Here is a 57,671-nt window from a genome sequence, read left to right on the forward strand (position 1 = left end):
CGCCAGTAAAACCGAGTTTCTGGGCGTTTTCAATAGCTTGTGGCAACTGTTTATAGCGGTACAACAGCAGATTGCGAGCTACTTCCGCGCCTTTGGTAGCCATATAAAAAGGCAGGCAATAAGCCTCAGTATCCCAATAGGTACTACCACCGTACTTTTCCCCCGTAAAACCCTTAGGTCCTATGTTCAAATGAGCATACTTCCCCTGATACGTTTGGTTGAGCTGAAAGATATTAAACCGGATACCTTGTTGCGCTTTCTCATCACCTTCAATCACAATATCCGATATCTCCCATATCGCCGCCCAATCTTCTTTCTGCATCTCCAATAACCCCTCAAATGTTAATGCCTGTGCGTCTCGCACCTTTGACAAAGTTTTAGACTTTGTCAAAGGTGTATAGCCACCATATTTTTCAATACGAAAGGTTTGGTTTTGCTTAACAGTTACTTCATACTGCAACCCTATATAGTTCTCCTTTCTATTTTCTTTTCCACTGATATTCAGTTCTTTTCCTTCTATAAAAAGATGATTTTCCATAAAGGTTTGCACTTTAAAGGCTGTCTTTTTAGTTTCAGCAAGTATAGTAGCGCAGTTGTTTTCCGAAGAAATTTCCAAAGTATTCCAAAAATGCTCGTCCCAGTTAGCATCATTATTCTTAATACCACTGTCTAAGTAGCTTTCTATTTCTATGGAAGTATCAGCATTAAGAGGACTAATCTCATAACGTAAAGCCCCTACTTTATCATAACGCAACGAGAGCAAACGCACCACTTTTACAGCAATTTCCACACCGTTACGAAGCGTAGCCGTAAACCTTCGCTCGTACCAACCCTCTTTCATATTCAGTTGTCGGCAGAAGTTTTTTACCTCCAAACAAGTGTTTAAGTCTAATAGTTCCCCGTCTATTTTGATGTGCAGTCCTATCCAGCTGGGCGCATTGAGCACTTTGGCAAAGTACTCAGGGTAGCCGTTTTTCCACCAGCCCACTCGGGTTTTATCGGGGTAATACACCCCACCGATGTAGCTCCCTTGAAGTGTATCGCCCGTATAGTCCTCTTCAAAGTTAGCGCGCATTCCCATAGCCCCATTTCCGAGGCTGAAAATACTTTCGTGTTTGGTAACCTCAGCTTTATTAAAGCCCTCTACGATGATGTTCCACGTGTTCATAGCTATTAGTCTTCACAAGTTTAAAGTGCAAAGGTAGAAGATAATTAGCAAACGAGCAAATTTGTAAAATTAGCTCATAAATACCCTACCCAATAATGATTACCATTACACTTTTCCATCATACCTTCACTTTTTCCGTCTCTACATTCCCTTTTTCCTTCATATTTTCCCCTATTACCTATTCCCTAAGAGCCTACACTTCTCCATTTGCTCATTTCCAAATTTGCTAATTCTCTAATTTCTCTTCCTCCTTTTCCGTCACCATATTTCCCTTTTTCCGTCCACACACTCCCCCTCTCCTTGGGAGAAGTCTCCGAATAGGAGAGTATGTGAACGGGGTGAGGATTCTCTTTCTTTCGCCTCGAAACCCTCTTTTTACCATTTTTAGCCTTGTTGTATTATATTATTAATCAATTATTTATACACCCTTTCTATACCAATCGTCCAAGATTCGTATAAGCTTCCTATAAGCTCTCTATAAGCTAACCCCACCCTCCTCACAGCCTTTTTTCACCAAAAACCCTCCCTCCTCTCTTCCGAACTTCTTCGATATCTTCCGAACCCCTCAACCCTTCCCCATTTACTAATTTTCCTGCTTGTCGTGCTACGACCTCGCACCTTTGGCAAAGTTAATTATCAGTATTTCTGGCATTATTTGGTATTATTGGCATTTCTGGCATTATTGGCATTATTTGGCATTATCAGTATTATTTCTTACCTTTGCCCCTACATTTTCTAATTTGTTAATCTGCTAATTTTCTAATTGAATTTATGAGAGTAGTTATCACCGGAATGGGTATTTATTCCTGTATAGGCACTTCACTCAGCGAGGTGCGCGATTCGTTATACCAAGGAAAATCGGGTATTGTTTTCTTGCCCGAACGCAAAGAATACGGCTATCGGTCAGCGCTGACGGGATTTGTAGAAAACCCCGACCTAAAAGGACTCTTAGGTCGTCGCGAGCGTATTTCTATGGGGCAAGAAAGCGAGTTCGCCTATATGGCAACCCTCGAAGCGCTTAAAAATGCGGGTATTGATAGCGATTTCTTACAACAAAACGAAGTGGGAATCCTCTACGGCAACGACAGTGTAGCCGAGTCGGTAATTCTTACAAACGATAAGATAAGAGAGAAGAAAGATACTACCCTCGTAGGCTCTGGGGCGGTGTTCCGTACGATGAACTCTACCGTAACGATGAACCTCTCAACTCTCTTCCAATTGCGAGGGGTAAATATGAGTATCAGTGCCGCTTGTGCCAGTGGGTCGCATTCGGTAGGCTTAGGCTACTTGTTTATCCAAAGTGGTATGCAAGACTGCGTAATATGTGGCGGAGCTCAGGAAATCAACAAGTATAGTATGGGCAGTTTCGATGGTCTTGGGGTCTTTTCAATGCGCGAGGGCGAACCCACTTTGGCATCTCGTCCCTTCGATGCCAGTAGAGACGGCTTAGTACCTAGTGGAGGGGCAGCTACTTTGGTGTTGGAGAGTTACGAGTCGGCGATGAGGCGTGGGGCAACCCCAATTGCTGAGGTGGTAGGCTACGGCTTTTCGTCTAATGGCGGACATATCTCTACACCCAATGTAGAAGGTCCTGCCCGTGCGATGGCGCGCGCCTTGCAGAATGCAGGAATACAAGCCAGTGAAATCGACTATATCAATGCGCACGCGACTTCTACTCCCATAGGCGATGCCAACGAAGCAAAGGCTATTTATGAGATTTTTGGCAGTAATATTCCTGTGAGTTCCACCAAATCAATGACCGGACACGAGTGCTGGATGGCAGGAGCTAGCGAAGTGATATACTCAGTGCTGATGATGCAAAACAGTTTTATAGCTCCTAATATCAATTTTGAAACCCCCGATGAAGCTTCTGCCAAGCTAAATATTATTCCCGAAACTGTAGAACGCCCTATTAAAGCCTTTTTGAGCAACTCTTTTGGCTTCGGAGGTACTAACTCAGCGTTGGTAGTAAAAGCGTTTATTTCTTAAACTCTAAACGTCCTCCTGCAATAATTTCTTCATAAGTAATATATCCTCTATTCAGCGGTTTGTCGTTGAGTAGTGTTTTTGCTTTACTGTCTTTTCTTTTTTCAATCGTAAAAGTCTTGCCGTTTTCTAAATGCAACGTAGCTTTATCGAATAGCGGTTCACTTAGATAATACCTGCTGTTGGCAGGGTTAAGAGGATACAAACCTAAGGCGGAAAGCACATACCAACTGCTCATCTGTCCGCAGTCCTCATTACCACAATGTCCGTCGGGGGTGTTTTTGTATTGAGTGTTCAATATTTCGGTAACGCGTTGAGATACTTTTTCGGGGTGGTTCGTGAAATGATAGAGGTAAGCCACGTGATGACTCGGTTCATTACCGTGCACATATTGACCTATCATACCAGTACTGAAAATAGGCAGTTTCTCATCGGGGGTAACTGCCAAAGTGAACATCGAGTCGAGTTTTTGTTCAAAAGCCTTAATGCCTCCCATTGCATCACGCAATCCTTCGATATTTTGTGGCACAAACCAACGATAATGCCAAGCGTTGCTTTCGCAGAAGTATTTACTATAATCTTTTGGGTTAAAAGGTTTGATAAATTGCCCTTTGCTATCCTTAGGGCGGAAGAAAGTAGTTTTTTCGTCGAAGAGATTGCGCCAGTTTTCAGCGCGTTTGGCAAAGTAAACCTCATCTTCTTTTTTATTCAAAGCTTTGGCAAATTGCGCAATACACCAATCGTCGTAAGCGTACTCTAAGGTTTTGGACACCGACCAGTTTTCATCGGATTTATCCAAATCGTAGGGCACATAACCGTATTGCTTATATAAGTCGATTTCGCGTTCGTTTACCATTGCACTTTGCTTGCAAGCCTCGTAAGCCAAAGGAATATCCATTGGGATTTTCTTAAAATACGCATCTACGATAATAGGCACAGCGTGATAACCAATCATCATATTGGTTTCACCTCCTTGGATACTCCACACCGGTAGCGCACCATTTTCGCGGTAGTGTGCCAAAAAACTACTGATAAAATCGGCGGAGGCTTCGCGGTGTAACAAGGTATAAAGCGGATGAGCCGCACGGAAAGTATCCCAAAGAGAAAAAGTATCATAACGCTTTTCGGGGGCATCGACATCGCTGAAAAGATTAGGTGCCAACATCGATTGGTAGAGCATTGTATAGAAAATCGTTTTTTGCTCCTCAGTCCCCCCTTCTACCGTAATCTTCTGCAACTGCTTCTCCCATAGATTGCGAGCTGTCTCGCGATAGTCGTCGAAAGCAAAGTGAGGCGCCTCAACTTCCATATTTTTATAAGCGCCTGCAATGCTGTGCATAGAGAGAGCTGTTTTCACTACAATGGCTTCATTATCGGCGGTAGCATAGCGGAGTACAATTTTAGAACGGTTGCTCTTGCCGTTTTCTTTTTCTTCGGTAAATTCCTTATCAGCAAAGGGTTTGGAGAGTTTGATGACGAAATAGACCTTTTGGTTACGTGCCCAACCGGTAGAAAAGCGATAGCCTTCCAAAGTTGTATTATCCACCACTTTTAGATAGGTTTCGGTAGGTTTATCCCAGTTGATACTATAACCTAAATCTACTGTAATTTTAGACTGTTCGTCTTTAGGAAAAGTATAGCGTTGCACGCCTACACGAGGAGTGGCGGTAAGTTCGGCTTTGATACCATAACTCAGCAAATCGACACTGTAATAGCCAGCCGTAGCGGTTTCGCTCTTATGAGAGAAATAAGAGAAAGGCAAACGGTTGTTTGCCTCTATGCGGTCGTTAAACCTGCTATTGGTAGGCATTATGAGCACATCGTAGAGGTCGCCCGCACCCGTGCCTGAGAGGTGGGTGTGTGAAAAGCCGGTAATGATGCTATCGGGGTAGAAGTAGCCCGAAATTCTGTCCCAGCCAGGGATACCTATATCGGGGCTTAGTTGCACCATTCCGAAGGGAGTCATCGCTCCTGGGTAGGTGTTCCCCGTACCATCAGTACCGATAAACGGATTTACGTATTTGGTGAGTTGCTTTTTAGGCAACTCTTTTTGTTCTGATACGTTGTGGCAAGCCGTGAGGGCAAATGCTAAAAGGTAAAAGTATAGTTTCATATGGATTGAGTTATGAGTTGCAAAGATAGGGAATAATTGGGAAATGAGAGAATGAGGTGCGAACTTGAATTAGAGGAATGAGGCTGTGCCTCAGAAATTAAACAAATATTAAACAAAATCAAGGCTACGCCTTGTAAAATGGGGTGCGAGTTACGAGCTTGCACCAGAGAAGGTTAACTTTGGCAAAGGTGCGAGCCACACAGGCAATTTGAAACTTTAGTAAAGTTTATAACATTACTCATTTGCTAATCTTTAAATTTGCTAATTAGCTAATTTTTTTCCGCATTTCGTTGAGCTTCATCAGTGCCTCTACGGGGGTAAGGGTGTTGATGTCGAGACTGAGTAAATCTTCTTTTAGGGCTTCTAAGAGTGGGTCGTTCATATCAAAGAAGCTCAATTGCATTTCTTTTTGGGCGTTTTTAACCACTTCGGCAGTGGGGACTACATTATGACTCTCTTCGAGCTTTTTAAGCATTTTATTCGCCTTCTGAATCACATATTGGGGCATTCCCGCCATCTTCGCAACGTGTATCCCAAAACTGTGCGCTGAACCACCCTCGGTGAGTTTGCGCAAGAAAAGCACGCTGTCTTTGGTTTCTTTTACCGATACATTGTAATTCTTGATGCGCTCGAATTGCTCACTCATCTCGTTGAGTTCGTGATAGTGGGTAGCAAAAAGGGTTTTGGCTTTGCTAGGGTGCTCGTGCAAATATTCGGCGATTGCCCACGCTATGGAAATACCGTCGTAAGTGCTAGTACCACGCCCGATTTCGTCCAAGAGCACCAAACTTCTATCGGAGATGTTGTTCAAAATGAGGGCTGCCTCATTCATCTCGACCATAAAAGTAGATTCGCCCATAGAAATGTTATCGCTTGCCCCTACGCGGGTGAATATCTTATCGACTATACCTAATTGAGCGCTAGTAGCAGGCACAAAACTGCCTATCTGTGCCAAGAGGACTATCAGGGCAGTTTGTCGCAAGATAGCCGATTTACCCGACATATTAGGTCCGGTAATCATTATGATTTGCTGGCGTTCACGGTCTAAATACACATCGTTGGCAATGTAGGGCGTACCAACGGGTAGTTGCTTTTCAATCACAGGGTGGCGACCATCCTTAATCTCAATGGCATACCCCTCGTTCATCTCGGGGCGGTGATAGTTGTTTTCCATTGCCAAAGTAGCAAAACCACAGAGGCAATCCAGCTGACCGATAAGCGTGGCATTTGTTTGTACCTGACCGATATACTCACTGATAAAAGCAATCAGTTCGGCGTATAGCGATTGCTCTAACTGAGCGATTTTTTCTTCAGCACCTAATATTTTGGCTTCGTATTCTTTGAGTTCCCCAGTGATATAACGCTCGGCATTCACAAGGGTTTGCTTGCGTATCCAATCAGGCGGGACTTTATCTTTATGAGTGTTGCGCACTTCGATATAGTAGCCAAACACGTTGTTGTTATCTATTTTCAGAAAAGGAATACCTGTGCGTTGGCTCTCGCGCAAGAGCAAATCGTCTAAATAACTTTTACCCGAATGCGAGAGACCGCGTAGTTCGTCCAATTCTGCCGAAAAACCTTTGGCGATAGCATTGCCTTTGGCTATGTTCACTGGGGCATCTTCACTAAGTGTTTCGGCGATGCGCGCGCTGAGCTGTTCGCAACTGTGGAGCTTATCGCCCAAAAGGGTAAGCGATTCATTGGCAGAAGCCAAACACAACTGTTTTATCAGGGGGATATGTTCCAAAGAAGCGCGCAATTGCACTACTTCCCGCGGATTGATTTTCAGGGTAGCGACTTTAGAAATCAGTCGTTCGATGTCGCCCATACGGCTGAGGGCTGCTTTCACTTGTTCTAATACATCGATGTGCTTCAAAAAGTAATCGACCACCTCGTGACGCTGACGGATTTTGTCTAACTTCTTCAGCGGTAACGCCAACCAACGTTTGAGGGTACGGCTACCCATAGGCGACAGCGTTTTATCAATCACATCGAGCAAACTCACCGAGGGGGTGGTATTGCCCGCATAAAGTTCTAAATTGCGAATGGTAAACTTGTCGAGCCATACATAAGCCTCTTCGGCTATGCGCTGAATGGCAGTAATGTGTTGGAGTTGGTGGTGTTGGGTTTCGGATAAGTAATAGAGAATAGCCCCTGCGGTAAGAATCGCTTCGGTGAGTTCGTCTACGCCAAAGCCTTTGAGAGAGTTGGTTTGGAAGTGTTTGGTAAGTACCTGCTGGGCGTAATCGTCTTTAAATACCCAATCTTCCAAGTAGAAACAGTGGAAGTCGTCGCCAAAATGCTCGGCGAATTCCTTTTTTTGGTGTTTAGCAACGAGCAGTTCGCTAGGGCGGAAGTTCTGTAAGAGCTTATCGATATAGGTTTTATCGCCTTGTGCTACCAAGAACTCACCCGTAGAAACATCGAGAAAAGCTGCACCGCAGCCTTGTTTGCCCAACCATACTGAGGCTAAGAAGTTATTGCTCTTGCTTTGCAATATATCGTCGTTGAGGGCAACTCCTGGGGTAACGAGTTCAGTAACACCTCGCTTTACAATACCTTTCACAAGTTTAGGGTCTTCCAGCTGGTCACATATTGCCACGCGGTAGCCCGCTTTTACGAGCTTAGGAAGATAGGTATTGATAGAATGGTAAGGAAAACCCGCTAATTCACTGCGCTCGGTGCCGTTGTTGCGGTTGGTGAGCACAATGTCGAGGGTATGAGCGGCTTTTACGGCATCTTCACCGAAGGTTTCGTAGAAATCGCCTACCCTAAACAGCAGTAAAGCATCAGGATATTTGCTTTTTATCTGATTGTACTGCTTCATTAGTGGGGTTTCTTTTGCCATATATTTTAGTGAAAAGTGAAAAGTATTTATTATTTCTTATTTTTATAAAAAAGCTCTGAATGACTACCTATTCTATCTAACATAATTGTTTTTTCAGTATCATCTTGTTCCCAAATAAGTAGTAAGTCAGGTTCTATATGACATTCCATACAACCTTTATAATTTCCTGTTAAAAGATGAGGTTTTTTATCCATTGGGATACCTTCAGAACCTTTTTCTATCAAAATATTAATTATTTCTATAATTTTTGATAGCTTAATAGGTTGGTTTTTATATTTTTTTAGTTCCTTTTTAAAGGTCGTAGCATAGATAATACGATACAAATCTTTATTTTCTTTTGTGTCATTCATCTTCTTCAGATAAGATATCGTTAATCAATTCTTGAGCATTTGTATAACCTTTTACGAGTCCCTTTTTATATTTAACGAGTTCTGTTCTTCCTTCCTCAATAGCTTTTATAGTTTCTTTATTAGGAATATATTCCTCTACAGGTTCCGCTACTATAGTAGGTTCTACTATCACATTATATTTCTTGAAAAGAGATTCAAACATAGGCACGTCTCCCTCAGGGATACTCACATTGTAATTGACCATTTTATTGTAATTTACAGTTCTCATATTCTATTTTTTTTGCAAAGATAATAATAATTTGCTAATCTGCTAATTTTACATTTGTCTATTCTAAATCGGCAGTGGAGTTATACTTTTGGATAAGAGTGATAAAAATCGTTTTTTGATAGGTCAGACTTGTTGAACAAATCGGATAGGTTAGAGAGAGCGGAAGAAAACGGAAAAGTTCGGAAGAGGGGAGCGAGGATTTTTGATGAAAAAAGGGTGTAAGGAGGGTGGGGTTAGGATATAGAAAGGATATAGGAATGATGAACGAATGATGGACGATTGGTATAGAAAGGGTATATAAAAAGTTGATTCATAATATAATACAACAATGCTAAAAATGCCAAAAATAAGGTTTCGAGGCGAAAGAAAAGGAATCCTCACCCCGTTCACATACTCTCCTATTCGGAGACTTCTCTCAAGGAGAGGGGGGAGTGGCGACGTAAAGGAGAAGGGATAATTAGAGAATTAGGAAATTTGGAAATGAGCAAATGGGGAAGTGTAGGCTCTTAGGGAATAGGGAATAGGCGGAAATATGAAGGAAAAGGGGAAGAAATGACGAGGGTCGAGGGACGAATCACGAAGGTAATGGGAGGTCGTAACACGAGATACAGTATAACTTTGCCAAAGGTGCGAGCCACATAGGCAATTTAAAACTTTGGTAAAATATTGAGACAAGAAAAGGCAAAACGTATTTAACGCTACAATATTAAAAATGCCAATAATACTCAATCAATGACAAAATGCGAATGACGGGCTTTGAGTGAAGATAGAACGAAGGGAAAATTTGCTGTATGAGAGAAGCTTAAAGAAATTTTAGGAGAGAAAATAGGAAAGACTGCCCCACTAAAAGTGGGAGCAGTCTTTCTTCTAACTTAGGGAAATTTGATTATTAATCTACGTTGATATCGGTATTTACATTTTTACTACCTACGAGGGCATAATACAAGAGGAATAGCAATGCTAATACGATTACCCAGTAACTTTGGATATAACCAAAAGCATCGGCAGCCCAACCTTGGATAGCTGGCAAAATACCACCCCCGCATACCATCGCCATAAAGATACCTGAGGCAGCGGCTGTATATTTACCCAAACCTTCGGTAGCGAGGTTAAAAATACCTCCCCACATTACTGAGGTACACAAGCCACAAAGAATGAGGAACATTATGCTTATTGGCACTTCGGCTAACCCAAAAGATATATCAGATTTGAACACAGGCATATTTACCATTTGTGTTTCGGGTATTAATATAGCTAAGATAACAAAAAGAATTCCTAAGGAAGACACAAAAGTAAGCATTCCTTTGCTTGAAAACTTTGCTCCTAATGAACCTCCGGTAAGACGACCGATGAACATCAAGAACCAATAGGTACCTACTACTGAACCTGCAATAGTAGTATCTATTGCTAAGCCGTTCATTTCTGGACTACTGGTCATAAAAAGATTTGCGATGTTGGGAATTCCTACTTCAATCCCTACGTAAAGGAAGATAGCTATGGCTCCTAATATAAAGTGACGGAAAGATAGCGGACTGTGTTTATCGGTTACATCTTTTTGTTTTATCGCTGCGTGAGGTTCGGGTATTTGCATTAGGGCAAGTACAATAAATGCCAAAGCGAATATACCCATTGCTAAGAAGAGGGCAGGATTGGCATCGGCAATAGAGGTACCGGCGCTGATAGTACCGATGAGGTACCCTACTAATACGGGCACGATAGTTGCCCCGATAGAGTTGATAGCACCTCCGAATTGCAAGAGTTGGTTACCGCGTTTGCCACCACCACCGAGGGTGTTGAGCATTGGGTTTACTACCACGTTCAGCATACACATAGAGAAGCCTGAGATAAATGCCCCAGTGAGGTATACTCCAAAGCTACCCATATTACCTGAAAGGAAAGTAATACAAACGCCAACGAAGCCTACGGCAATAGCTGTTAAAGCAGTTTTCTTATAACCGATGCGTTGTAGCATTAGCCCTGCGGGAATCCCCATAAAGGCATAAGCGATAAAGTTGGCTAAGTTCCCCAATTGTGATTCGAGGTTGCTTGCCATAAATTGGTTTTTTACAATTACCCCGAAAGGGTTTTGTAAACCCGTTACGAATGATATCATAAAGAATAAGGCGAACATCATCGCAATGGGTAATGCGTAACTTTTGTTTTGTTGATTTTGGTGTTCCATTATTTTTAGTTATTTATTATTTTAGAAAATAGGGAATAGGAGATAGAAATTAGTTGTTAGAAATTACTTATTTCTCCTATTAACTACTGTATTTAGTAAATAGTGGGGCAAAAGTAAATAAAGAAAATATAAAAAACAATAAAAGCGAAAACTTTTTTAAGGTTTATTTATGAAATATTTTAGATGTTAAGTGTTAGATGTTAGAAATCAGGAAGGTAGTTTAGGTAAAAGGTGTAAGCCACACGGGCAGTGCGGCTCGCACAGGCAGTCGTAGCACGATAAGCTGGGAATAAATTAGCAGATTAGCAATTTTGGAAATTAGTAAATGGGGTGAAGGTGATAATTGTTATTTGACTGGTCGCACAGGGTAGACGGGGTCAGATGTTTCTGACACCTAACCCCTGATGCCTAAAACCTATTTTTCATTCCAATAGTAGCTATCGGGGTAGATACGTTGACCAAAGATAGCGGTACCAACGCGCACGATAGTGGCTCCTTCTTCAATAGCGGTTTCGAGGTCGCCACTCATTCCCATTGAGAGCTCTCGGGGGTCTACATTAGGGAGATTGAGGGCAATAATCTCTTGTTGGAGATGTTTAAGGAGTTTAAAGCAGGCGCGCACCTTTTCGGTTTCGGCACTAAACAGACCGATAGTCATCAGTCCTTTGATATGTAGGGTAGGCATTGTAGCCACTTGCTTTACAAGATTGAGCACCTCAGAGGGGTCGGCACCAAACTTGCTTTCTTCGTTAGAGGTATTTACCTGAATAAAGATGTCGAGTTCCTTACCTTCACTCTCCAAACGGTTGTGGAGTTTTTGGGCTAAATCGAGGCGGTCTACCGATTCTACACAACTCACCTCGTAACGCAAAATATCTTTTATCTTATTCGTTTGTAAATGACCTATAAAATGATTGGTATGTGGGGTATCTTTCAGCGCTTCATACTTCTCTTTGAGCTCTTGCACTTTGTTTTCGGCGATGAGCGTATATCCTGCATTAAGTGCTATTTTGATGCGCTCAGGGGTTACCGTTTTAGTAGCCAAAAGCAATTTTACTTCCTCTGGCTTGCGACCTACCCGCTCACAAGCATTGGCAATACGTTGTTGTATTAAGGCGATGTTTTGTAAAATGTTTTCCATTTTTAATTATCAGTTATTAATTGACTATACCGGTTCATTCTCCACTTCTTCCTTTGGTAATTTACCTTCTACTTTCTTGCGCAAAAGGCGACGTTTAACGATGTCGTTTAGGTCTTTACCTTTTACCGAGTAAGTGTTAAATAACAGCATAGGAGCAATCACTCCAAAGGCTAAACACATTGTGATGAAACCAGTTTGCAAACCGAGTTTAAAGGTTTTGAAAAGCAAATCTAACGTTTCATCTTGGGGCGTTTGTACGGTTACTATCTTGATGATGTTCATCATAAACTCATAGCCGAATTTACCAGGAATCATATTGATAACGGCTGGAATGGTAAACACGATAGGAGGCGTATGCACGCGGTGAGCAAAGTATACAGCCAAGAGTCCCACAGCACAAGCGCCTAAGAAGGAGGTAATCACGATTTGTTCGGGCATCACAGTACCTAAAAGCATAAACTTAATACCCCAACCCACTCCGCCAAGTAAGCCTGTAATCCACAAAGCACGACGAGGTGTATTGAACAATAAAGCAAAGCCGATAGAAATCCACATCGACCAAAAGATGCGTTCTGCTAATCCTAAAAAAACATCAAAGAAGTTCATAACCAAAAAGAAGTAAAGCTAAATAAAAACCTAATGAAATCATAAACACCAAGATAGCCGAATGGGTGAGCTTAGCTACCCCTGCCACAATACAACCTGAAAGCATATCAATAAATCCATTGATAAGAGGCACCCCAGGCACCAACCACAGCACACAAGCGGCTAAGGCATTGTGATAGTCCTGCACGCCAAGTAAGCGGAAGATACTCATCACAGCTACTGATACGAAAGCTGCCCAGCCCCAACAAATATACACGTTAAACTTGCGCAACTGCAAAATACGTCTGCCTGCTAAACCTAAGAAAGTAGCAAGAAATGACATACTAAACTCAGCATAGCTCGCATCTTTACCGCCAAAAACGTAGGCAAGAGAACCTCCAGCAACGGCTACAAAGAACCACATTACATACATATTGTAATGCGGGCGTGCCTTGATAGTAGCAACTTGTTCTTCAATTTCCTCAATGGGGAGTTTCTTTTCAATTGCCTCCCACGATAGGATACTGATATCGGAAATGGCACTGAAGTTTACTCCGTGATGCGGGATAGAGCGTACGATAGTTTCTTTTTCGCCTGTAGTTTTATCCTGCACGGTAAGTACGATAGCAGCGTGTGAATAGAAGTTTTCGCAATAGTAGTTGAGGGCATTAGAGATGCGTTCTACATTGCGTTCTACTCTTCGGGTATTGGCACCGCTGGAAATCAGCAGTTCGTTGATATCGGCAAAGAGTTTTGCCGCTCGTTCAATGGGCTTCATTTATTAGGGGTTAGTTGTTAGTTTCCTTTTACTAAAGAAAACTCAGCTTGGTATTCCTTGCCGTTTTCTTCAATGAGTACATAACCTTTTGGGAGGTTGTTCATTAAATAGTTATAGTCATTATCTGATAAGCGAGAAGAGGTTACGGCACTTTTATAGGTAATCATATTTTCTATTTTCAGATTAGGAAACACAATAGCCTTTAATTTAGCATTACCTATAGCTTCATTGAAAGTGATATACACTTGCTTAGGAAAGAACCCAGCACTCTTATCTACGATTTCAGCTTTAGTAACTTTTAGGTGTGAAGGAGCAACTGGGGTTGTAGCGCCTTCAATAGTAATCATTTTATCAGCTACTGCTGATTCTCCTACGAAATTAGTAACTGTCCATTTGTATTTACCAGATTCAAAGTCTTTTGGGATTTTAAAGGGCGCATAAAAGGAAAGAATTCCTTTTTCAGGGAATCGTAGAGCTTCAATATATTTGAAACTACCATCTTCTTTTATTAATTTGAGTTTAGGAAGAGGTGTATGTTTATCTTGGTATCGAATACCCACACATTCTGCATACACAGTAAATTCTTCTCCTTTTTTGAGAGAGTAATTATCTAATTCTAGTTTAGTTGGAATATCGGCTATTTGAACATAAATCCTAAAAGGATATACATACTCTTTCCCTTGATATTTTATAACAAATTGAAAATCAGAACCACTCTCCAAAGGTGTTGTTGGTTTTTTAGGAGTTTCAAATCTAATCGTATTATAGTAAGTATCTATTTTTTTTACTATAAGAGAATAATCTTGACCATTCTTGCGCAAATAAAAACTATAGTTTGCTTTATCGTTCGGATTAATATAAACAGCTGCTGTAAACTCTTCATTTGGAAGTAATACCCTTTGACGAGGTTTCCCTGATTCAGGTAAAACTATTTTAAAAGAAGGTGTTCCTTGATTTAAAGGAAAAGAAACATATCCTTCGTTTTCCTTTTTGCCATCACTAACTTTTATTGTAATAGAATAGTCTCCATTTATGTATGTATTAGGCAAAACAACATCAATTTGTTTTTTATTATAATCTATGTTTCTAATTTTAGTTTCTACTCCTAATTCGTTATTAGTACCAATATAGGCTTTTATATTTTTATGTCTCCACTTCAGTTTGCCAACCTCTATAGAAACAATATCACCTCCTTTTAGGTATTTTGTATTTTCTGTAAGAAGTTTAACAGTTGTCCAAAAAGGCTTAGAATCTTCTACAATCACATAAAATATTTTTTCTGTTTTGTCTTCGGCTGTTATAGTATAGCGAACTCCTTGAGAGTAATCTAAAGTAGCTCCTGATTTAGGTTCTATCGTAGCTCTTTCTGAAATGGTAATGCTTGAAGTTAGCGCTTTTATATTAGTACCTTCAGGGACTTCTAATTTTATATAAGTTTCTCCTTTGTCAAGTACAGTCACATCTTCAGGATAATCAATATTGGTAAAGGTAATAGCTAATATTTCGGCTTTTGAGCTTTTTGTACCATTGTCATTACCGTTATTGTCATCATCTTTGCCATTGTTATCATCATCTTTGCCATTGTTATCATCGTCTTTGCCGTCGTTATCGTCATCTTTTCCATCGTCTTTTTCCTTCTTGGTTACCATCACCTTATACGTTTTGGTACTTTTGTTTTCGGCAGTTACGGTGTAACTTACTTCTTTAGAAAAGTCTTGAGCTATCCCTGTGTTAGGGCTTATAGTCGCGCCTTTTGAAATGCTAATAGTAGGCGTGAGGGTAGTTAGCGAGGTATCGGCAGGTAACTGTGCGCTGATAGTCGTCCCACTGATAGTGGCACTATAAGGGGTATCGTTGAGCGTAAAGACAAACGAAAGTATGTTTTTTTCAGCGCTCAAATGGAGTGTTTCGTCTTTATCGTCCTTACAACCCAAAATCAGTAGCAAGCAAACTAAAGTTGTATATAATTTCTTCATCGTAGGTAATATTACGAGTGTTTGTTAGAAAGTGCAAAAGTACAAAAATAATGAAGAATGACAAAAAGGCGAGGATTTAATAATTTACTATCACATTTAAGCGCTTGCCTAATATTGTTTTTAGTTGGTTATATCCTATAACCTCTTCCATAATGCTTTTGCGTTCTTCATCTGTTATTTCAGAGCGAACTTTCTCTGCTAAATTGTTGATGAGGTGCATTATTAATAGCAAACGAATATTTAGAATGATATCCGAGATAATTCTATTGAGGTCTCTGTCTTTCTCCTTTGCCACAATATCTCGTTTCAACCAATTGTCCAACTTTCTAAACTCGTCTTCCATTTCCAAATCGGATACCTTAGCACTGAGTTCCACAGGAAGTTCGTTTGCGAGCCTACTCACATCATAGGAAGTATCTTCTTGGAACATTGTCATTAGTTGGTCATATATCTGCTTGAAATCGGGGTTAGCGAATTCTATTTCGTCTTCTTGAAGTTCAAGGAATACTTTTTCGTAAACTTTGAGGGTTTGCTGTATTTGTTTTTCTTTGAGGTCGCCGTTTTCTTCTTCTACCAGAATAGTATCGGTGAAAACACAGTCTTCATTTCCTTTAGAAAGAAGAATCTTTATTAAATCGTGTTCTAACACCTCCAAACGGTTTACCGTGCGTTTTTGAGCCTCTTCTGGCGTTTGCACTACTTGCATAGTAGATTGCTTGCGCTCTACTTTTTGTCCTTCATAAAAGTCTTTTTTGAGAATTTGCGCCAAAGTAGAAAAGAGCACCTGTTCCGAGATGTCCATAATGGTAGCGCACTCGCGCACATAAACTTCCCGCTTGATAAGGTCGGGGATTTTAGAGATACTCTCTACCATATCGCGTATAGTTTCGGCTTTTTTGATAGGGTCGTTCTGCGCCTCTTGCATTAGGAGGGAGGCTTTGAAGCGAATGAAATCGGTGGCGTTGTTTTCGAGGTATAGCACGAGGTCTTCGTAGGCGGTTTTGCGGGCAAAGCTATCGGGGTCGTCTCCCTCGGGGAAGGTACAGACCTTTACATTCATACCCTGTTCCAAGATGAGGTCGACCCCACGAATGGAAGCGCGTAAGCCAGCGGCATCGCCATCGTACAGCACTGTGATGTTGGGAGTGAGACGATGAATAAGACGGATTTGGTCTTGCGTAAGGGCTGTCCCACTGGAGGCTACCACATTTTCGATACCCTTTTGGTGCATCTGTATCACATCGGTATAGCCTTCAACCAGATAGCAGTTATCAGCTTTGGCAATGGCTTGTTTGGCGAAGAAGATGCCATAGAGCACTTTGCTCTTGTGGTAAATCTCACTTTCGGGAGAGTTGAGGTATTTGGCTTGTTTCTTGTCGTTAGTGAGGATACGCCCTCCGAAGCCCAATACGCGTCCGCTCATAGAGTGAATGGGAAACATTACACGCCCTTTGAAGCGGTCGAACTTACGGTCGCCATTGATGATGGTGAGCCCCGTTTTTTCTAAGAATTCTAACTGATAGCCTTTGGCAAGGGCGGTATCAGTGAAGGCAGTCCACTCGTCGGGGGAGAAGCCTAAGCGGAATTTTTGGATTGTTTCCTCGGTAAAACCGCGCTCTTTGAAATAGGTCATTCCGATAGCCTTACCGGCTTCGGTATTGAAGAGGGTATCTTGAAAATATTGTTGGGCGTATTCTGATACAATATAGAGACTCTCGCGCTCATCGGCTTGTGCTTTTTCTTCGGAAGACTGCTGGGTTTCTTCAATGTCGATATGGTATTTTTTAGCCAAATAGCGAATAGCTTCGGGGTAGGTGAAGTGCTCGTGCTCCATCAGGAAAGCAATAGCATTACCGCCTTTGCCACTACTGAAGTCTTTCCATATTTGCTTTACGGGCGAAACCATAAAGCTGGGTGTCCGCTCGTTGGAGAACGGACTCAGTCCTTTGTAATTAGACCCTGCACGTTTCAGTTGGACGAAGTCGCCGATAACTTCCTCCACCCGCATTTGGTCGTATACTTTATCTATGGTATTTTTTGAAATCACTGTTTTTTAGGTAAGAGATAAGAATTATAGTAATATCTAAAAGGCAAAGTTACACAATTATTTTGGATTGTACAAAAACAAATAACCGACTGCTTTATTTACAAGAGTCGGTTATTTACATTTAATTTTTTAATTACAAAGAAATAAAAAAAACCTTTCTTTTAGTCTGCTAAAATCACTACTTTGTTTTGGTTGCACTCCAAGGTACCTCCTGTAATAGTGAAATGTTGCAGTTCTTTTTTGCCCTCAAAGAGCTTTACCTCGCCTGCCGTAAGCAATGAGATAATAGGGGCGTGGTGATTTAATATTACAAATGGTCCTTTAGCCCCAGGCACCTTCACCGAGGTTACTTCACCTTTAAACAAAAGGGCTTCAGGAGTAAAGATTTCTACTAACATAAGTGCGAGCCATACGGGCTTTTTTGTTGTTATTTAACATTAGCTAATTTTCTTATTAACTAGCTTGTGCTTCGGCAAGCATTTTTTCACCTGCTTCGATTACTTCTTCGATGGTGCCTTTAAGGTTGAAGGCAGCTTCTGGAAGGTGGTCGAGTTCGCCGTCGAGAATCATATTAAAGCCTTTAATAGTGTCTTTGATATCTACATAAGCTCCTGGTAAGCCTGTAAACTGCTCGGCTACGTGGAAAGGCTGTGATAAGAAACGCTGTACGCGACGTGCACGAGCAACGGCTACTTTATCGTCTTCTGAAAGCTCTTCCATACCGAGGATAGCGATAATGTCTTGCAATTGTTTGTAACGTTGTAAGAGCTCTTTTACGCGTTGTGCACATTCGTAGTGCTCTTTACCCAAAATTTCGGGGGTAAGGATACGCGAAGTAGAGTCGAGAGGGTCTACCGCAGGGTAGATACCGAGCTCGGCAATTTTACGCGATAATACGGTGGTCGCATCGAGGTGGGCAAAGGTAGTTGCCGGAGCGGGGTCAGTAAGGTCGTCGGCAGGTACATATACCGCTTGTACTGAGGTGATGGAACCGTGTTTGGTAGAGGTGATGCGCTCTTGCATCGCACCCATTTCGGTAGCCAACGTAGGTTGGTAACCCACCGCTGATGGCATACGTCCTAAAAGAGCGGATACCTCAGAACCTGCTTGGGTGAAACGGAAGATATTATCGACGAAGAAAAGCACGTCTTTACCGTGACCTTCGCCTGCACCATCGCGGAAGTACTCGGCAATGGTAAGTCCTGAGAGGGCTACACGCGCACGTGCTCCAGGAGGTTCGTTCATTTGCCCAAATACGAAGGTAGCTTTTGATTCTTTAAGAGCATTTTTGTCTACTTTACTCAAATCCCAACCGCCTTTTTCCATTGATTCCATAAAGCCTTCGCCATATTTGATAATGCCCGATTCGAGCATCTCGCGTAGCAGGTCGTTTCCTTCACGGGTGCGTTCGCCTACACCGGCGAATACTGATAGACCGCCGTGCCCTTTGGCGATGTTATTAATCAATTCTTGAATGAGCACTGTTTTACCTACACCCGCACCGCCAAAGAGACCGATTTTACCTCCTTTGGCATAAGGTTCGATAAGGTCGATTACTTTGATACCGGTGAAGAGTACTTCGGTAGTGGTGGAGAGTTCTTCGAACTTGGGAGCTTCGCGGTGGATAGGCAAGCCGTTGTCGCCGTCTTTGGGCAGGTTGCCGAGTCCGTCTACCCCATCACCAATTACGTTGAAGAGGCGACCGTAGATGTCGTGCCCTATGGGCATTTTGATAGGACTGCCTGTGGCAATCACTTCGGTGTCGCGGCTAAGTCCTTCGGTGGAGTCCATAGAGATGGCGCGCACTACGTCTTCGCCTATATGCGATTGTACTTCTAATATGAGTTTGGTACCGTCGGGTCTTGTGATTTCTAAGGAATCATAAATGCGTGGGAGTTCATTATCGGAGGCGAACTCTACATCGACTACCGGTCCAATTACTTGTGCTACTTTTCCTTTTTGTAACATTCTTTTTTATTTTTAGTTGTTTAGACCATAGGCGTTAAGCCATAGGTTGTAGGTGTTATGGTTTTAGAAGCTGAGGTCTGAAAACTGAGACCTATGGGCAGAAACCTAAATATTGTGCAAATGTAGGGACTTTTTTAAAAAGGGACAAATCTTTGTAATTCTTTTTTAGAAAAATATTTTATTGTAGGTTTTTATAATATTGATTATCAACAGATATAGGGTTTGGATTTTCTTTTTCTTATTGAATTTCAGAACTTGTTTTAGCAAAGGAAGGTGAAAATATTGTATATTTGCCACGTTATTCTTTTATAGATACTCAACTTTTATTATAATACCAATCAAGGGTTGAATTTACTAATTGATTATAAACCTCACTCCTTACACATACCCAGCTATCGCTGGCTACCTCCAAAAGGGGAGTTGGTGACGGTTATCATACACGAAAATATATAAAAAATGAAAAATATTTTTAATAATCTTTTGTTTAAGGTGGTTTGTGGTATCCTGTTTGGGATAGCGTTGGGCTATTATGCACCTGAATGGTTGTACCGCATTCTTATTACTTTTCAGGTGTTGTTTAGCAACTTTTTAAAGTTTGCAATACCGCTGATTTTGATGGGGCTCATTATGCCTTCGATTAGTGATTTGGGTAAAAATGCAGGTAAGTTACTGCTTATTACCATAGGAATTGCGTATGCTTTTACGCTTTTCTCGGGTTTTTCTACTTACTTGGTGGGCGAATCTCTTTTTCCTTCGCTATTGCAGGGTGAACAATTGGGTGCCATTGTAGATAAAGGAAAGAGTTTGCCTCCTTATTTTACCATTGAGATGCCTCCTTTGGCTGATGTGATGAGTGCTTTGTTGTTTTCTTTTATCATCGGGATTGGGTTGTCGTTTAGAGAAGAATCGAAACTTACAGAGGTGATTAAAGAGTTTGGCGATATTGTGAAATGGCTTATCGTTAGGGCTATTATACCGATATTGCCTATTTATATTATGTGTATTTTTGCTGAAATTACCTTTAACGGACAGGTAATGGCAATAATGAAGGTGTTCTTCAAACTGATTTTGGTTCTTTTTGTGATGCACATTGCTTTGCTCATTATCCAATACCTGATTGCGGGAAGTATTGCAGGTAAGAATCCATTTAAGGCACTGGCTACGATGCTACCGGCTTATGCGACGGCTTTGGGAACACAATCGTCGGCTGCTACCATTCCTGTAACGTTGAGGCAGGCACTGAAATTAGGCATTTCGCAACGGATAGCGGGATTTGTGATTCCGCTTTGTGCTACGATTCACCTTTCGGGCAGTACGATGAAGATTACGGCTTGTGCGCTTGCCCTGATGATGCTTCAAGGAATGCCTTATGACTTTTCGCTGTTTGCTGGTTTTATAATGATGCTGGGGGTGGTGATGATTGCTGCTCCTGGGGTACCGGGAGGGGCTATTATGGCTGCTTTGGGGGTGCTGAACAGTATTCTTGGTTTTAATGAAGCGCAACAGGGATTGATGATTGCACTTTATATAGCGATGGATAGCTTTGGTACGGCTTGTAATGTAACGGGTGACGGTGCAGTTGCTCTGATAGTTGATAAATGCGGGAAGAATGAAAAAATTAGCAAATGAGAAAATGAGAGAATTAGAAAATTAGCAAATTAGAGAATTAGGAAATTAACAGATTGGTAGATGGAGACGAAAAGAAACGAAAAGGTTCAGAACACTTGGAAGGGTACAGGAAAGGTGGTCTTAGCTTATAGAAAGCTTATAGGAAGCTTATACGAATCTTGGAAGATGGGTATAGAAAAGGTATATAAATATTTAAATATCAGTTTTTTACGGGAACTAAAACAATAGTTAAAACGAAAGCAAATGACAAACTTACACAAATTTTTTGTTAAAAACGCGTTTTTGTGGCTCTTGGTACTAATGGTGCTTATGGGCTACCTTATTCCTTATCGAGAAAGCTATAACGCTTACTTTAATTTAGGAACCTTTATCGATTGGGGGATTGTGATTATCTTCCTGCTCTACGGACTCAAACTGAACTTGCGAGAAGTGCTGAACGACGTTAAGAACTGGAAGCTACACTTGCTGGTACAAATAGCTACCTTTGTGCTGTTTCCGCTCTTGGTAATGCCTTTTTACAAGATAGCAGAGGGCACAGAATTCTACGTGTTGTGGCTTTCGATATACTTTTTGGCTTGCTTGCCGTCTACCGTATCGTCATCGGTAGTGATGGTGTCTATCGCAAAAGGGAACGTGCCCTCAGCGATTTTTAACGCTTCTATCTCGGGGCTCATAGGTATTTTTGCTACCCCTATGCTAATGCACCCTTTTATGGAAAACAATAGTGGAGGGGCAGTAGACCAAGTAGCAATTATACAGCAATTATTATTAAAAGTGCTGTTGCCGATAGTATTAGGGCTCTTGCTTAATCCGCTGTGCAAGAAGTTTATAGAGCGTTATGGCAAACTGATAGGCAAGTTTGATAGGCTTATTATCCTGCTGATTGTGTACGAGAGCTTTTCGACCGCTTTTGTAAACCGTATATTTGGCAGTGTCCCACCGATTACTTTTGCGATTATCGCGGTAGCAGTGGTGGGTATGTTTTTCATTGTATACTATCTCTTGCAATGGGCATCGCACCGTTTGCATTTTAACCGCGAAGATACGATTACTACTACTTTTTGTGGCTCGAAGAAATCGTTAGTACACGGGAGTTTATTTATGATGGTATTGGGTATTCCCGACGATAACAAAGTGATGTTCCTCTTGCCGATAATGCTTTATCACAGCTTTCAGCTGTTTTATGTGAGCTGGCTGGCGAATAGGATAGGTAATAGATAATTAAGGTAAAGCCAGCGAGGGCTCACAATTGGGTATGTGAGTAAAAGGAAACACGTTGCAAACTATAACGGCTAATAACTAAAATTATGACCATTAAAAACTGGGCGGATACCGATAAACCGCGTGAGAAGATGATTGCCCAAGGTAAAACAGCCCTTAGTAATGCCGAGCTTTTGGCGATACTATTAGGCTCGGGGTCGGCGGATGAGAGTGCTGTGGAGCTGAGTAGGCGCATTTTGGCTTCGGTGAATAATAGCTTGACGACTTTGGGCAAACAGAGTTTGCAACAACTACAAGCCTTCAAAGGTATTGGGCAGGCAAAAGCGATTACCATTCTCGCCGCTACCGAAATGGGCAGGCGACGCGCTTCCGAAACCCCCGAACCACAGCCTAAAATAGAGGTAGCTCATAACGTTTTTGCCCTAATGCAACCTCTCATAGGCGAGTTGCCCCACGAAGAATTTTGGGTACTCTACCTCAATAGCACCAATCGTGTGATACACAAAGCACGACTTTTTTCAGGAGGGATTACCCATACTACCGTAGATGTGCGACTGCTCTTCAAAACAGCGTTGGAGCAAGGTGCTATTGCGTTGATATTAGTACACAACCACCCTTCGGGTAGCACCACTCCCAGCAAGGAAGATATCGAACTCACCCAGAGAGTAAAAACAGCAGGTGATATGTTAGACATCAAACTCTTAGACCACGTAATCGTTACTGAGAAAGAGTATTTGAGTCTTTTGGACGAAAGGCTTTTCTAATGGTGAATGATAAATTTGCTGATTTGGTAATTATGTAGTATTTTTGTCGCCATAAGAGTTAAACACTTCAATATAATGGAAAATATAGCTTCTCAAATAATTAATTGGATAAAGACCTACGCCGAGAACGCTCGTGTAAAAGGGTTAGTGATAGGCGTATCGGGCGGGGTAGACTCGGCAGTCGTCTCTACCCTTTGTGCGCGTACAGGCTTACCTACTCTCTGCCTCGAAATGCCTATTCACCAAGCTGAAAGCCACGTGAGTCGCGCCCAAGAGCATATAGAGTTTCTCAAAGCACATTATCCTAATGTGAACAATCTGAAGGTAGACCTCACTCCTGTATTCAACCAATTTGTGACAGAAATACCCCCTACCGATAAATCTACTTACGAAATGGCACTTGCTAACACTCGTGCACGTCTGCGAATGACGACCCTTTACTATTTTGCAGGACTCGAAGGCTATATAGTAGTAGGCACGGGCAATAAGATTGAAGATTTTGGAGTAGGGTTCTTTACCAAATATGGCGATGGTGGGGTAGACATCAGCCCCATAGCCGACCTGATGAAGAGTGAAGTGTACAAACTTGGTGAGTATCTGCATATCCCAAAAAGCATTCTCAAAGCAAAACCTTCCGACGGGCTTTTTGGCGACGACCGTAGCGATGAAGACCAACTGAAAGCTACTTACGATGAGCTTGAATGGGCAATGCTACAAACCGAGCAAGGCAAAAAAGCTGAGGAATTTAGTGGTAGAGAGCGTGAAGTATTCGAGATATACACCCGCCTCAACCGTGCTAACCAACACAAAATGCAACCCATACCGTATTGTAAAATTAGCAAATGAGAAAATTAGCAAATTGATAGATTATATGCCTATGCGGCTCGCACCAAATTAACAAAATGAATATACTTATCCTTGGCTCTGGCGGTCGTGAACACGCTTTTGCCGTAAAACTACACCAAAGTCCGCTATGCGACACCTTGTATATCGCCCCTGGTAATGGGGGTACCCATACCGTAGCTACCAATGTAGCTATCAGCCCTACCGACTTCCCAGCGCTGAAAGCCTTTGTACTCGAAAAACAGATTGCAATGGTAGTGGTAGGTCCCGAAGACCCCTTAGTGCAAGGAGTGTACGATTTCTTTACTGCTGACCCTGCCCTTGCCCACGTGCAAGTGATAGGTCCCTCACAGCAAGGCGCTACTCTTGAAGGTAGTAAGGAGTTCGCCAAAGAGTTTATGGTACGTCACCACATTCCCACAGCTAAATATGCGAGCTTTACCAAGGATACAGTGGAAGAAGGTTGTGCTTTCCTCAGCACGATGAAAGCCCCTTATGTACTCAAAGCCGATGGTTTGGCTGCTGGTAAAGGAGTTGTTATCTTAGATAACTTAACAGAAGCCCAAGCCGAATTGCGCCGTATGCTCATCAACGAGAAATTTGGGAAAGCAAGTACTAAGGTGGTGATTGAAGAATTCCTAAAAGGCATTGAGCTCAGCTGTTTTGTCCTCACCGATGGAGTAGACTATAAGATATTGCCTACCGCCAAAGACTATAAGCGCATAGGTGAAGGTGATACAGGGCTCAACACTGGCGGTATGGGGGCTGTTTCGCCCGTGCCTTTCGCCGATGTAGCCTTTATGCACAAGATTGAAGAGCGCATCGTAAAACCTACTATTGCAGGATTGCACAAGGAAGGTATCGTATATAAAGGTTTTGTGTTTATCGGACTCATAAAAGTAGACGGCGAGCCTTACGTAATAGAATACAATGTGCGTATGGGAGACCCCGAAACCGAAGCTGTTCTCCCCCGTATAGAAAGCGACCTTATTCCGCTTTTCCAATCTCTTTACAACGGTACTTTGGCTTCACAAGAGCTGAAAGTAACCCCACAGAGTGCTACTACGGTGGTAATGGTATCGGGTGGATATCCTGAGGATTACGAGAAAGGAAAAGAGATTACAGGCACTGAAAAAGCTGTTGGTAGCACTGTATACCACGCAGGCACTGCTTTGAAGGACGGCAAACTCCTCACCGCTGGCGGTCGTGTACTCGCCATTACTTCGCTTGGTGATGATTTTAAAGAAGCCTTACAACGCTCTTACGATAATATCAGTAAGATACAGTTTGAAGGCGCTTACTGGCGAAAAGACATTGGGAAAGACCTTTAAATGAGCTAAGTATTAAGAAAAAATAGGGAAGAGTTGTGTTCTGCAACTCTTCCCTATTTTTTATTTCCTAAGTCGTTTAGCGAAACGCGCTATGTTCATCTCTTTAGGAATCTCTTTCTCTTCGTACACCGCTTCATAAAGTGTCTTAGCACAGAAGGGTGCATTGAGCACTCCCCTTGTCCCTAAACCGTTCAGTACCCAAAGATGAGGATACAACGGGTGGCTTCCTATTAAAGGTCTCCTATCAGCTACCGTGGGACGTAAAGCCGCTTGGTGTGAGATAATTTCAAAAGAACAACGCACCATCTTGCACAGTTTCTCTAATAGTTCTGTGCGAGCCCCCTCTGTAATAGTATCTGTAAGGTCTTCGGGGTCATAAGTTGCTCCCATAATATAAGTATCTCCTCCTAACGGAATGATACTACCATCACTTTTTAGGATAGTGTGCAACTGTAAATCGGGAGCGTAAAAGGTAAGGGTCTCACCTTTACAAGGACGCATTGGCAAAGAACTGAAATAAGGATTTTTACTAATGCCACAGCCCTCACAAAACACTATATTGCGGGCTTCCACTCCCCGATATACTACGTGTGTATCGCAAATCTCAAGTGCTTCATAATCGAAAGTCTTAGCGTGATAAACCCCTTCTTCCTGCCAACGTTTAAGGCATTCCGATAAGTACTTCTTCACTTCCACTCTCCCCGTACGCATTACTTCTCCAAAAAGAAAAGGAGCTGGTACTGCGGGATTGGTTTCGGGCACTAATGCAGTGCTGAGGTAACCCGAAAGCAAAGGCTGGTCAGCAGCAGTGAACCAGTTGTTTTGTTCTTCTACTGAAGCAAACTTTCGGAGCACAGGCATTGATATATGAAAAGAAACACCCGTTTTAGCCTCTATTTCCGTATAAAACGGCTCAATCATACTCATTACCTCTTCGGCTCGCCATATGGGAGTAAATCGCTTTAAAACTACCGGATTATACACTCCTCCCGCAATCAAACTAGCTACTTGCGAGCGGTCGGCTATCAAACAAAAGCTCTTGCCGTGTTTTTCCAAAAAGTTAGCAAAAGTAACACCTGCTAAGCCTCCGCCTATAATAATAAAATCGTACATACCGATGCGCCTTTACTGTATTTGCGAAACTGCCGCAATCCCTTCTTTAGCCGAAAGCAAACTCACCACGCTGCCTATACTCAAAACATCAGCGGTAGCAATCGTAAAGGTAAGTGTGTGATTTTCGGTGTCTTTTTCTACTTTTGTTATGCTCATTGACTTGCGTCGGAAGATAGCCGAGCAGATTTCTATGGTTTCAGCCATATTTAGTTCTTCCTCCTCATAAGTAACCTGAAAAACTCCTACAAAATTTCTCTTAATAAGCTGTGATTCCACTCTTTTGAGGAATATCATAATGATAAGCATAAAAGCGATAGCCACCACAGCGATATTGTAAAAACCCCAGCCAATACCCAAGCCTACGCAACCCGTAGCCCAGATACCCGCTGCGGTAGTCATTCCGGCAATACTTTCTCCGCGTTCTTTAATAATGCTACCAGCCCCCAAAAAGCCTATCCCGCTAATCACCTGCGCACCCAAACGCCCTAAATCGCTTTTGAAAAGAGCCACCAGTTCAGGAAAATGTGCGTTAAAGTCAATAAGACTAACGCGTAATTGGTCTTGAATCATCGAAACTACCGCAGAGCCAAAGCACACGAGTATATACGTGCGAAAACCAGCGGGCTTGTGCTTGCGTTCTCGTTCAAAGCCTACCAATCCGCCAAAGACTATTGCTAAAAGCAAGCGGAAGCACACCACCCCAAGGGAGAGTTCTCCTACGAAGTGTGTATTAGAAAAATCGTTTAAAAGCTCGTTCATAATCTAATCATATAATGAGCGGTAAAGGGACTATCTGAGTTTCCTCAGTCAGTCCCTTCCCTTTCTTAATCCAAAAATTGTTATTAACTTTTTTATCATCTACCCTTCACCTTCCCGTCACCACATTCCCCTTTTAAAAGGTTGCCCGCGATAGCCAAGTAAGTGAATAGGGAGATGTTATCCCCTAGTGTCTATGCGTCATAACACTTTGCCAAAGTTTTGCCTGTGTGGCTCGCAGTACCTTTCCGTCACTACATTCCCCCTCTCCTTGGGAGAAGTCTCCGAATAGGAGAGTATGTGAACGGGGTGAGGATTCCTCTTTCTTTCGCCTCGAAACCCCGTTTTTAACATTTTTACCCTTGTCGTATCACAGTATGAATCAACTACTTATATACCCTTTCTATACCAATCGTCCAAGATTCGTATAAGCTTCCTATAAGCTCTCTATAAGCTAACCCCACCCATCTTACAGCTTATCTTTTACCTTTCACCTAATTTCTCCCTTCCGAATCTCTCCGATATCTTTCTATCTCCTTAACTCTTCCCAATAAAGCCTTCTATCTCGTCTTACTTCCTCCGTCCGACAAGTCCGAATCGTCCGAGAACTCCATTACTGCCTGTCGTGCTACGACCTCGCACAGCCCGTCGTGCTACGACCTACCTCGCACTTTCTGTTCCCATTGCCAAGCCGAGCGCATCGCATCGTCCAAAGAGCTTTGGGCTTTCCAACCGAGTACGTTGTTAGCCTTATCAGTGTTAGCATAAGCAGCGGTGATATCACCAGCACGTCTACCTACAATTTGGTAGTTCAATTTCTTGCCCGATACCCGTTCAAAGCTTTGGATTACTTCCAAAACAGTACTACCTTTACCTGTTCCTATATTGAAGACTTCATAGTTTTCAGTATTCTTGCTTTCTAATAGGCGTTGGAGGGCAATCACGTGAGCTTTCGCCAAATCCACTACGTGAATATAGTCGCGAATGCAAGTGCCATCGGGGGTAGGGTAGTCGCCACCTAAAACCGAAAGTTTCTCGCGTAAACCTATTGCCGTTTGGGTGATATAAGGCACTAAGTTCTGAGGTACGCCTAAGGGCAGTTCGCCTATTTCAGCCGAAGGGTGTGCCCCAATAGGATTAAAGTAGCGCAAGGCAATCGCATTGAGCGAAGGAGTAACCTTGCAAGTATCGCCGATAATCTCCTCACTGATTTGTTTCGTATTACCATAAGGAGATTCGGCTTTTTTCACAGGAGCATTCTCAGTGATAGGCAACTCATCTGCCTGACCGTACACGGTGCAAGACGAACTGAAAATGAAGTGTGCTTTGGGCAACTTGCTCAGTTCTTGCAAGAGGTATACAAGGCTGGTAAGGTTATTTTCGTAATACAAAAGCGGTTTCTCCACGCTCTCACCTACTGCTTTAGAGGCAGCAAAGTGAATCACCCCTTGCACATCGCGATGACGCTTGAAGAAATCTTGTACATCAGCTTTATCACGCAGGTCGAATTTCTCGAATACGGGCATTTTACCTGTAATTTTAGCAATGTGGTCTTTTACATTTTCTTGCGCATTGGAAAGGTTATCAATGATAACCACATCAAAGCCTGCGTTTTGTAATTCTACAACGGTATGAGAGCCAATAAAGCCCAACCCGCCAGTTACTACTATTTTTTTCATTCTTTATACTAATTGTATTTGGTTGTTTTATTTTATCGCCACAAAGGTACAAAAAAAGAAATGATTAGCAATAAAGTAGCTTACTTTTTGTGTTATTTCTTGCCTATTTTCATTACTTTTTCTTCAAAAGTTTCTCTCGGTACGATAGCTTTGTTGCGCACACGGGTGCGATAGTTGTAAATCGTATTGGTGGAATAGTGTAAGAAAGTGGCTATTTTAGAACTATCGGTGATGCCTAAGCGGATAAGGGCAAAGATGCGCAACTCGGGGCTCATTTCGTGAGGTTTGGGGGCAAAACGCTCGTCTTCGGCTAATAGGGCGTTGAACTCGGTGATAAAGTGGGGAAATAGATGTAAGAAAATATCGTCGAACAGCTTGTAGAACTCTTTCAGCTCTTGCTCTATCATCTCGGTAGAGCGGAGTACTTTGTTGAGTTCGTCCCAATTGCGGTCTTTTGCCTTTTTGACGAGCATTTTTTGGTATTTCTCTAATTTGCTGATGTACACCGAACACAAGTTGAAAAACTCGCCTATATAGGCTTCTTTTACTTCGTTGCTTTCGTTGAGTTGGGTTACTACCTCGCGCAAATGTTCGTTGAGTTGTTCTAAATCTTGGTTTTTGTGGTAGAGTTCCTTGCGTATTTTGGCGATGCGCTTCATTTGGCGGGTAACCAATACTACGGCAATGATGAGGAAAATGGCAAACAAGCCTACTAATAGCAAGGCGTTGCGCAGTTTGGTATTCTGACTGTGAATGCGTTCCTGATAGGCTTTTTCGATAATGGGGAAAATCTTCATCACCTCATCGGAACGCAGTTGAGCATTGCAAAAAGTAGCGTCTTCCATCGCCGATTTGATGCAAGTATAAGCGTTTTCAATTTCACCTAATTGGAAGAGTGCTGAGGCAAGTTCGAGCATCGAGGCGTTTTCTTTAATAGCATCTTTGATGTCGCAACTCGCCGAAATAGCAAAGTATTCTATTTGTTTAGGGACATTCTTTTTCTTTTTGTAAAGCGTGCCGAGCACATAACCTAATACGGCTTTTTCGTGTTCATCGGTGTGCATTAGGGCAAAGCGGTCGAGGAGGAGTTTTTCGGCTTCGTCATACCTGCCGGCATCGGTGAGCACACCAGCATAGAGAAGGATATAGTGAGTGGAATTCTTATCGACTAAATTGAGGAGGAGGTCGCGGTAAGCATTGCTTTTAGCGATATAGGTTTTGGCATCGGGGTTGTTGAAAGCGTAGTTGTTGTAGAGGTTGAGGTAGCAGTTGTAGTATTGAATGAGCTGAGGTTTTTGCAGTTGTTCTTTATCAATAGCCCTGAGCAGGTCGGCAGCATCTAAGTAGTTGCCCGAAATGATGTACAGAGAGGCGAGGGAAAGGCGGGAATCGTTTTGGAGGTCAGGTTTTTGGAGTTTTTCAGCGATGCGGATATTCTCTTTCACGTAGTACACCGCCGAGTCGGAGATATAAGTTTTAAACTCGTCGAAGAGGCGTTGATTGATAACATAACGTTGTTCAGTAGAAGCGTTAGGCACTCGTAGTAAATTAATAGCTTCTTTTATTTTGCGTTCTTTTTGCTGGGTGTAGTTATCTTTCTGTTTGATAAGTGCAGTGAGGTCGTGAATGAGCGTTTGATTTTGCGCCATTTGAGCCAAAGCGCAGAAGGGGAGTAGTAGGAGGGTTATGATAAGGCTTTTGTACTTCATTTTCAAACATTAATTTTCAGAGGCAAAAGTAAGAAAAATTTGTCAATTAACAAACAAAAAGCTGCTAAGCACGTCGCTTAGCAGCTTTTTTTCACTATTATATTACTGTAATTGCTATCGTTTTTTTAATCCTTTGGCTTGTGCCTTATCGGTGAGGGGGTACAAACTAATGGCATAACCCCCGCCTGCTACTGAGTGCAGGGTGAGTTTGCTCTTGTTGGTTACCAATATTTTCTGAATGGTATAGGCTTGCGGATTGGTTTTGTAGTTGGCATCTTTGGCATCGGCGTAGATAGTAGCTACATAAGTAGTTTTGGGCTCTAAGAAACTGAAATGAATCTTGGAGGTAAAATCCTTACCGGCTGTATTGCCTACAAACCAATTGCGAGTGCCTTTGGCTTTGCGCGCCACAGTGATATAAGCCCCTGGTTCGGCTTCTAAATAGTGGCTTTCGCTCCAATCGAGGGCAACCTCTTTGATAAACTGAAAAGCATCGGGAAAACGGCGGTAGTTCTCAGGAAGGTCGGATGCCATTTGCAGCGGACTGCTCATCGTTACATACAATGCCAATTGGTTTGCCAAAGTGGCATTGCAGTGTGAATGGTTGTTGGGGTTGTTCTTGCTGATGTCCATTTCAAACACCCCAGGGGTATAGTCCATTGGTCCGCCAATGAGTCGGGTGAAGGGCAACACACACACGTGATTGGGCTTGCTGCCACCAAAGGCTTGGTATTCACCTCCGCGTGCCGACTCGTTGCCTATAAGGTTAGGATAGGTGCGACACAAACCCGTAGGGCGCACTGCCTCGTGAGCATTCAGCATAATGTGGTAGTCGGCGGCTTTTTTAATAGCATAAAGGTAGTGATTGTTCACCCACTGACTGTAATGGTTTTCGCCTCGCGGAATGATATTGCCCACATAACCACTTTTTACGGCGGGGTATTCGTATTGGTTCATCAGCTGATAGGCTTTGTCCATAAAACGCTCATAGTTGCGGATAGATGAGGAGGTTTCGTGGTGCATAATCATCTTAATTCCTTTGCTTTTGGCGTATTGGTGAATACCTTCGATATCAAAATCGGGGTAAGGTGTTTGGAAGTCGAATACCAAATCTTTGGAATGTCCAAACCAATCTTCCCACCCTATGTTCCAACCTTCTACGAGTACGCCATCAAAACCATTTTCGGCAGCAAAGTCGATGTATTTCTTCACATTTTCGGTAGTAGCCCCGTGCTTGCCGTGGGGTTTGAGAGTGGTGTAATCGGTTTTACCTATATGCACACTGGGTACATCGTAAGTATACGACCATTCTTTCATACCGGTAATCATTTCCCACCATAGCCCTACATACTTCATCGGGTGAATCCACGAAGTGTCAGCCAAAGTACAAGGTTCGTTGAGGTTGAGGGTAATATCCGAAGCCAAAATATCGCGGGCATCGTTGCTAACAATTACCGTGCGCCAAGGCGTTTGGGCAGGGGTTTGCATATAACCTTTGGCACCGTTAGCATCGGGGGTAATCCACGATTGGAACACGAAGGTCTTATCGTTGAGGTTGAGGTGCATCGCCCCGTAGTTCACCAAAGCAGCCTCGTGCAGGTTGATATACAAACCATCGTCAGTTTTGAGCATCAAAGCAGTTTGTACACCTGTATCCGAAAAGCTTGTTTGTGCTAAATTCGCCTGACGCCCTTTTTGGTTGATAGTGCGTATTTCGGAGAGGCGTGAGTGCTGATAGTCGTACTCTTGGGTGTCGTAATCGCCGGGTATCCACCACGCTTGGTGATCACCCGTCATTGCAAACTCGGTGCGTTCTTCTTTAATTACAAAATAAGGCATTTGCTTTTGTTCGGGGAACTCATAGCGGAAGCCCAAGCCGTCGTCAAACAGTCTAAAACGCAGGTTCATTTCTCGGTGGGTGTCCTTCTGTTTGAGGCTCACCAATAGCTCGTTGTAGTGGTTGCGAATGTTTTGGCTTTCGCCCCATACGGGTTGCCAAGTTTCATCAACGGTTGTATTTTGGGTATTCACCACTTCAAAGTTATGGTAGAGAGAGGTGTTTGCTCCCTCTTTTTTGGTGATTTCAGCGCCAAATTTTACTTCGTTGGAGCTAAATAATTCAATGCCTAATCTACTCGGTTTCACCACTTCTTTTCCCTTGTAAAAAAGCGAATAGACAGGAGTACCTTCCGCGCTGAGCGAAAAAGAGAGTTTCAGCGCTTTGTTAGGCGAAAATAACTCCTGCGCTACAGCAGTAGCACAGGAGAGGATAGTTATTGTTATGAAAGTAAGAAATCTCATTGATTTGTCAATTTGTGGATTGTCCCCTTATTCACTTACTCACAATTGTGGTGTACATATTCAGTTATGAGCCTTCACTGGCTTCCCCGAAAGGGAACAATTCTTAAAAGTGAAGGGAAATAATCTCTGAAAATAAAGATTAAAATTTAGTATAAAAATTATATTTATAGAAATAAAACAGTATCTTTGTCTCGAATTTAAAATCTATTCCTTATGAAAAATACTATTTTTTACACACTTATTACCTTGTTGTTTTTGCTTTCTTGTAAAAAAGAAAAACCTGAATTTGAAATTCAAAAGAGCTATCACACTTTTGTGATTGATGGACATTTAGAGGAATGTACTCTTCAAATGGGTGCAGGCAACTTTAAAACAGAATGTTATAGTGTTACTGAATCTAACAAAACTTTTAGGGTTGCTAAAGAATATTTAAAATTCGACACTTATGAAACGGGTTATCGCTATACTGTAAAAGTACTTCGCGAACAAAAAATTCTTAATCGAGAATCCTATCAAGATGAGATATATCTACCTCAATACACTGTTTTAGAGGTTTTAAAGAAAGAAAAACTATAACGATAATTAGCAAATTTATTAATTAGCAGATTAGCAAATGAGAAAATTTACTAATCTGCTAATTTTTTTATTAATACTCTATCACCACCATATCCCAATAGCTGAGGGAGGGGAGGGTGAAGGTGATTTGGTTGTTGTTATAGGTAAATTCTACGGCACGAGGAGCACCGCCAAAGAGGTCGGGGCTGGCGAACCACACTTTTTTAGGTTGTGCAGTTACAGCAACGGTAGTTTTAAGGTCGGTTACTGTGGTAGGTTTCTTTTGAGTACCGTTGGTATCACGCCAGTCCATAGAGGTTACTCCGTTGAAATTGATAAGATGCACTATATCCTTGCCGTTCACGGTTTTGGTGAGAGCCGCCACTTTATCCTTCGCAGCAGGCCAAGCCGCTATGGTTGCATTTTCGGCAGTTACCTGCGCTGAGGTATAACTACCGCCGTCGCGCAAGAGGTTTTGGTAAGCCACCAAGAAATCGTAGTAGGTGATGAGCGCTTTTTTGAGGTCGGCTTTCATTTGAAGGTTTTTGTTAGGGAAATACTCATTGGCGAGGTAGTGTTCGCCTATCTCTAAATGAGCCCCTCCAAAAGCAAAAATCACGGCATTGGCGAGCAATACGCCAGGTTCGTTTACAAAACCAGCATTCTTAGATTTTTCATAATCCATATAGGCAGCCAACACGGTTTTGAGTTGGTTGTTGCTACGATTGTAGTTGTCGAGGATAATTTTTGCCAATTGGTCGTAGGTTTTTTCGTCCCATACTTCGGTATAGAGAAAATCCACTTTATTGGTACCTGCAATTTCGGTTTGACCGTATTGTCCTACTGCGTTCATCACAAGGCGTTTATCAGGGTGTGTGATTTTCATCGCATTGATAAATGAAGCGTACTGAGGCAAGAGGTCTACGCTATTGCCATTGTAATCGTATACCGTGCCACGCCCTCCGAGTTGGTCGATATGATAGCCATCGAAACCAAAAACGGCATAAACATCGCTGTTGCGCCCTGCTAAGTAGTTTTGCCAGTGCGCATTGCCAGGGTTGGTGAGATAGATACTACTGCGGGCAAAGTCGCCTAACAGGTGTGCATCTTTCTCTTTGTGCTGGTTGTCTTTGTAGAGAAACCACTCTTTGGCAACACCATCGGCTTCCGCATTTTTGAGTGCTCCAAAAGCTAAATTGTAGAACATCGCTTTCATACCCTTGCTATGAACAGCGCTGATATAGCCACGTACAGTAGAAAGAAAAGTGGGGCGTTTGAAGAGGTCAGGCCACTCATTAGCAGGGTTTTGAGGGGTACCGGCCAATGGTTTGTGATGGTCGTACATCCAGTCGTAGAACTGAATGCCATTGATATGGCACCGGTTCATAAAGTCGATATTCTTCTCGATAGGCTCATTTTTGCCGTAAGAGGACAAGAAGCCGTAGCGAGGGAATTTTGTCCAATCGGAAGATACATCCACAGCGATACTACCGTAAGTATTTTGTTTACCGCCAGCTTCTTGGTAGATTTCCACCAAATAACCTCGATAGTCATCGGCAGGGGTTACCCATTGCCAAGAGGCGCTGGTAAGAGATTCTTCTTTAATGATTTCGCCTAAGTGAGAGTAGCGCACTTTGTAGGAACCAGAGGGCATACTCGCCAAGGAGAAGCGCACCGTGCTACCAGGGGTGTAGACCGCCTTATCGGTGCTGATATCTATTTTCAAATAAGTTTCGCCATAGGTAATAGGGTTGTTGCTCGGCGTATCGTTCTTCTCGCAAGAGAAGAGGCTGAGCGTAGTGGCGAAGAATAGAGTATATAAAACTTTCATTTTAATTGATTTTTATCCTCTCCCCCTCCGTTCTCCTCCTCCCTTTCGGGGAGGGGGAGGGAATCCGCAAAAGGGATTAAATTCTACTCCCGTTTATCACTTATTCGGCAATTGCTGACAATCTTCCAAAAGGGAGGGAATCCGCAAAGGGAGGGAAGAGGGTTGTTTAACACGTATAAAAGATTACTGTTTTTTAATAATCACCTTTTGGGTAAGTTGGTTCAGGGTGATTTTGTAGGTGCCTGCCTCGCTGATTTTCCACTTGTTATCGGGGTTAGAGCCGTGGGCGCTGAAAATCATAGGTTCTTCAACACCGGCGGGTGCTTTATCAGCTTTAGTAGCTAAGAACCAGTCGCCACCCCAATCGCTTTTCTTGTCGCAAGAGAATTTGAGTTCGCCCGCTTTCAAGTCGCCTTCCCACGTAAAGACATTAGGATTGCTACTATCGACAGTCATAGCAATAGGATTGTTGATATCCCAACCTGCATCGGTGGCACTACCAATCATATACATTCCTGCATAAGGAGTGAAAGGCACAATGTCAATCTTCATCGTACGAGTGTTGAGGGTAATCTTGTAAGTGCCTGCCGAAATTTTCCATTTGTTATCGGGGTCGCCTGCCCATTTCTTCACAGGGAGGTCGCTACCTTCAGCCGTATTATTTTCTTTCGGACGGAAAAATACTGCTAACCAATCGCCTTCTTTAGTACCTATTTTGAACTCACCTCCATTGCCTAAATCGGCATTGTAGTGGAAAACAAAGGGGTCGGTAGGGTCTACGGTCATTTTCTTGAAGCTCCAACCAGTAGGTTCACCTACGAACCACAACTCGGTATATTCAGGCGCTTCGCCTTTAGTGATGCTTATGGTGAGATTGATGAGGTTCACTTTTACAGTATAGACACCACTTTCAGCAATTGTAAATTTCTCATCACTATTGTCAGCATCGGTTTTGCGGAAGTGCAACTCATTGTTGTTACTGCCTTTGCCATACGATGGTATAAACTGACCTTTGGTAGTGATGAACTTGAGTTCGCCAGCAGCCAATCGTCCTGACCACGCAAAGGCTTTAGGAGTGCCCTCAACAGGTTTCATCTCTTCGGCTTGATCGGCACTCCAACCGTGAGGGGCGGCGCTACCAATGATATACAATGTATTGCTGATAGGGGTATGCGTTTTGAAAACGATAGTCTTCACGTTGGTGTGTTGTTTCATTCCCTCGCCAGAGGCTACTTGAGCAATGATACGTACTTCCATAGTAACTTCGGTGTCTACTGCAACCTTGAAAGTGTTGAGCAAGAGGTTGTTAAGTTCTTCGTTTTTATACACTCTCTCATAGGCTTCACGACCTACATTCTCGCTGATACCTCCCGCAAAGTTGTTGCCTTGCACATCCATTTGGAAAGTATAGGTGATAGCGGCATTGGTGCCGCGATTGGAAGCCGCCGTCCAAGTGAACTTGATCGCTTCTTGTTCGGGGTTTGCAGCGTCTAAGGCGACATTTTCTTTAGGAGCTTTCAATTCAAAGGGTTTGCCCTCTTTGAAGAGCTCCATATAGTCCTCTTTTTTACAGCCCGTAAGGAGCAGTAAGAGGAAGGCGATGTATAAATGGTATGGTTTCATATTAGTTTGTTCCTCACCCCCTCCGTTCTCCCCCTCGCCGAAGGCGAGGGGGAGGGAAGCTGCAAAAGCGACAAGGGTGAATATTAGTTAAGAGTTAAGAGTTAAAAGTTAAGAGTTGTCGTCATTCGTCATTCGTCACTCGTCATTATTATCACCAACCAGGGTTTTGGGTAAGGTTAGGGTTGGCATCAATGTCTTTTTGAGGGACAGGCAAGAGTAGGTGTTTCTCGCGGGCATTGGTTTTGCCTATAGAGTGCAAGAAATTGAGTGCATACTGACCGTTGTCCCAGCGAATCATATCAAACCAACGATGTCCTTCAAAAGCGAGTTCGATACGGCGTTCGTGGCGTATTTTCTCACGCATTTGCGCTTGGGTGAGGTTCTCTATATCAGCGCGATGGGTAAGTCCCGCACGGGTGCGCACTTTGTACAAAGGCACTTCAGCTTCCGTAGTGCGACCCAACTCGTTAAGGGCTTCAGCTTTCATTAGGAGTACATCGGCAAAGCGGAGTGCTACAAAGTTGGCAGGGTTGGTGTTGAAATCAGGCGACTGACTTAGTGGCACTAAAAACTTGCGCACATTGTAGCCCGTGTTAGACATTGAAGCGCGGTACGCATTCCCCTCAAAATTAGGGCAACCCTCGTAGAGAATCGTCTTATCCTTGCGGAGGTCGCCTGCCTCATATTGGTCTACAAACTCTTGTGTAGGCTGATTCCAACCATAAGCACCCCCTACCCAACCACTGTTGCGAGGACCCATAAAAGTACTGAGCCAAGAGGCTTGGTTTTCTTCGCCCCAAAAATCATCTTTGGTAAGTCCGTAATACTGAATTTCAAAGATAGACTCGGCAGTGTTTTTGTTGCGTTCGGCAGCGCCAAAACAATCGGAATAATCAGGATTGAGGGTATAGCCGAGGTTTTCGACAGCGTTGCACATTTCAAGGGCTTCACTATATCTGCCCAAGGTGAGGTATACTTTAGCGAGCATACCCGCAGCAGCGCCTTTGGTGGCACGACCTTTATCGGCATTGCTATATTGCTCGCGTGTAGGCAATAGGTTGAAAGCCTCTTTGAGGTCGGGGATAATCACCTCGTTGTATATCTTCATTTTGCTTTGGCGGAAAGGCGTTTTGTTAGTCAAACTCTCTTTAGGGTCGATCTGAAGAGGCACATCGCCAAAGAGTTGCACCAAAAGGAAATAGTAGTGAGCGCGGAGGAATTTGGCTTCCCCGATACAGCGGTTTTTGATATCGTCAGGGATATTGGCAGAAGGCAAAGCTTTCAGAGCCGTATTGCAATAGAGAATACCAGGGTTACAACCGCGCCATATTTCGAGCGCCAAAGGGTTATCGGCAGTTGCGTTGAAGTTGGAAAGAGTGATAGTCTCGAGTCCGTCGTTACCACCTCCAGCACCTACGATGCTGTTACCTGCTACGATGTCGAGCGTCCAGAGGCGCATATTGTAGAGGTTAGAGCGTTGCAAGGGTTTATAAGCCGAATTGGTAAGGGCAATTGCCGATGCCGCATCGCTTATGTTTTCAGCACTTGAATCTTCGTAAGGGGTCTTGTCTAAGAATTTAGAGCAAGCCGTGAAGAGCGGAAATGCCAATAGGGTGATGTATAATATCTTTTTCATAATTAACAATTCTTAATTAACAATTAACAATTTGTAGTGATTCTTTTGTTACCTATTACCTGATGCCTGTCACCTGACACCTAAAACTGCACGTTTAATCCAAAGCTAACTGTGCGGGTTACAGGGTAAGTACCGCCATCAACGCCACCAGTACCTACTTCGGGATCCATACCGCTGTATTTGGTGAAAGTATAGAGATTTTGGCAAGACAGATATATGCGCAACATATCGGTGTGGAATTTTTGAGTAACCTCTTTAGGAAGCGTATAGCCCAAAGTTACGTTTTTGATGCGCAAATACGAACCATCTTCTACAAAGCGGGTAGAGTGACGCGCATTTTGGTTAGGATCGCCATAGATAGCACGCGGGATGCTGTTGCTAGTACCCTCGCCTGTCCAGCGATCTTTTACTTTGGCAATTTGGTTTTGTGGCACCGACATTCCCTCTTGCCATATACGATTGGCATTGTAGATATCATTGCCTGCTACACCTTGTAAAAATATTTGTAAATCAATATTTTTATAGTTGAAGTTGTTGTTCATAGAGAACGTCCATTCAGGGAACGGATTGCCTATATAAGTACGGTCTTCAGCATTGATGACCCCGTCGTTGTTGAGGTCGCGAAACTTCACATCACCAGGGGCGGTACCGTTTTCCACTTGGGTAGCATAGTTGTCCACCTCACTTTGGTTTTGGAAAAGTCCGTTCATTACATAGCCATAGAAAGAATTTACAGGGTGACCCTCGGAGAGGATTTGCAATTTGGTGAGGAACGCTTCAAAACCAGTGAACAAAGGCACCCCATTGTTCATCTTCACGATTTTGTTGCGGTTGAACGATACGTTTACATCAGTATTCCATTGGAAATCTTTTTTATTCACATTCACTGATGATACAGTGAGCTCTACCCCTTTGTTTTGTACTTTACCAGCATTGATACTCGGCACGTTGATATCCGAATAACCAGAGCTTACTGATACCGCCATAGGTACTAACATATCGCTGGTGTTTTTGATATAGGCATCGAAAGTGAGGTTCAAGCGGTTTTTGAGTAGCGCGAGGTCAATACCCCCGTTGAATTGCTCTACGGTTTCCCATTTCACATTAGGGTTAGGCATTACGTGAGGATAGAGGGTAGAAACCAAATTGTTGTTGAACACATATTGCCCTGTGCGCAATTTGGTGAAATAAGCATAGTTATCAATACCGCCTTGGTTACCCGTCATACCGTAACCCACGCGCAATTTCACATCGTTCACATAGTCGTTTTTAGGGAAAAAAGACTCATTTGATGCGCGCCACGCCAAAGAGAATGAAGGAAAAGTACCCCAGCGGTTTTCTTTGGAGAAACGCGAAGAACCATCGCGACGCACGGTAGCAGTGAGCAAGTACTTATCGGCATAGGTATAGTTCAGTCGCCCGATGAAGGAGAGGATAGCCCAATCGTTCATCGTACCGCCTACGGTAGGGTTTTCCAAGCCTTTGCTGAGTTGGTTTTGCTGGTCGCTCAAGAAGTTGCTCACACTCGCATTGATTTTGCTATACACGTTGTTTTGTGCACTGGTGCCCACCATCACATTGAGGAAGTGCTTTTGGGCAAAAGTATTGGTATAAGTGAGTGTGTTATCCCATAGGAGGGTAGTACTCTTATTAGCATCTTGGTAGAGATTAGAGAGCGGATTAGGTATTGGTTTCCAGTTGTATTTAGGAGAGAAACTGCGATTGTCCCAATATTTGAAGTCGAGCCCCCCAGTGGTTTTGAATACCAAATGTTTTACAGGAGTAATTTCGGCAAAGATATTCCCCAAAATGTTATAGCCTTTGGTAGTGTTTTGTCCGTTGATAAGAGCAGTACCTATCACATTGCGGATATCGCTGTACTGATGGGCAGGCGAATCAGGACCTGAGTAGCTACCGTCTTCATTGTAAATAGGTTGTGTAGGCAAAGAAGCCATCGCCATACGAATGTTGTAGTCGCCAGATTTCTTTTCGTCGTGGCTGAGAGTGAGGTTGTTGCCAAACTTAATCCACGGTTTTACGCGTGACTCGCCGTTGAACTGCACTGTATAACGGCGGTAAGAAGTGTTGAGGATAATCCCATCTTGGTCGAACACCCCAGCTGATACGTAATAATTGCTTTTGTCGTTACCGCCTGAATAAGAAAGCGAATAATTACGCATAAAAGCAGGACGGAAAAGCGCTTTGAGCCAGTTGGTGCCTTCCCCCCAGTCTTCAGGATTGGCGAAATCAGGACGTTGTGTAAGCGGACTCACCCCAGGGGTGCGGTTGTAGTTCGCAATCATTTCGTTGTGAAAAGAAGCAAACTCACGGGCATTGAGCATCACGGGTAAGTTGGTAGCTTGTTGAAGAGCTACATTGGTGCTAAACGACAGTTTGCCGTCGCCATTTTTTCCTTTTTTGGTAGTGATGAGCACCACCCCATTGGCACCGCGAGAACCGTAAATCGCTGTTGCCGAAGCATCTTTTAGCACATCGATATTTTCTATATCATCTACGTTGAGCGCGTTGATACCGAGGTCGGTAGGTACACCATCGATAACTAATAGCGGTTCGCTATTGTTAATCGTGCTAATACCGCGAATGCGAAATGACACGTTGTCGCCAGGTTTTCCCGCCGAGGTTACTTGCACCCCAGCAGCACGCCCTTGAAGCGCTTCCCCTGCGTTGGCAATAGGTTTCTCCTTGAGGGCTTTGTTAGACACCGAAGAGACAGCCCCCGTAAGGTCTTTCTTGCGGACGGTACCATAGCCTACCACCACCACTTCGTCTAACTGCTCTTGTTCTTCTTTGAGCACGATAGTGAGTTGGTTTTGGTTGCCTACCGCTACATTTTGGGTGTGATACCCTATAAATGAAACCGATAGCGTGGCTTTAGCAGGTACATCTATCGTGAAATTCCCATCGAAATCGGTAGTAGTACCCTTAGTAGTGCCTTTCACCACCACCGATGCCCCCAGCACGGGCTGGTGTTTTTCATCGATTACCTTTCCGCTAATCTTTTTGTTTTGGGCAGAAAGGGCGGTAGAAAGCAAGCTAAAAAGTAGTAGCAAGGTGAGCTTGCCAATACTGTTTAATAAAGTTCTTTGTTTTCCTTTCATTTTAGTTAAAAGTTAAGAGGTAAGAGGTAAGAGTTTGTGCCTGACACCTGAGACCTGAGACCTGATACCTAATTCTGGCGCAAAGATAAAACGTTAAAAATATACTAAAACACTGGATAGTGAAAATATAGATAACTAAAAATGTAGCAGTTTGATAAACAACAAAATAAAAAGAAAGTGGTAACGAAAAATATAGAAAGAATGTAAAAGTAATTAATAAAGAACATTTGACAAAGGATAATTTGTTATGTGTGTGTGGCACATTAAAATAACAATTCTATGAAAAAACTTATTTTTTCGGCACTCCTTGCCACAACTTTATTCATTTTACTAGGCAAAAAAGGGTGGCAAATATTATAACGTTACCAATCCTCAAAACTAAGTAGACTTGCCGTTTGTCTTTTCAGATAATAACACCAAGTTCTCCTACAGCACACAAAACCAAAATAGCTTAGTAATGCTATACTTTACTAAAATAAAATAACGACAATTAACCATTAAAATATTCTTTTTCTAATCCTGCTCAGCGCTTGGGGGGTGATGCCAATATAAGAAGCAATATATTTCAGCGGAATATTTTGGATAAGTTTAGGGTCTTTCTCCAATAGATTGCAGTAAATCTCTTCGGGTGATTGCAATAAAAACTGCGCCTCGCGTTGCATCTTTTCAATCAGCAGATGTTCCAAGATATCAGCTTTTATTTGTAGGTACTCTTGCTGCTCTATGAGGTGTTCAAGGTGTTCACGACCTATCTTATAGACAGTAACATCTTTCAGCGCTTGAATAGAGAAGAGGGAAGGTTCACGCTTTACAAACGATGCATACGACATAAAAAACTGCTCAGCAAAGAGGATATCCACCGTCGTTTCTTTATCGGTAGTGGGGTTGTAGTAGAAAAAGCGCACGATGCCTTCGCTCAGGTAATAGAGCGAATGCTCCACCTCGCCTGCACGAGTGATGAGTTCATCTTTAACAAAATGCATTTCGGCAAAATACTGACTGAGGAAATCGAGGTTTAAGGTCATTTTAATTCGTCAATTAGTCAATAATAGGGTCGTGAGGCAAAGGTACTACTATTTTTCTAATTACCAATTTTAGCTCTTACAAATGCTTCCTCTGAATAATCCACAACCACCCAACAATAAAACAAAAAAGGACTACCATTAAGGTAGTCCCTTCTCTATTTTTTACTAATTGCTAACGTGCTACAACTGTGTGTGCGACTCGCATCTCATACTAAAACTTGTAGTTTACTCCTAAGCCCAATACTTCACGAATTTGGAAGGCTTTGGCAGCGTCGTCGTCGTAGATAGCTTGGAAAGTAAAGTTAGCTGATAAGTACTTGTTGATAGTCATCACAATGTTTGCAGTATAATCCAAGTCTACGTTTTGTGGTTTGTCGAGATAGTTGCTGTACAAGCTGAGGATATTCTCGAAAGACACATTGTCCATCACAGTAAACTTAGCATAACCGTTCAAGTAGAAACCGAGTTCATAACGAATGTTCTTTCCTTGTTCAACACCGTAGAAAGGACCTGTTTCTGTCCAACGGCTTTTAGCAGTCGTGATTTTAGAAGTTGCAGGAGCCAAGTTCACTTTTAGGTTATCGCTCTTCTTCCACAACATACCAGGACCAAATTGTAAGTATCCAGGTGAAAGCATTTGGTTTATGAGCGTACGACCTGTGCTCTCATATTTGTAACCATCGGTCATTTGTGTTTTGAAGTTCAAGAAGAATGAATAGTACCACTGTGGGTTGTTCAATTGGTAACCGAGTACTGAGTTCACCTCAAAACGGTCAGTGGTTTTTCTTGAATAGTCATCACCTTCAAGTTTAGTAATCCCGTAATCAACAAATACGTTGTTATCCCACGCCCATTTGTCTTTTTTGTAGTTAAAAGCATAGCTCACCGCAAGGCTTGCTGCTACGTTGTTAGTTCCCCCTCCTGTCCAATCGTGGTTGAAGGCGGCTTGTGAGAACATCAGTGAAGCATTACCTCCCTTTGTCCATCGAGGAGCAGGAGCTTCCTCTGTGGGAGCTACCGTAGGGTCTTGTGCTACACCGTCATTCGTTTGGTCTTCCTGAGCAAATACAGCTACTGAAGACAATAGTAAAGTTGAAAATAAAAGTCTTTTCATAAGTGATTTATTTATAATTTTTACAAAAATCCTAATTCAAGTTTCGCCACCTCACTCATCATATCCTGATGCCACGGCGGGTCAAAAGTGAGTTCTACAATCGTTTCGTGCACTTCATCAATACTTTGTACCTTTTCCTTCACCTCCATTGGGAGAGACTCTGCCACGGGGCAGTTAGGCGAAGTGAGAGTCATTAATATTTTTACATCGAAGTCTTCGTTCACAAACACATCATAAACAAGCCCCAATTCGTAAATATCTACAGGTATTTCAGGGTCGTATATCGTTTTGAGCACCTCAACGATTTTCTCGCCCAATTGCTCTATCTTTCTTTCTTCAGTCATTTAATTTTTCTTTTTTAAAGAGACAAGTCTAACGCCTCAGAAATCTAATAAAGATATATCTGTTTGATTTGAATAGACTTGTTTAATTTCTACACCGCCAGGTGTATTCCTTCTTATCTATTTCCTAACACCTTAGCAGCATATCCCCTCATTTGCCCTATCATACTCACCAACCCATTCGCACGAGTAGGCGAAAGATGGTCTTTCAGTCCTATTTTATCAATAAAACTCATATCCGCTTTTAGGATATCCTCAGCCGTTTGGTGAGAGAACACTTTCACTAATAAAGCAACAATCCCTTTGGTGATAATTGCATCGCTATCGGCGGTGAAGATAAGCTTGCCATTTTGCTCTTCGGCGTGTAACCACACCTGACTCTGACAGCCTTTAATGAGGTACTCCTCCGTCTTGTACTTTTCGTCGATAAGTGGTAACGACTTGCCTAATTCTATCAGATATTCGTAACGTTGCGTCCAATCATCAAACAGTGAAAAGTCTTCAATAAGCTCATTCTGAATCTGTTGAATAGTCATTTATGTTACTTTTAGGGCGCAAAGATATAAAACTATTGACAATTAGCAATAAACAATTAATATTTTTAACAACAAAAAAACTGCCTAAATATATCTTTAAGCAGTCTTTTTGATATTACATTAAGTATATAGTCGCTTTTGCGTCTCATATTCCCCCTCTGTACGGGAAGTCTGCAAGAGCGAAGTATATGAAAGAGGGAGGTTAAAACTTATACCCTACTCCTATTTGTATGACACGGTTTTTGAAATTGAGTGCAGGAAACTCTTCGGCTGTTTTTTCTTTAGTAGAGACGTCAGTAAGCCCCATATTGAAGGTAGCATCAAAGAATAAACCAAAAGGCAAATTGTATTCAGCGCCTAAACCCAATCCAAAGTCGAATGTTTTATTAGGATTTAACGATAAAGTTTCTGAATTTCCATTTTCACTTTTTGCTTTGAGCTCTGCCTTCGTCAAAAAACCTAAGTTCACCCCTACTTTGGGGCGGAATCCAGCAATATCATACTTCACCCAAAGAGGAATGTTAAGCTGTTGCGTTCTGATAGAAGCTCCATCAGGTTTATATTCATAATAGGTAGCATCTTGTGAAGAAAGATTAAGTTTAGTAGTTTTAGTAGATTTTACTTTTGCGCCTTGGAAAGAATAGTCTATTCCTCCTTCTACAAACAAACGGTCGTTAAAACCGTATTCTATAAAGCCCCCAAAGTGGAACCCCGCTTTGATAGCTGTGCTTATTTCTGTGGTTTCTAAATACAATACGTTATGTTCCTTCGTTTGAATAGAAGCATCAGAAGTAGATAGGTCAGAAAGGAGTAATCCTGCTTTAGCTCCTACTTTAAACTCTTGGGCGTTAACCGCTGTAATAGTAGCAAACGTCACTGCAATAGTGGTAATAATTCTGTTCATTTTTTCTTTTATAAATTAATTTAGAGCAAAAGTACGAATTTACTTCTCTTCATATGTTAAAATATTATTAAAGTTTCTGTTAAATATAATGCTACCCCTGATTTTCAATCTCTTTGCCACAACAGTTACCAAAGCTTCTGCCTAAAATAAAACCCTCAAACTCATCCCACAAGTTCCACTCTTCCTCCCCTTCCGAATAGTCTGCCCCTTCCTTCTTTTCTCAATACATTTCTTTAGTCCTTTGCTATTCGTTTCTCGTCATTTGTCATCCCTTCTCTTTTTCGTCGCCACATTCCCCCTCTCTGAAGGGGCAAGGGGGAGGTTCCTTTTGATTTCCCGTCATACTCCCGCCTAGTGCCTGTGGCCTAAGGCCTATCACCTCTTCCCTTTTCTTTCGCCTCGAAACCCCGTTTTTGGCATTTTTGGCATTGTTGTATTAAGCTATTAATCAATTATTTATATACCCTTTCTATACCAATCGTTCATCATTCGTTCATCATTCCTATATCCTTTCTATATCCTAACCCCACTCATCTTACACCCTTTTTTCATCAAAAATCCTTCCTCTCCTCTTCCGAACCTTTCCGTTTTCTTCCGAACTCCTCAACCCTTCCCCATTTGCTAATTTTTCCCCGCCTGCCGTGCTACGGCTGCCCGTCGTGCTACGACTGCCTGTGCGATTCGCACCTTTGGCAACGTTGATTAGTGGCATTATTGGCATTTCTGGTATTATTGGCATTTACCTCATTTTCTAATTCTCTATTTTTCCCGCTTGTCGCTTTTCCGTCACTACACTCCCCCTTTGAACGGAAGTCCGCGAGAGCGGAGTATGTGAGAGGGGGATGTTATTCCTTTTGAAGGTAGCCAGCGACGGCTGGGTATGTGCCCCATGATAGCGGAGTATGTGATAAGAGAATGTTTCTTTTCAAACAAGTTACTTTATTTGCGGATTGTCCCCCTTCAGGGGTTCGGAGGCTCATAAGTGAGTCGGAAATCTATAACCGAGTAAAGAATTATATTTACAATCAAATTGTTCAACTCTTTATAGGTACTTTAACAAAAAAAGACTGCTGTAAAAAGCAGTCTTTTCTTTTAAGTAATAATATTCTTTTAAAACTTATACCCTACGCCTATTTGGATTACGCGGTTTTTAAATTCTACAGAAGGACGGAAGGAAGAAACTCTTCCTTGATTGTCTAATTCTATTTTACTTTCGTTAGATAAGTTAGTAAGTCCTAAATTGAAAGTAGCGTCGAAGAATAAGCCAAAAGGCAAGTTGTATTCAGCACCCAAACCTAAACCAAAGTCAAACCTTTTCTTAGGCGGAAGTGATTGAGTCTCTTCTTTTTGGTTATCTCCTTCTCCTTTTATCTCTATTTTAGTTAAGTAACCTAAGTTTACCCCTACTTTAGGGCGAAAACCAGCAATATCATACTTCACCCAAAGAGGAATATTAAGCTGTTGCGTATTCCATTTCCCTTTTTGAATATCTTCCTTTTGAATGTCAATCTTACCATTGTTATCTATGGTAGTAGCTTCAAATGATTTTAATTTAGCTCCTTGAAAAGAATAGTCTATACCTCCTTCTACAAATAAATGGTCGTTAAAGCCGTATTCTACAAAACCTCCAAAATGAAAGCCTGTCTTAAAGCCTGTTTTATATTCAATAGCTGCTATCCCTTCAGAATCGGAAAAAGTAGCTTTAATATTAGAAACCGTAGGAAAAAGCAATCCTGCTTTAGCACCTACTTTAAACTCTTGGGCGTTAACTGCTGTAATAGTAGCAAACGCCACTGCAATAGTGGTAATAATTCTGTACATTTTTTTCTTTTATAAATTAATTTAGAGCAAAAGTACGAATTTACCCCCCCCCATATGTTAAAATAATGTTAAAGTTTATGTTAAATATAATACTCCTCCTGATTTTCAATCTCTTTACGACAATCGTTACCAAAGCTTCTGCCTAAAATTAAACCCTCAAACTCGTCCCACAAGTTCCACTTGTTCAATACTCTTGTCCTACCTGTCTCACTAATCCTACAGCTCAAAGAACTATTTTCTCCACTTATCCATTTTCTAATTCCCTCATTTCCTAATTTGCTAATTTAATTAATTGCTTGTATTTTATCCGCAAAATCTTTCCAGCCTGTCGCTTTTTTGTATTGTTCTACCGAACCCTTAGGCACATAAATAGTAGGTATCACACTTTTATCTTTCGTACCAAAAATACTATTAATATGTAAAGTAGGTGGATTTACCGCTTTAATAGTAATCTTTTTCAGCACTTTGCAATCCCAAAAAACATTCGACTGTATTTTGGCAAGCGTCTCGGGTAAAGTAACCTCTTTTAGCTTCCACATTACCTCAAAAACGCCATATCCTATTTCAGTAAGCCCTGTTCCCTCCAAGTTAAGCGTAGTAATATTGATGTCACACAAGAAAGCATAGTCACCTAATTTCTCTACTTTGCTAAAAGTAACCTCTTCCAAATCACTACAAGCTGAAAAAGCGTTGTTACTTAACACGCTCATATTGGGTAGCGCTATTTTTTTCAGATGTGTGTGATAAAAAACCCTTTTGCCAAAATCAACGGTAGCTTTCGTGTTAAAGATAACCTCACCGCTGAGGTTTGCCTCCTCAAAAGCGCTCTCTTCTATCTCCTTCAAGTTATTTGGGAACGTAATCGATTGGAGGTTCTGATGCTCTTTAAAAGCCCCTTTCCCGATAGTGTTCACATTTCTGAGCTTCTCATCAGCTTGCATATCAAGCACCGTAGTATTTGCGTTTTTCCATTTTATGAGCGTACGCCCATCAGCACTGAGCTCATAATCAGCAGTAGAGTTACCGTTGCTGTCATCATCACTCTTCCGACAGCCCACCAAAGCAACCACCGCCAAAGCCAATAATAAAACTTTCTTCATTGCATAAACATTTTAAAATTCAATAACGTCACAAAAGTACAAAAATGTTTTTATACTTAAACAACGAAAAGGTAATTTTAACGGTTATTCCATATAACACTATTTTTCATTTGTCTTTTTGCCACTACATTCCCCCTAATAATCTTTTTTTATCCACATTTCCGGCATCATTGCACTAATTTGGCATTATTTTCGTATACTTTCTCTTAGAAACACAAAAACTATATTCCAAAATGAAAAACATATCTTATTTTTTATTGTTATGCCTCGCCCTACTCATAGGAGCTTGTGGCAACCGAAACGCTTATAAACCCGTTGATCGTGGAAGCAGTACTGGCGATTATGGAGGTATCACCGAATACCGAGATGAAAACTCTACCACCGATTACCGAGAAGAAAGTAGTGGTGAATTAGCCGAGATTGCTGTAGTTGGCTACAGCGAAAAGAGCGCTAAGAGAAAATCCTCTAAAATAACAGGCGATGTTAGCAGAAGTGACGAAAGTACAATGTCAGCTAAAATGTCGGTAGCAAAAGATGTAGCAACCAGCAAACCAGCGAAACGCACTGAACCTAAGCACCCTAAACGTCGCCCCGAAAGCGACCCCCAACCTCAGTCCGGCTTGGTAACTGCCGGTGAATGGAACGACCTTAATAGTTGGGATTTTTACCAAAAAACACTCAATAAAAATGAATTTGCTTCTTTCCCCGAACATTGGCAAATGTACACCAATCACCGTATAGCGGTACTTGTAACCGCTAATGGCAAGCCTGCTGTGAATGCTACCGTTGCGCTCTATCGTAACAATACCCTGCTATGGACAGCTAAAACCGATAACACCGGTAAAGCCGAACTATGGGTGAGTGCCTTCCAAAAAGAAAAAGAGCTTAACACCGAGCATTTGCGCCTAAAAGTAAACGACCAATGGGTGAGCACAGAAAAAGCAATTACCGAAAACACTCTCAACCGTATTGCGCTTAAAAATGAAGTAAAAAAAGCGTCAAACGAAGTACAAATTGCCTTTATGGTAGATGCTACGGGCTCAATGAGCGACGAGTTAGAGTTCTTAAAAATGGACTTAAAGAACGTAATCACTAAGGTAGAAGAAGGAAATAAAAACCTCAAAATAAGCACCGCTACGGTCTTTTATCGCGACGAAGGCGATGAGTATGTAGTCAAACATTCCGATTTTACTAAGGATATCAATAAAACCATTCAGTTTATTAATAGCCAAAAAGCTGATGGTGGAGGCGACTTCCCAGAAGCAGTACACACAGCCCTCAACCAGCTCAACAATCTCCAATGGGACGCTGAGGCACGCACACGTATTGCCTTTTTAGTACTCGATGCTCCTCCACATCACGAAGATAAGATACTCAAAAGCGTACAAGCATCAGTTAAAACCGCTGCCGAGAAAGGTATCAAACTCATTCCTATCGTAGCCAGTGGTATCGATAAGCCCACCGAGTTCTTAATGCGTTTTATGGCAATATATACCAATGGTACCTATGTCTTTATCACCGACGACAGCGGTATCGGTAACGCCCATTTGGAACCCAGTGTAGGGGAGTATCAAGTCGAAAAACTCAGCGACTTAATGATTCGCCTTATCAAAAAGTATACTGAATGATCTGGCTCACTTTTTGCTACACAAGTCTCAGCTTTTTAACTTTTAATTTTTTACTCAAATGAAGGCACTTCCCCTATTAGCACTATTTCCGCTATCACTCATAGCCCAAAACCCTATTCCTGCTGGCTCTTACAATGCCAGCTCTCTTGGCAATGCTTTGGAGCTTAGGATAGGTAATAACAACACTTACGAATTGGTAGGCGCTTCGGGCAACTATACCTTAAAGGACAAAAAAATAGAGTTCTCTTCCGACGCATCGTCTTTTTTGGTTGAGAAGAAACAGAGCAATAGCCCTCAGTTGCAAATTACCTTTAAAATAGGAACAGGGCTCTTTGGCGACCCACATTTCTTATATGTAGGCTACGAAAACAACAAAGGTGAAGTGGAATATGTGTGTGTACATAACAAAATCACGTCATTAGAAAATGTAGAAAAAACAAAAGACAGCAATGGAGTCGGTTATTACGTATTAGAAAGTTTTGAAGTGCCACGTACTGAAAACCTTTACTTAGTGAATGCCCATTCAGTAGCATTCAACAATAAATCTAAAGAAGTAATTATTGAGAAATATCCTATCGGAAAGACAACCAATGGTGTGGAAGTAGAATTTTTAGGAACCAATAATATGCTTAATTTAAAAGGGACTTACAACCCCGATAAAGGAACAATTTCTCTTACCGAAGGCGATTCCGATAATGCAATTTTGTTCAGTAACAAGGCAAGTACTCCTAATCCAGCAAAAGTAGCCCGTAGCAATAAGGAAAATGTAAAGAATTGGAAATATCTCATCGCTTTTGAGGAAGAACAGGATATCCCCGAATATAATCCTGAAAAAAGAGCTAAGCAGAAAAGCCAAGCAGATATTTCACTGCCCAAGAACTTGAAAGCTGCCCTCGCTTCAGCCGATAAATATAGCCGTTTGGTAATAGTCTTCCAACAACCCGATAACAAAGAGGCTCAACAACAATTCGCTACCCTTTTTGCCAAATATAAAGAAGAAAGTGGTAGCAAAGGCTATCCCTATGAACTCTATTTGGCAACTACCAAAGATATGAAAACCCTCAAAGCCAAAGGCGTACCTACGGGTAACCAAATGGCTGTGCTTGACGTAGCCGGTGATCTGCTCTACAATCAGCCCTCTACTATCGAAGAGGTTGCCAATGACGAAATAGTAACAAGTGATGCTTACGGACAGCAGTTTGGTACGATAGCAATGGCGCGTGCGCTCGACAAAGCTTTGGGTAACCCTAAACTCTCTGTAAAAGACCTACAAACTATTTTTACCACTTTCCTCAAAAAAGATAGTCAGCGTGTGTATTTGTTAGCTAAAAATCGTCCCGTGCAAAAAACAGGCGATGCTAATGAGGAAGAAGCTTTCGACTATATAGCGCAAGAGCAAGAAGATTACTTCTCCGACCTTAAAAACCCAAAAGGCATCTACCAAATGCAACTTACCCCCGAGCAAGTAACTACCCAATGGCAACGCATCGTAAACGCTCATAAAAACGATAGCAAACTCGATTCCGCATATGCTTTCTTGCTCGCTCTTAATAGCAACGATAGCGATTATTATTACCGAATTTTCAATGCCGAAAAGCCTGCTTCTCCTGCTGATGTAGACGCAATCGCTTATTTGGTGAAGTTCAGCGAGGAAATTAAAGCACATAACGAAAAACTCATTCCTAAAAACGATGACTATACAGACTATCAACAACGCTTGGAGAAAGGCGTAATAGAAGCTAACTATGGGCATTTCAGTACTCTTCTCGACCGCCTTGTATTCAACGATAAAACTCTTTTTGAACCTGTAAAAGCAGTTTATATCGAAGGCGTCAAAAAGAACGTACTTACCGCTGATGATTACATCGATTTTCTCTATGAAAATAACGTAGAAGAAGCCAGTGCTTATTTCGGCGAATACTATAAAAGCCTATTGAAGAGAGATAGTAACCTCATTGCAGCACTCGATAAGGCTTTCTCCGAAAGCGATGAAGAAAACAGCTGGAAGTATTACAAAATGCGCTTTGCTAACCGCGCCAATAACATCGCTTGGAAAGTGTACGAAGAACATAAAAACGACCCCGCTAAATTAGCAGAACCCTATCAGTGGGCAAGCTCAGCAGTACAGTTAGAACCTGAGAATCCTTATTATTTAGATACCCTTGCACACCTCTTGTACACACGCGGTGAAAAACAAGAAGCTATTAAGCTCGAAGAAAAAGCCGTAAAACTCCTTTCAAAAACTAATGATGAATTTGAGTCCCAACGCCAGGAGGTAAAAGCTAATCTCGAAAAGATGAAACGAGGAGAGATGTAGTACCTCATTTTCTCATTCTCTTATTTGCTCATTTGCTAATTACGTTGTATCTTTGCACTTTCTAATAGCAAGCAATTCAAAAAAATTTATCTACAATGAAAAAATTGTACGTTTTATGCATCTTGCTCATCGCTTTTGCGTGCAAGAAAGACAATGAAGAAACGCTCCCACTGAGCGCTGAAAAAGACATTCTTTCGTTTGTCTTTACCGTAGAGGGGAACACTTATAGTGGTACTATCAGCAATACCACTATCACCGCCCAATTACCTGAAGACACCGATGTCACCACCCTTACTCCTACCATCACGGTTTCTAAGGGCGCAACCGTAAGCCCTAATACAGGGGTAGCTCAAAACTTCTCTAAGGAAGTAACCTACACTGTAACCGCCGAAAACAAAAGTACTAAAACCTACAAAGTACTGGTTACCACCGAAAAGACCGAACAACCGCAAGTTCCAATAGAAATTGGGTTCGTTCCTAATGAATATACGGTAAACAAAGCAGGAGGCGAGGTGATTTTCTTCGAGGTAAATACATTACCCGTCAAAAAAGAGCAAATAAAAGTAAAGCTCCTTAAATACAGAAGCGCGCTCTCTTACGACCTCAAAGTACAAAAGATAGACAAAAAAGAAAGACGTGTATATGTGGTCTTGCCCGCAACGTATAAAAACGGTCAATATCGCTTTAAAGCAACCTTCGATAAAGAAGAAGTGGAAAGTGGTGTTTTTACCTTAGATAGTAGTGAGATTGTTTTAGATGTTTTAGATATTAATCTTTTTGACGGTCCTGTAAAAACATTAGCAACTACCAACTTGCAAATTTTTAAAGTGCTAGTATACGCTAATGCTGAAGCCTTAAAAAAATACACCTATTACCTACGTAAAAACGGACAAGATTACCAGCTTACAGTTGCAGAAGCATCAGGTTATAATATTAAATTCTCAATGTTCAATACACCAGCTGGAGCTTTCAGCGGAGGTAATGACTTTAAGTTTGTAGTAAAAGGGGGTGCTAAAGAGCAGGTGCTTCCTTTTGTAAACAGCGACGGACAAGCGATAAACATAGTGCCTACCTATGCCCCAGTAATAAAATCTCTCTCTACAACTACCCTAAAAACAGGTGATGAATTAACCATAACAGGAGAAAACTTTAGCTATATGAGCGTAGGTTTTAATACTAATTACAGATATTGCGAGTTACTTTTAATTAAAAACGGAGAAACAAAAGCAACTTTAAGTACTTATAATCACCGAGGCACAACCGCAACCTTTAAAATAGATAATAATGTAGAGTCAGGTACTTATAAGGTAGTGTTATCCTCCCAAATACAGCTGAAATCAGAGGTTTTTGGTCAAGAAGTTACTATTCAAAAAGTTGTTCCTGAAACTCCTCCACGCTTGAAAGTTAAAGGTACTGCTGAGCTTATAGACAAAGACGCCTCTTTCTTTGCTAAACAAATTAATATTTTCTTTAATGAAGAAATAGGTAATGCTACTATAAAAGCTATTGTATTTCCTAATCTGAAAATAGAAAATATGACTAGATATCCAGCAGCAGTAAGTGCACGTAGACTATCTGATAGTGAATACGACTATTTATTAAAAGACCTGCCCAAAGGCTATGTACTCATCGAAGAAAACGGCAAAGAATATAAAGCAGAATTCTCTTTGAGAAAAGTCTGAAGCAATAAGTCGTATAGCTTAACAGAAAATAAAAAGACTTTGCCAAGGAGTTAATAGCCTGTCGTGCTACGACCCTTTGGCAAAGTCTTTTTTAGTAATCTAAAAGCGTTTGTCCTACTAACAACTACTTAGCGGTAATTTCGTACCCTTTATCTTTAAAAGCTCTTACCAACTGCTGGATATGGTCGGTACCGTTGGTCTCTACCGTAATAAGCACTTCTTTATCGCGGAAGCGTGAGAGGTTCTTAAACTGGTTGTGGGCGAGTTTAATTACATTAGCTCCCACTTCTGCAATAATTTGAGTAATCTTAGCGAGTTCACCAGGGCGGTCAGGAATGCTTACCGAGAAGTTGAAGATGCGGTCTCTGCTCACCAATCCCTTGCCTATCATCGAAGATATCATTAGCACATCTATATTGCCCCCACTTACTACAGGCACAACGTTCTTACCGCGGTCGGTGAGTTTTTTGAGTGCTGCCAAAGGTAATACGCCTGAGTTCTCAGCGATAAGCTTGTGCTTTTCTGCCAATAGCAAGAAAACTTCGGTAAGTTCATAGTCATCTACGGTCACCACCTCGTCTACATACTTCTTGATATACTCAAAATTTAGCTCTCCTATCCGTTTTACGGCAGTGCCATCAGCAATGGTATTGGCTTCGGGTAGGGTAACAAGCTTATTTTTCTTGAGTGCTTCGGTTGCCGAAGCAGCTCCTGAGGGTTCTACACCTACAATCTTAATATCAGGTTTGAGCTGTTTAGCAGCGCAAGCAATCCCCGAGATAAGTCCACCACCACCTATAGGTACAACTATCACATCGGTGTTAGGCAGTTCTTCCAATATCTCTAAGGCGATAGTACCTTGTCCTTCCAACACATCAGGGTCGTTGAAAGGGTGTACAAACACGTAGCCTTCTTTCTCTTCTAGCTCTTTCGCTTTTTGGTAAGCATCGTCGTATACATCGCCGTAGAGCACTACTTCAGCACCGTACTTTTTGGTAGATTGCACTTTGATAAGAGGCGTAGTTTTAGGCATTACAATCACGGCTTTGATACCCAATTCACGTGCTGCGTAGGCAACGCCTTGTGCGTGGTTTCCTGCTGAAGAAGCAATAACTCCTCGTTTTTTCTCTTCCTCGGTGAGTTTAAGGATTTTGTTATAAGCGCCACGAATCTTAAAAGCTCCTGTCTTTTGAAGGTTTTCGGGCTTGATGTAGATTTTGTTGCCAGATTCTTCTGAGAAGAGCGGACTATAAATAAGGTGTGTAGGGAGGAGCACACTCTTGAGGTGCTCACGTGCTGTGGTAAAGTTCATAATTTTCAAATAGTGTTAATAATTAACGTCTCTTCAATATAGTATAATTGTACCCCTATTAATCGCCTGTGTGGCTCACACTTATACTTATGGTTTGGGATATATCTTATCAGAAAAAGCACTCCAAAAAGTAGCTCTTTTGTATTGCTCTACCGAGCCTTTAGGTACATATATCTTTTCTATACGAGTAGCCCTAAAAGGGTTATTCACTAAGGCAGGAGGGTTTACTGCATTAATAGTTACTGTTTTAAGTTGTTGGCAATACCAAAAAGCATCATACCCTATAGTCTTCAGTGTTGCAGGCAAGACAACACTCTTCATCTCCGTACACCCCGAAATTCCCACAGTTTCTATATCAGTGAGTCCTGTATTTTCTAAGTTAATTTCTTTTAGATAATTCCACCCGATAGCACCAAACCCTAACTTTTCTACTTTATTGAAATGTAATTCTTCGAGATTATAAGACATTGACAATACGCTATAGGGCAGTCTTTTTACATTAGGAAGGGAGAGTTTTCTAATTTTTGTTTTGAAGAAAGCTTTATCGCCAAAAACTACTGTAGCGTTGGTATTGAAGGTAACGGTACCACTAAGGCTAGCTTCTTCAAAAGCACTTTCTTCTATTTCTTTGAGGTTGTTAGGGAAAGTAATCGACTGTAAGTTCTGATGTTCTTTAAAAGCCTCTTTCCCGATAGTATTCACATTTCTGAGCTTCTCGTCAGCTTGCATATCAAGCACCGTAGTATTCGCATTTTTCCATTTGATAAGCGTACGCCCATCAGCGCTGAGCTCATAATCAGCAGTGGAGTTACCATTGCTGTCATCATCACTCTTCCGACAGCTCACCAAAGCAAACCCTATAAGAGCTAATAATAAAACCTTTCTCATTTTCAAATTTCCTAATTTTCTCATTCTTTAATTTAATTAATTGCTTGTATTTTCTCCGCAAAATCTTTCCAGCCTGCCGCTTTTTTGTATTGTTCTACCGAACCCTTAGGTACATAAATAGTAGGTATCACACTTTTATCGTTAGTGCCAAAAATACTGTTAATATGTAAGGCAGGTGGATTTACCGCTTTAATAGTAAGCTTTTTCAGCACTATGCATTGCCAAAAAGCATCTGATTCTATTCTGGCAAGCGTCTCAGGTAAAGTAATCTCTTTTAGCTTCCACATCCCCACAAAAGTGCCGTGTCCTATTTCAGTAAGCCCCGTCCCCTCAAAGGTAAGCGAGGCAGCATTGCAATCTCTCAGTGCAAAATCACCTAATTTCTTTACTTTATTAAAAGTAACCTCTTTTAAATCCCTACAAACTGAAAAAGCATTGATACCTAACACACTCATATTGGGGAATGTTATCTTTTTCAGATGAGTGTGGTAGAAGCACTTTTCGCCAAAATCAACGGTAGCTTTCGTGTTAAAGACAACCTCACCGCTGAGGTTTGCATCCTCAAAAGCACTCTCTTCTATCTCCTTCAAGTTATTCGGGAATGTAATCGACTGTAAGTTCTGATGTTCTTTAAAAGCCTCTTTCCCGATAGTGTTCACATTTCTGAGCTTCTCGTCAGCTTGCATATCAAGCACCGTAGTATTCGCGTTTTTCCATTTGATAAGCGTACGCCCATCAGCGCTGAGCTCGTAATCAGCAGTGGAGTTACCATTGCTGTCATCATCACTCTTCCGACAGCCCACCAAAGCAACCACCGCCAAAGCTAATAATAAAACTTTTCTCATTGTATAATTATTTTTATAGTATTTATCAATTTTTGTAAGCTACTAATTTCTCATTTTCAAATTCACTAATTCTCTAATTACCCCTTCTCCTTTCCGTCGCTACATTCCCCCTCTCTGAGGAAGTCCGCGAGAGCGGAGTATGTGAGAAGGGGGAGGTTTCTTTTGATTTTCCGTCATACTCCCCCCTATTGCCTATGGCCTAAGGCCTATCACCTATTCCTCTTTCTTTCGCCTCGAAACCCTGTTTTTACCGTTTTTAACCCTGTTGTATTATACTATGAATCAATCACTTATATACCCTTTCTATACCAATCGTCCAAGATTCGTATAAGCTTCCTATAAGCTCTCTATAAGCTAAGACCACCCTCCTTACACCCTTTTTTCACCAAAACTTCTCTCAGCTCTCTTCCGTTCTTTTCCGACATCTTTCGAAAGCTCCTAACAGTCCCAGCATATCACTTTTTCATCTCAAACTTTGACAAAGTTTTAAACTTTGCCAAAGTTGATTATCGGTAGGTATTATTAACATTTCTGGTATTATTGACATTTACTCCATTTACTAATCTGTTAATTTTCTCATTCTCTCATTTCTCCCCCGCCTGTGTGGCTCACACCGCCCGTCGTGCTACGACTGCCTG

At 42.0% G+C, this 57,671-nt stretch carries 42 protein-coding genes (1 of these 42 cut by a window edge); 10 read left to right on the forward strand and 32 right to left on the reverse strand.

Translation table 11 applies throughout. The features are described 5' to 3' along the window. Positions 1 to 1,168: the 5' portion of a family 65 glycosyl hydrolase domain-containing protein gene (locus HW279_RS04005; RefSeq protein WP_178958053.1), read on the reverse strand. It extends 965 nt beyond the left edge of the window; the window shows 1,168 of its 2,133 coding nt (coding positions 1-1,168); its start codon is at positions 1,166 to 1,168; the stop codon falls past the left edge of the window. Positions 1,169 to 1,939: 771 nt separating this feature from the next. On the opposite strand from HW279_RS04005, the gene HW279_RS04010 reads away from it, so the two are divergent. Next, positions 1,940 to 3,157: a beta-ketoacyl-[acyl-carrier-protein] synthase family protein gene (locus tag HW279_RS04010; protein WP_178958054.1), complete on the forward strand. Its 1,218-nt coding sequence runs from the start codon at positions 1,940 to 1,942 to the stop codon at positions 3,155 to 3,157. Here the strand turns inward: HW279_RS04010 and HW279_RS04015 are convergent. The 12 genes from HW279_RS04015 to atpD all read right to left on the reverse strand — a co-directional run bounded on the left by HW279_RS04015 (position 3,147) and on the right by atpD (position 19,410). Continuing rightward, positions 3,147 to 5,267 (reverse strand): GH92 family glycosyl hydrolase, encoded by a 2,121-nt coding sequence (locus tag HW279_RS04015; RefSeq protein ID WP_178958055.1) that lies wholly within the window; start codon positions 5,265 to 5,267, stop codon positions 3,147 to 3,149. The genes HW279_RS04010 and HW279_RS04015 overlap by 11 nt on opposite strands. A 265-nt stretch (positions 5,268 to 5,532) precedes the next feature. Continuing rightward, on the reverse strand, positions 5,533 to 8,115 hold the full coding sequence (gene mutS / locus HW279_RS04020) for a DNA mismatch repair protein MutS (RefSeq protein WP_178958056.1): 2,583 nt from the start codon (positions 8,113 to 8,115) through the stop codon (positions 5,533 to 5,535). 29 nt (positions 8,116 to 8,144) lie between these two features. After that, positions 8,145 to 8,465, reverse strand: a complete 321-nt coding sequence (locus HW279_RS04025; RefSeq protein WP_178958057.1) for a type II toxin-antitoxin system YafQ family toxin — start codon at positions 8,463 to 8,465, stop codon at positions 8,145 to 8,147. Next, a complete protein-coding gene (locus HW279_RS04030; RefSeq protein ID WP_178958058.1) occupies positions 8,458 to 8,733 on the reverse strand; it encodes a flagellar motor switch protein FliM in 276 nt (91 codons plus the stop codon). The genes HW279_RS04025 and HW279_RS04030 overlap by 8 nt, the downstream gene beginning before the upstream one ends. A gap of 889 nt (positions 8,734 to 9,622) precedes the next feature. Next, positions 9,623 to 10,915: an MFS transporter gene (locus HW279_RS04035; protein ID WP_002674436.1), complete on the reverse strand. Its 1,293-nt coding sequence runs from the start codon at positions 10,913 to 10,915 to the stop codon at positions 9,623 to 9,625. 415 nt (positions 10,916 to 11,330) lie between these two features. Next, a complete protein-coding gene (locus HW279_RS04040; protein WP_178958059.1) occupies positions 11,331 to 12,056 on the reverse strand; it encodes a YggS family pyridoxal phosphate-dependent enzyme in 726 nt (241 codons plus the stop codon). A 24-nt stretch (positions 12,057 to 12,080) separates the two neighbouring features. Beyond that, a complete protein-coding gene (locus tag HW279_RS04045) occupies positions 12,081 to 12,662 on the reverse strand; it encodes a threonine/serine exporter family protein (protein ID WP_178958060.1) in 582 nt (193 codons plus the stop codon). Next, the gene (locus tag HW279_RS04050) at positions 12,649 to 13,419 is read right to left on the reverse strand and encodes a threonine/serine exporter ThrE family protein (RefSeq protein WP_178958061.1); all 771 of its coding nucleotides are present in this window, start codon (positions 13,417 to 13,419) and stop codon (positions 12,649 to 12,651) included. The genes HW279_RS04045 and HW279_RS04050 overlap by 14 nt, the downstream gene beginning before the upstream one ends. Positions 13,420 to 13,436: 17 nt before the next feature. Next, entirely contained in the window at positions 13,437 to 15,395 is a 1,959-nt protein-coding gene (locus HW279_RS11015) for a DUF5018 domain-containing protein (protein ID WP_255495766.1), read from the reverse strand. A gap of 76 nt (positions 15,396 to 15,471) precedes the next feature. Then, positions 15,472 to 17,442 (reverse strand): DNA primase, encoded by a 1,971-nt coding sequence (dnaG, locus tag HW279_RS04060; RefSeq protein ID WP_178958062.1) that lies wholly within the window; start codon positions 17,440 to 17,442, stop codon positions 15,472 to 15,474. 161 nt (positions 17,443 to 17,603) lie between these two features. Continuing rightward, the gene (gene atpC / locus HW279_RS04065) at positions 17,604 to 17,840 is read right to left on the reverse strand and encodes an ATP synthase F1 subunit epsilon (RefSeq protein WP_016478334.1); all 237 of its coding nucleotides are present in this window, start codon (positions 17,838 to 17,840) and stop codon (positions 17,604 to 17,606) included. Between the two features lie 55 nt (positions 17,841 to 17,895). After that, positions 17,896 to 19,410 carry a F0F1 ATP synthase subunit beta gene (gene atpD, locus HW279_RS04070; protein ID WP_178958063.1) on the reverse strand — a complete coding sequence of 505 codons (1,515 nt, stop codon included), beginning with the start codon at positions 19,408 to 19,410 and terminating at the stop codon, positions 17,896 to 17,898. A 456-nt stretch (positions 19,411 to 19,866) separates the two neighbouring features. On the opposite strand from atpD, the gene HW279_RS04075 reads away from it, so the two are divergent. The 5 genes from HW279_RS04075 (at position 19,867) to purD (ending at position 25,198) form a co-directional block, all read left to right on the forward strand. Beyond that, positions 19,867 to 21,039, forward strand: a complete 1,173-nt coding sequence (locus HW279_RS04075) for a dicarboxylate/amino acid:cation symporter (RefSeq protein ID WP_178958064.1) — start codon at positions 19,867 to 19,869, stop codon at positions 21,037 to 21,039. Between the two features lie 243 nt (positions 21,040 to 21,282). After that, entirely contained in the window at positions 21,283 to 22,260 is a 978-nt protein-coding gene (locus HW279_RS04080; RefSeq protein WP_178958065.1) for a bile acid:sodium symporter family protein, read from the forward strand. A gap of 86 nt (positions 22,261 to 22,346) precedes the next feature. Next, the gene (radC, locus tag HW279_RS04085) at positions 22,347 to 23,024 is read left to right on the forward strand and encodes a RadC family protein (RefSeq protein ID WP_178958066.1); all 678 of its coding nucleotides are present in this window, start codon (positions 22,347 to 22,349) and stop codon (positions 23,022 to 23,024) included. A 75-nt stretch (positions 23,025 to 23,099) separates the two neighbouring features. Continuing rightward, a complete protein-coding gene (gene nadE, locus HW279_RS04090) occupies positions 23,100 to 23,870 on the forward strand; it encodes an NAD(+) synthase (protein WP_178958067.1) in 771 nt (256 codons plus the stop codon). A 56-nt stretch (positions 23,871 to 23,926) separates the two neighbouring features. Then, a complete protein-coding gene (gene purD, locus HW279_RS04095) occupies positions 23,927 to 25,198 on the forward strand; it encodes a phosphoribosylamine--glycine ligase (protein WP_178958068.1) in 1,272 nt (423 codons plus the stop codon). 60 nt (positions 25,199 to 25,258) lie between these two features. Here purD and HW279_RS04100 read toward each other — a convergent pair whose 3' ends face one another. The 5 genes from HW279_RS04100 to HW279_RS04120 all read right to left on the reverse strand — a co-directional run bounded on the left by HW279_RS04100 (position 25,259) and on the right by HW279_RS04120 (position 32,756). Next, positions 25,259 to 26,311 carry an NAD(P)/FAD-dependent oxidoreductase gene (locus HW279_RS04100; RefSeq protein ID WP_178958069.1) on the reverse strand — a complete coding sequence of 351 codons (1,053 nt, stop codon included), beginning with the start codon at positions 26,309 to 26,311 and terminating at the stop codon, positions 25,259 to 25,261. A 12-nt stretch (positions 26,312 to 26,323) separates the two neighbouring features. Continuing rightward, positions 26,324 to 27,070 carry an MgtC/SapB family protein gene (locus HW279_RS04105; protein WP_178958070.1) on the reverse strand — a complete coding sequence of 249 codons (747 nt, stop codon included), beginning with the start codon at positions 27,068 to 27,070 and terminating at the stop codon, positions 26,324 to 26,326. A 650-nt stretch (positions 27,071 to 27,720) separates the two neighbouring features. After that, positions 27,721 to 28,746: a UDP-glucose 4-epimerase GalE gene (galE, locus tag HW279_RS04110; protein WP_178958071.1), complete on the reverse strand. Its 1,026-nt coding sequence runs from the start codon at positions 28,744 to 28,746 to the stop codon at positions 27,721 to 27,723. A gap of 92 nt (positions 28,747 to 28,838) precedes the next feature. Then, a complete protein-coding gene (locus tag HW279_RS04115; RefSeq protein WP_178958072.1) occupies positions 28,839 to 30,455 on the reverse strand; it encodes a DUF6377 domain-containing protein in 1,617 nt (538 codons plus the stop codon). Positions 30,456 to 30,569: 114 nt separating this feature from the next. Next, the gene (locus HW279_RS04120; protein ID WP_178958073.1) at positions 30,570 to 32,756 is read right to left on the reverse strand and encodes a glycoside hydrolase family 97 protein; all 2,187 of its coding nucleotides are present in this window, start codon (positions 32,754 to 32,756) and stop codon (positions 30,570 to 30,572) included. A 213-nt stretch (positions 32,757 to 32,969) separates the two neighbouring features. Here HW279_RS04120 and HW279_RS04125 point away from each other — a divergent pair, with 213 nt between their 5' ends. After that, complete coding sequence (locus tag HW279_RS04125; RefSeq protein ID WP_178958074.1) at positions 32,970 to 33,332, forward strand: hypothetical protein; 363 nt, start codon at positions 32,970 to 32,972, stop codon at positions 33,330 to 33,332. Between the two features lie 70 nt (positions 33,333 to 33,402). Here the strand turns inward: HW279_RS04125 and HW279_RS04130 are convergent, their stop codons facing one another. From HW279_RS04130 to HW279_RS04180, 11 genes are all read right to left on the reverse strand, one after another. Then, positions 33,403 to 35,142, reverse strand: coding sequence for a glycoside hydrolase family 66 protein (locus HW279_RS04130; protein WP_178958075.1), 1,740 nt, complete (start codon positions 35,140 to 35,142; stop codon positions 33,403 to 33,405). Positions 35,143 to 35,325: 183 nt separating this feature from the next. Continuing rightward, a complete protein-coding gene (locus HW279_RS04135; RefSeq protein WP_178958076.1) occupies positions 35,326 to 36,765 on the reverse strand; it encodes a SusF/SusE family outer membrane protein in 1,440 nt (479 codons plus the stop codon). 151 nt (positions 36,766 to 36,916) lie between these two features. Then, a complete protein-coding gene (locus HW279_RS04140; protein ID WP_178958077.1) occupies positions 36,917 to 38,401 on the reverse strand; it encodes a RagB/SusD family nutrient uptake outer membrane protein in 1,485 nt (494 codons plus the stop codon). 80 nt (positions 38,402 to 38,481) lie between these two features. Next, positions 38,482 to 41,520 carry a SusC/RagA family TonB-linked outer membrane protein gene (locus HW279_RS04145; protein ID WP_178958078.1) on the reverse strand — a complete coding sequence of 1,013 codons (3,039 nt, stop codon included), beginning with the start codon at positions 41,518 to 41,520 and terminating at the stop codon, positions 38,482 to 38,484. Between the two features lie 497 nt (positions 41,521 to 42,017). After that, positions 42,018 to 42,545 (reverse strand): Crp/Fnr family transcriptional regulator, encoded by a 528-nt coding sequence (locus HW279_RS04150; RefSeq protein ID WP_178958079.1) that lies wholly within the window; start codon positions 42,543 to 42,545, stop codon positions 42,018 to 42,020. Positions 42,546 to 42,756: 211 nt separating this feature from the next. Then, complete coding sequence (locus HW279_RS04155; RefSeq protein WP_178958080.1) at positions 42,757 to 43,659, reverse strand: DUF3078 domain-containing protein; 903 nt, start codon at positions 43,657 to 43,659, stop codon at positions 42,757 to 42,759. A gap of 20 nt (positions 43,660 to 43,679) precedes the next feature. Beyond that, positions 43,680 to 44,003, reverse strand: a complete 324-nt coding sequence (locus HW279_RS04160; protein ID WP_178958081.1) for an iron-sulfur cluster assembly protein — start codon at positions 44,001 to 44,003, stop codon at positions 43,680 to 43,682. A gap of 113 nt (positions 44,004 to 44,116) precedes the next feature. Further along, the gene (locus HW279_RS04165; protein ID WP_178958082.1) at positions 44,117 to 44,536 is read right to left on the reverse strand and encodes a SufE family protein; all 420 of its coding nucleotides are present in this window, start codon (positions 44,534 to 44,536) and stop codon (positions 44,117 to 44,119) included. 202 nt (positions 44,537 to 44,738) lie between these two features. Beyond that, positions 44,739 to 45,440 (reverse strand): porin family protein, encoded by a 702-nt coding sequence (locus tag HW279_RS04170; protein ID WP_178958083.1) that lies wholly within the window; start codon positions 45,438 to 45,440, stop codon positions 44,739 to 44,741. Between the two features lie 1,110 nt (positions 45,441 to 46,550). Further along, positions 46,551 to 47,261: a porin family protein gene (locus tag HW279_RS04175; RefSeq protein WP_178958084.1), complete on the reverse strand. Its 711-nt coding sequence runs from the start codon at positions 47,259 to 47,261 to the stop codon at positions 46,551 to 46,553. 284 nt (positions 47,262 to 47,545) lie between these two features. Beyond that, complete coding sequence (locus tag HW279_RS04180) at positions 47,546 to 48,361, reverse strand: leucine-rich repeat domain-containing protein (protein ID WP_178958085.1); 816 nt, start codon at positions 48,359 to 48,361, stop codon at positions 47,546 to 47,548. Between the two features lie 233 nt (positions 48,362 to 48,594). On the opposite strand from HW279_RS04180, the gene HW279_RS04185 reads away from it, so the two are divergent. The 3 genes from HW279_RS04185 (at position 48,595) to HW279_RS04195 (ending at position 53,988) form a co-directional block, all read left to right on the forward strand. After that, on the forward strand, positions 48,595 to 49,989 hold the full coding sequence (locus tag HW279_RS04185; RefSeq protein WP_178958086.1) for a vWA domain-containing protein: 1,395 nt from the start codon (positions 48,595 to 48,597) through the stop codon (positions 49,987 to 49,989). A 58-nt stretch (positions 49,990 to 50,047) separates the two neighbouring features. Next, positions 50,048 to 52,306, forward strand: coding sequence for a hypothetical protein (locus HW279_RS04190; protein ID WP_178958087.1), 2,259 nt, complete (start codon positions 50,048 to 50,050; stop codon positions 52,304 to 52,306). A 95-nt stretch (positions 52,307 to 52,401) separates the two neighbouring features. Continuing rightward, complete coding sequence (locus HW279_RS04195; protein WP_178958088.1) at positions 52,402 to 53,988, forward strand: DUF5018 domain-containing protein; 1,587 nt, start codon at positions 52,402 to 52,404, stop codon at positions 53,986 to 53,988. A 124-nt stretch (positions 53,989 to 54,112) separates the two neighbouring features. Here HW279_RS04195 and ilvA read toward each other — a convergent pair whose 3' ends face one another. The 3 genes from ilvA to HW279_RS04210 form a co-directional block, all read right to left on the reverse strand. After that, positions 54,113 to 55,300, reverse strand: coding sequence for a threonine ammonia-lyase (gene ilvA, locus HW279_RS04200; RefSeq protein ID WP_178958089.1), 1,188 nt, complete (start codon positions 55,298 to 55,300; stop codon positions 54,113 to 54,115). 87 nt (positions 55,301 to 55,387) lie between these two features. After that, on the reverse strand, positions 55,388 to 56,212 hold the full coding sequence (locus HW279_RS04205) for a leucine-rich repeat domain-containing protein (protein WP_178958090.1): 825 nt from the start codon (positions 56,210 to 56,212) through the stop codon (positions 55,388 to 55,390). An 8-nt stretch (positions 56,213 to 56,220) separates the two neighbouring features. Next, positions 56,221 to 57,033, reverse strand: coding sequence for a leucine-rich repeat domain-containing protein (locus HW279_RS04210; RefSeq protein WP_178958091.1), 813 nt, complete (start codon positions 57,031 to 57,033; stop codon positions 56,221 to 56,223). Between the last annotated feature and the right edge of the window lie 638 nt (positions 57,034 to 57,671).

The organism is Capnocytophaga sp. oral taxon 903 (genome assembly GCF_013394785.1).
Classification (GTDB): domain Bacteria; phylum Bacteroidota; class Bacteroidia; order Flavobacteriales; family Flavobacteriaceae; genus Capnocytophaga; species Capnocytophaga ochracea.

Coding starts and splice junctions, on each gene's coding strand:
- HW279_RS04010 (WP_178958054.1), top strand. CDS start 1,940: ATGAGAGTAGTTATCACCGGAATGGGTATTTATTCCTGTATAGGCACT.
- HW279_RS04015 (WP_178958055.1), bottom strand. CDS start 5,267: ATGAAACTATACTTTTACCTTTTAGCATTTGCCCTCACGGCTTGCCAC.
- mutS (WP_178958056.1), bottom strand. CDS start 8,115: ATGGCAAAAGAAACCCCACTAATGAAGCAGTACAATCAGATAAAAAGC.
- HW279_RS04025 (WP_178958057.1), bottom strand. CDS start 8,465: ATGAATGACACAAAAGAAAATAAAGATTTGTATCGTATTATCTATGCT.
- HW279_RS04030 (WP_178958058.1), bottom strand. CDS start 8,733: ATGAGAACTGTAAATTACAATAAAATGGTCAATTACAATGTGAGTATC.
- HW279_RS04035 (WP_002674436.1), bottom strand. CDS start 10,915: ATGGAACACCAAAATCAACAAAACAAAAGTTACGCATTACCCATTGCG.
- HW279_RS04040 (WP_178958059.1), bottom strand. CDS start 12,056: ATGGAAAACATTTTACAAAACATCGCCTTAATACAACAACGTATTGCC.
- HW279_RS04045 (WP_178958060.1), bottom strand. CDS start 12,662: ATGAACTTCTTTGATGTTTTTTTAGGATTAGCAGAACGCATCTTTTGG.
- HW279_RS04050 (WP_178958061.1), bottom strand. CDS start 13,419: ATGAAGCCCATTGAACGAGCGGCAAAACTCTTTGCCGATATCAACGAA.
- HW279_RS11015 (WP_255495766.1), bottom strand. CDS start 15,395: ATGAAGAAATTATATACAACTTTAGTTTGCTTGCTACTGATTTTGGGT.
- atpC (WP_016478334.1), bottom strand. CDS start 17,840: ATGTTAGTAGAAATCTTTACTCCTGAAGCCCTTTTGTTTAAAGGTGAA.
- atpD (WP_178958063.1), bottom strand. CDS start 19,410: ATGTTACAAAAAGGAAAAGTAGCACAAGTAATTGGACCGGTAGTCGAT.
- HW279_RS04075 (WP_178958064.1), top strand. CDS start 19,867: ATGAAAAATATTTTTAATAATCTTTTGTTTAAGGTGGTTTGTGGTATC.
- HW279_RS04080 (WP_178958065.1), top strand. CDS start 21,283: ATGACAAACTTACACAAATTTTTTGTTAAAAACGCGTTTTTGTGGCTC.
- radC (WP_178958066.1), top strand. CDS start 22,347: ATGACCATTAAAAACTGGGCGGATACCGATAAACCGCGTGAGAAGATG.
- nadE (WP_178958067.1), top strand. CDS start 23,100: ATGGAAAATATAGCTTCTCAAATAATTAATTGGATAAAGACCTACGCC.
- purD (WP_178958068.1), top strand. CDS start 23,927: ATGAATATACTTATCCTTGGCTCTGGCGGTCGTGAACACGCTTTTGCC.
- HW279_RS04100 (WP_178958069.1), bottom strand. CDS start 26,311: ATGTACGATTTTATTATTATAGGCGGAGGCTTAGCAGGTGTTACTTTT.
- HW279_RS04105 (WP_178958070.1), bottom strand. CDS start 27,070: ATGAACGAGCTTTTAAACGATTTTTCTAATACACACTTCGTAGGAGAA.
- galE (WP_178958071.1), bottom strand. CDS start 28,746: ATGAAAAAAATAGTAGTAACTGGCGGGTTGGGCTTTATTGGCTCTCAT.
- HW279_RS04115 (WP_178958072.1), bottom strand. CDS start 30,455: ATGAAGTACAAAAGCCTTATCATAACCCTCCTACTACTCCCCTTCTGC.
- HW279_RS04120 (WP_178958073.1), bottom strand. CDS start 32,756: ATGAGATTTCTTACTTTCATAACAATAACTATCCTCTCCTGTGCTACT.
- HW279_RS04125 (WP_178958074.1), top strand. CDS start 32,970: ATGAAAAATACTATTTTTTACACACTTATTACCTTGTTGTTTTTGCTT.
- HW279_RS04130 (WP_178958075.1), bottom strand. CDS start 35,142: ATGAAAGTTTTATATACTCTATTCTTCGCCACTACGCTCAGCCTCTTC.
- HW279_RS04135 (WP_178958076.1), bottom strand. CDS start 36,765: ATGAAACCATACCATTTATACATCGCCTTCCTCTTACTGCTCCTTACG.
- HW279_RS04140 (WP_178958077.1), bottom strand. CDS start 38,401: ATGAAAAAGATATTATACATCACCCTATTGGCATTTCCGCTCTTCACG.
- HW279_RS04145 (WP_178958078.1), bottom strand. CDS start 41,520: ATGAAAGGAAAACAAAGAACTTTATTAAACAGTATTGGCAAGCTCACC.
- HW279_RS04150 (WP_178958079.1), bottom strand. CDS start 42,545: ATGACCTTAAACCTCGATTTCCTCAGTCAGTATTTTGCCGAAATGCAT.
- HW279_RS04155 (WP_178958080.1), bottom strand. CDS start 43,659: ATGAAAAGACTTTTATTTTCAACTTTACTATTGTCTTCAGTAGCTGTA.
- HW279_RS04160 (WP_178958081.1), bottom strand. CDS start 44,003: ATGACTGAAGAAAGAAAGATAGAGCAATTGGGCGAGAAAATCGTTGAG.
- HW279_RS04165 (WP_178958082.1), bottom strand. CDS start 44,536: ATGACTATTCAACAGATTCAGAATGAGCTTATTGAAGACTTTTCACTG.
- HW279_RS04170 (WP_178958083.1), bottom strand. CDS start 45,440: ATGAACAGAATTATTACCACTATTGCAGTGACGTTTGCTACTATTACA.
- HW279_RS04175 (WP_178958084.1), bottom strand. CDS start 47,261: ATGTACAGAATTATTACCACTATTGCAGTGGCGTTTGCTACTATTACA.
- HW279_RS04180 (WP_178958085.1), bottom strand. CDS start 48,361: ATGAAGAAAGTTTTATTATTGGCTTTGGCGGTGGTTGCTTTGGTGGGC.
- HW279_RS04185 (WP_178958086.1), top strand. CDS start 48,595: ATGAAAAACATATCTTATTTTTTATTGTTATGCCTCGCCCTACTCATA.
- HW279_RS04190 (WP_178958087.1), top strand. CDS start 50,048: ATGAAGGCACTTCCCCTATTAGCACTATTTCCGCTATCACTCATAGCC.
- HW279_RS04195 (WP_178958088.1), top strand. CDS start 52,402: ATGAAAAAATTGTACGTTTTATGCATCTTGCTCATCGCTTTTGCGTGC.
- ilvA (WP_178958089.1), bottom strand. CDS start 55,300: ATGAACTTTACCACAGCACGTGAGCACCTCAAGAGTGTGCTCCTCCCT.
- HW279_RS04205 (WP_178958090.1), bottom strand. CDS start 56,212: ATGAGAAAATTAGGAAATTTGAAAATGAGAAAGGTTTTATTATTAGCT.
- HW279_RS04210 (WP_178958091.1), bottom strand. CDS start 57,033: ATGAGAAAAGTTTTATTATTAGCTTTGGCGGTGGTTGCTTTGGTGGGC.